The following is a 57,671-nucleotide window of genomic DNA, read 5'->3' as shown; positions in this document are numbered from 1 at the left end:
GTGTCGTGCGTGTACCGGCCGAGCTTGCCGCCGACCGTGTCGGCCCGCTCGAAGACGGTCACCTGGTGCCCGGTGGCGGCCAGCCGGGCAGCGGTGGCGAGGCCACCCACCCCGGCGCCCACGACCACGATCCGCGCCATGCCGCGTCCTCCCTAGCTGACCGGGCGGCCCCGCCAGGTCAGGCGGCGTCGCTTTCGCAGATGGTACGACCGCAGGGTCAGCCAACCGAGGACCACGACCGACACGGGGTGTGCGAGCGCGTCGGGCCACCACCGGCCACCTGTCGCGCGGGCGGTGAGCACCCGTCCGGCCACCCCGAGCACGTACGCGGCCAGGCCCACGGCTGCCACCATCGGTGCGCCGGCCGCCGCACCCGTCAGCGCGATCAGCGGTGGGGCGGTGTAGAGCAGCAGCAGCGCCGCCACCACGGCTGCCGCCGCGCCCGGGTGCCCGAACGACGCCCAGAGCGACTTCGAGTACCCGTCGCGCAGTTGCGGCCAGTCGTCGTACATCCGGCAGGTGGCCAGCCGGGAGCCGTCGGCCAGGGCGATCCGCCCACCGGCCCGCTTGACCGCCCGGGCCAGCTCGACGTCCTCCAGGATCTTGTCGGCGACCGCGGCGTGCCCGCTGGCGGCGTTGTAACCGCGCCGGTCCACCACCAGGAACTGCCCGCCCGCCGCGGCCAGCGACGGTCGCGACGAGCGCTCCATCGCGCGCAGCGGCAGGAAGGTCAGCCAGAGCCACTGCAGCAGCGGCTGCACCAACCGGTCGCCGGCCGTCGCCACCACGATCCGGGGGTACGGCGACAGCAGCGTCGCCCGGGCGGCGCGCAACTCGGTGACGGCAGCGGCCACGGCGTGCGGGGCGAGCACCACGTCGGCGTCGACGAAGACCAGCGCGGTGGCGTCCGGGTCGGCCCGGGTGGCCAGCTGCCAGCAGGCGTGCGGCTTGCCCAGCCAGCCCGGTGGTGGGGCGACCCCGGTGAGCAGCGTGACCCGGGGGTCGTCGCCGACCACCGCGCGGACCACGTCGGCGGTGCCGTCGGTGGACCCGTCGTCGAGGACCACGACGCGCAGTCCGGGTACGCCGCGCTGGGCCAGCAGGGCGCGCAGGCAGGGCGTGACCCGGGTGGCCTCGTCGCGCAGCGGCAGCAGCACGGTGACCGGCTCGTCGACGTCGTCGGGCCGGTCGGTGGGTCGGCGCAGCCACCGGGTGGCGTTGAGCCAGGTGTGCCCGGTCAACGCGGCGACGGCGATGAGCAGGGCGAGCAGGACGGTCATCGGGTCGCGTCGACGCCGGGGCGGTGCGGCTGGTGGGCCTCCCGACCGGGGTCACCGCCCCGGCGGGTACGCAGGAGGGTCACCGCCAGGGGTACGGCGGTCACCGCCATGCCGGCGGCGCCCCAGAGCGCCGAGGCGGGCAGGTCGAGGAAGACGGCGTGGGCCAGGATGCTGGAGAAGTACGTCCACAGGTAGAGCGCGAGCATCGGGTGGTCCCGCCGATCGGTGTGTTCGGCGGCCGGCCCGGCCAGCGGGCGCAGCGCGCTCATCATCAGCACCGCGAAGAGCAGCCAGCCCAGGTAGTTGCTGACCGGGATGCCGGCCAGGCCGGGCAGGGCCGGGGTGGCGTCGCGCCAGACCCAGTAGCCCTCGGCCACCATCTGCGGGTCGAGGAAGAGGTCCCAGGCGGCCAGCCCCACGGTGGCCAGCGCGATCCGTCCCACCCATCGACCCACCGTCGGCCCGCTGCCGCCGGCTGTCGGCCCGCTGCCGCCGGCTGTCACGGTCCTGCCGCCGGTCAGTCGGACCGCTGCCAGCCAGGCCGGCCAGGCCATCCAGGTCCAGGCCAGCGGAATGATCAGCGGCACGCCGGCCAGCTTGGGACCCAGCTCTCCGGAGTAGTCGTAGCTGCCGAACGGCACGCCGGTGGCCACCCCGATCGCCTCGATCGCGAACCCGCCGCCGGTGGCCACCGCGACCAGCGCCGCCGCCACCCGTGGGCCCCGGCTGAGCAGCGCGTGGCCGACCGAGAGCAGCCAACCGAGGACGACGGTAGCCACTGTGAGCCCGGCCCGGGTGGCGCCGGTGGTGAGCGGGTAGCAGATCTGGGCGAGGACCAGAACGGCGAGCAGCGTCCAGGAGATCCGTCGGGTCATGACGCCGGTGGCTCGAGCGGCAGATCCCGACCGAGTACGCCGAACGGTCGCTCGTCGCCGGGGAAGTGGAAGTCGCGCAGCACGTCGACGAAGCCGAACCGTCGGTACAACCGCCAGGCCCGCGAGGTCTGCTCGTCGGCCTCCGGGGTGGACAGCAGCACGGTGTCGCCCTCCGCCATGCCGAGCAGCGCGCGCAGCTGACCGGTGCCCAGACCGTGCCCCTGCGCCGGTGGCCGGACGTGCAGCTCGACCACCTCGAAGCAGTGGGTGAGCCAGCGGGTGCGGGTCGGGGCGTTCAGCGCGCGGTGCACCTGGTCGTGCCACCACTGACCGGAGGCGCCCAGGTAGCCGTAGCCGAAGCCGGCGAGGTGACCCTCACTGGTCAGGCTGGCGACCGCCCGGAAACCCGGTCGGCGGACGTGGGTGGCGATGTAACCGCGCCGGGCCTCCAGCAGGTCGGTGCGGTATCCCATCGCCTCGCCGTAGACGGCCACCACGTCGTCCAGCCGCCGGACGAGATCGTCCGGCGTCCAGCGCACCAACCTCATGCCCGTCCACCCTTCACCGTTTCCGGGCCGCCGTCGACGACCCATCCGAGCACCGACCGGTCGCCGACCACGTCGCGCACCTCGAACCGGGCGAACAGTTCCTCGGCGTACCAGCCCGCGGTGGGGGTTCGCATGATCGCCGCCCGGTGCTCCGGGTGACGGTACGCGAACGCCACCAGGTCCGTCGGGTCGCGCCACACGCTCACCGTGCCCTGCCAACCCAACGGGGCCTCTCCGACCCCGAACCGGGCCAGCAGCCCGGGCGCGTCTCGCAGAGCGGCGGCCACCGGCGGGATCGCCCGCCAGAAGGTGGCCGCCCGCCGGGCCCGCAGCCGGGCCCGGGTCAGTGCCAGCACCGGGCCGGTGACCCGCCCGCCCGACGGGTCGCCGAACGGCCGCTGGCCGGACCACTCGCCCCGGCTGGTCAACGGGCGTAGGTCGATTCGTGCCTGGGCGTGGGCGATGCGCGCCCAGGCCCGCCCGACCGGAGAGTCGTCGAAGCCGGCCGCCGCGGCGGGGGAGTCCCAGACGGTCAGCGCCGCCCACCGGGTCAGATCGGCGTCCCGGGGCCCGAAGTCGGTGCCGGTTCCGGTGCCCAGCAGCTTGCCGAAACGAACGCCGGGGAGGGCCCGCAACCGGCGGGGGTCCACCGCCATCCGGGTCAGCGCCCGGGGCAGCGCGCCAGGGGAGGTCCGCCACACGTGCAGCGTGACCAGCTCCGGAACCGCGCTGACGTCGCCGCTGTGCCTGCTGGTCCGCTCGCTCCGCTCGTTTGCGCCACCGCTTCGCGGCGGTGCGAACGTGTCGCTGCTGTGCCTGCTGGTTCGCTCGCTCCGCTCGTTTGCGCCACCGCTTCGCGGCGGTGCGAACGTGTCGCTGCTGTGCCTGCTGGTTCGCTCGCTCCGCTCGCTCACGCCACCTCGGCGGGGGTGCCGGCGGTGACCCGCAACAGTTCGGGGTAGGTGGTCGGGAAGACCGCCTGGGGTACGCCGCCCGCGGCCCATATCTCCGGGTACGCCGCCAGCGCCGTGTCCACCAGGGTGCGCAGCGGGTGCGGGTGCCCGAGTGGGGCGACCCCGCCGATCGGCTGCCCGGTGTGGGCCCGGACGAACTCCGGGGTGGCCCGACGCAGTCGGGTGACGCCGATCGATGCCGCCAGGCCGGCGGTGTCGACCCGGTGTGCGCCGGAGGTGAGGACGAGCAACGGCGTGTCGTCCGCGTCGAAGATCAGTGAGTTGGCGATCTGGCCGACCTCGACGTCGAGCGCCTCGGCGGCCGCCGCGGCGGTGTGCACCGCGTCGGGCAGCAGACGGACCACGCTGGGCTCACCGGCGCCGTCGAGGGTGCCGGCGGCGGTGAGCGCGTCCTGCACCGCCCGTACGTTCGGGTGTGGCTGCATCCCGCCATTCTTCCCGGTGCGTTGGTGGCCGGTTCAGTCGGCCGGCACGCTCGGCGCGTCACACGTTGCATTTTCGTCGGAGGGGAGGTGTACTGTCAGCAGCAGTTAGAACGAGTGTTCGATTGCCTCGAACGCCCGTTCCAACCAGCCGGAGCGCGGCGTTTCGCGGCGCCACCTCCGGGCGGTGCGGCTCCGCGGGCCGCACCTGGGTTTCCGGGCAGTCGCGAGCCTGGTCCCAATTAGGCAGGAGCGTCGCTCGCCGCCCACGACCCCCGGGCGGCGGGCGACGCACCCGCCGGTCCGCCGGCCGGGTGTGGTGTGGGGAAGCATCCACACCCGGCCGGCCACATCCGGTGCGTCTTCCTCCGCACCACCCCGACCTCGGCGTCTCGTCGGTGGCATCAGCCGCCGCAGTGACGTCTCGGCCACGTGGAGGAGAGACATCCATGCCGACCAACCCGGCTCAGGCACCGACGGTGCCGGCGCACGTGCTGCCGCACCGCACCCCCGCCCAACTCCTCACGTTGGCCCGCCGTGGGCTGGTCGAGGCCGGCCAGACCCGACCTGACGGTCTGCGCTACGCGGCTGCCCACCTGGCCGCCCTGCGCGCGGCGGCAGCTCTGCTCGCCGCCCGGGCCCGCCCCGCGCCGAGTCGACGCAACCGGATCACCAGTGTCTGGGTCCTCCTCTGCGCCGTCGCTCCGGAGCTCGACGAGTGGTCCCGGTTCTTCGCCGCGGGGGCCAGCAAGCGCGCCGCCGCCGAGGCCGGCATCCCCCGGGTGGTCAGCGCCCGGGAGGCCGACGATCTGCTCCGCGCTGCCGAACAGTTCGTCACGGTGGTGGAAACCGCGCTCGGCGTGGCCCACCAACCGGCCCTGGACGGCCTCGCCGCCTGATCCCGCCGTGCCACCAGCCGCCCCGCGAGGGGAGCCGGGCGGCCGGTGGCACGGCGTGCCGGTCCTGATCTGATCCACAGCAACGACGGGGGAGTTGGTCCAATGGCGGGCCGCATGGTGGCTGGTTCCGCCGCGCTGGCCGATCTGGTGCGCCCGGCGAGCGCGCCCGACCCGGTCGGTGGCCACCGGGTGCTGCCGGTGGTGCCCGAGCTGACCGGTCTGTTGCCCAACCGGGGCCTGCGCCGGGGCAGCACCATCGCGGTCGCCGCCGGCCAGCCCCGCCGCAGCGGTGGCACCTCGCTGATGCTGGCCCTGCTCGCCGAGGCGTCCCGGGCCGGCTCGTGGTGCGCCGTGGTCGGGGTGCCGACGTTCGGCGCGGGCGCGGCGGCTGAGCTGGGCATCGCCCTGGACCGGCTGGCCCTGGTACCGAACCCCGGCCCCGAGTGGGCCACCGTGGTCGCCGCGCTGATCGACGGGGTGGACGTCGTGGTCACCACCGTGCCGGCCTCGGTCTCCGCCTCGGTCGCCACCCGGTTGGCCGCCCGGGCCCGGCAGCGCGGCAGCGTGCTCGTCCCGTACGGCCGGTGGGACGGCGCGGACGTGACGCTGCAGGTGGTCCGGGGAGTCTGGGAGGGTCTCGGGCTGGGCCGAGGGCGGTTGCGCCGCCGGGAGATCACCGTCTCGGCGCGCGGGCGCGGGGCGGCTGCCCGGCCCAAGGAGATCAAGGTCTGGCTCCCGGGTGACGAGTTGACCCGGGTGATCCCTCGTACGCTGCCGTCGCCCGTGGGCCGATCGGCCGCGCCACTCGCGCTGGTCGGTCAGGGGTGACCGGCGCGCCGGCGCGCACGCTGCTGCTGTGGTGCCCGGACTGGCCGGTGCTCGCCGCCGAGATCGTCGACGGGGTGCCGGCGACCGGCCCGGTCGCCGTGCTGCACGCCAACCGGGTGGTCGCCTGCTCCGAGCGGGCCCGTGCCGAAGGGGTGCGTCGAGGGCTGCGCAAGCGGGAAGCACAGGGGCGCTGTCCGCAGCTCACCGTCGTGGAGTACGACCCGGGCCGGGACGCCCGGGCGTTCGAACCGGTGGTCGCCGCGGTGGAGGAGTTGGTCGCCGGCGTCGAGGTGGTCCGTCCGGGCGCCTGCGCGGTGGCCGCCCGGGGGCCGGGCCGTTACCTCGGCGGCGAGGAGGCGGCCGCTGAGCGGATCATCGAGCATGTGGCGCAGTCGTGCCTGGTGGAGAGCCAGGTCGGCATCGCCGACGGGGTGTTCGCGGCCGGGTTGGCCGCTCGCGCCGGCCGGGTGGTGGCGCCGGGTGGGACACCGGAGTTCCTGGCCGGGTTGCCGGTCGAGGCGCTCGGGCGGTCGGCGCTCGCCGACCTGCTGCGCCGGCTGGGAGTACGCACCCTCGGCGACTTCGCCGCCCTGCCGTCCGGAGACGTGCTGGCCCGGTTCGGGTTCGACGGTGCGCTGGCTCACCGGCTGGCAGCCGGGCGGGACCACCGCCCACTCGCCGTCCGGCAGCCGCCGGCCGACCTGACGGTGACCGCGGAGCACGACGACCCGATCGACCGGGTCGACGCGGCGGCGTTCGTGGCTCGGGCGCTGGCCGAGCAGCTGCACGAACGGCTGGCCGGGCACGGTCTGGCCTGCACCCGGCTCGGCATCGAGGCGGTCACCGAGCACGGGCAGGAGCTGCACCGGGTGTGGCGGCACGATGGCCTGCTCACCGCCGCGGCCATCGCCGATCGGGTGCGTTGGCAGCTCGACGGGTGGCTCTCCGGCAGCAACGGCCGCGCCGGTGCCCGACCGGCCCGGCCGACGGCCGGCATCATCCGGCTGCGACTGATCCCGGACGGGGTGATCGCCCAGGCCGGTCTGCAGGCCGGCCTCTGGGGGGAGACCGGCGAGGAGCGGGAACGCGCGCACCGGGCGTTGAGCCGGGTGCAGGGCATCCTCGGCCCGGAGGCGGTGGTCACCGCGGTGCTCGGTGGTGGGCGCTCCCCGGCCGACCAGGTGCGACTGGTGCCGTGGGGCGACGAACGCCTCTCGGCCCGGCCCGAAGCTCCGCCGTGGCCGGGCCGGCTGCCGCCGCCCGCGCCCGCCGTGGTGCTGCCCAGTCCGCTCGCCGCGACCGTGCACGACGCCGCTGGCGAGCCGGTGGTGATCAGCGCGCGGTTGGCGGTGAGCGCCGCGCCCGCCCGACTGGTGGTCGGCACCGGTCAGCCAGCGGAGATCGTGGGTTGGGCCGGGCCGTGGCCGGTGGACGAGCGCTGGTGGGCGCCGGCCGAGGCCCGCCGCCGGGCTCGGTTCCAGGTCAGCCTGGCCGACGGTGCTGCCCTGCTGCTGGCCGTGGAGTCGGGGCAGTGGTTGGTGGAGGCGATCTATGACTAAGTCAGGTCGATCCCTGCCCGGCGTCGGCTGGCTCCGCGCTGGCCGGGGAGCAGATGTCCTGATGAGCGTGATGACTCACAGACATCAAGATGCCTGTGAGTCATCACGCTCATCGCACCTCTCGCCGCCGGCGGGGCGACCGCCGTCGTGTTCGTCGTCGACCCGGTCGCCCAGCATCCCTCGGCCGAGCAGTACCGGGCCGAGCAACGCGGCCGGAGCGGCCGGATGAGCTTCCACAACCCGAAGATGCCCTGGTCGGAGCTGGAGCGGGTGCTCTCCGGGCGGGCCGGAGACAAGCGGGGGAGCCGGGGCGAGCGGCACCTGCACGTGGTGGACCCGCTCGCCGTGGATGCCGATGGCGGCGACTCCCCGGCCTGGAGCCGCCGCCGCGAGCAGTACCAGCCACCGGAGCTGACCCGCCCCGACGGCGTGGTGCCCTACGCGGAGCTGCACGCGCACACCAACTTCAGCTTCCTCGACGGCGCCAGCCACCCGGAGGAGCTGGCCGAGGAGGCGGCCCGGCTGGGGCTCACCGCGCTCGCCGTCACCGACCACGACGGCTTCTACGGGGTGGTCCGCTTCGCCGAGGCGGCTCGTACGCTGGGCCTGCCGACCATCTTCGGCGCGGAGCTGTCCCTCGGCCTGCCCGGCCCGCAGAACGGCGAGCCCGACCCGCACGGCGCGCACCTGCTGGTGCTCGCGCACGGCCACGAGGGGTACGCCCGGCTGGCCACCACCATCGCCCGCGCCCAGCTGCGCGGCGGGGAGAAGGGCCGCCCGGATTACGGGGACCTGGAGGAGGTCGCCGCCGAGCTGCGTGACCATGTGCTGGTGCTGACCGGCTGCCGCAAGGGGCACGTGCCGGGGGCGCTGCTCACCGAGGGGGTGGACGCGGCGGCCCGCGAGTTGGACCGGCTGACCGCGCTCTTCGGCGCGGAGACGGTGGCCGTGGAGCTGACCGACCACGGTCATCCCGTCGACGCCGACCGTAACGACGCGCTCGCCGAGCTGGCCGCCGCGGCCGGGTTACCGACGGTGGCCAGCAACAACGTGCACTACGCCAGCCCCGGCCGGCGTCGGCTGGCCACCACCGTCGCCGCGGTCCGGGCCCGACGCAGCCTGGACGAGATCGATGGCTGGTTGCCCGCGGCGGCCACCGCCCACCTGCGCAGCGGCGCGGAGATGGCGGCCCGGTTCGCCGCGTACCCGGGTGCGGTGGCGCGGGCCGCCGAGTTCGGCGCCGAGTTGGCCTTCGACCTCCAGCTCGTCGCGCCGCAGCTGCCGGCGTACCCGGTGCCGCCGGGGCACACCGAGATGAGTTGGCTGCGGAAGCTGACAGCTGACGGGGCGCACGAGCGCTACGGGCCGCCGCAGGCGCACCCGACGGCGTACGCGCAACTCGAGCACGAACTGAACATGATCGAGGAGCTGGGTTTCCCCGGCTATTTCCTGGTGGTCTACGACATCGTCACGTTCTGCCGTGACCAGGACATCTACTGCCAGGGTCGGGGTTCGGCGGCCAACTCGGCGGTCTGCTACGCGTTGCGGATCACCAATGTGGACGCGGTCCGGCACCAACTGCTCTTCGAGCGGTTCCTCGCCCCGGAACGGGACGGCCCACCCGACATCGACGTGGACATCGAGTCCGACCGCCGGGAGGAGGTGATCCAGCACGTCTACACCCGTTACGGCCGGGAGCACGCCGCCCAGGTCGCCAACGTCATCTCCTACCGGCCCCGGTCGGCCGTGCGGGACGTGGCCAAGGCGTTCGGCTACTCCCCGGGGCAGCAGGACGCCTGGAGCAAGCAGATCGACAGGTGGGGTTCGGTCGCCACTGTCGATGTCGAGAACATCCCCGAGCAGGTGGTGGAGTACGCCAACGAGTTGCAGACGTTCCCGCGGCACCTGGGGATCCACTCCGGCGGCATGGTGATCTGCGACCGGCCGGTGATCGAGGTCTGCCCGGTGGAGTGGGGGCGGATGCCCGGGCGCAGCGTCCTGCAATGGGACAAGGACGACTGCGCCGCGGTGGGCCTGGTCAAGTTCGACCTGCTCGGCCTGGGCATGCTCTCCGCCCTGCACTACGGCTACGACATGATCGGCGAGAGCCTCGACCTGGGCGACATGACCCTGGACGACCCGGAGGTCTACGACATGCTCTGCCGGGCCGACTCGGTCGGGGTGTTCCAGGTGGAGAGCCGGGCCCAGATGGCCACCCTGCCCCGACTCAAGCCCCGCGAGTTCTACGACCTGGTGGTCGAGGTGGCGCTGATCCGTCCCGGCCCTATCCAGGGCGGTTCGGTGCACCCGTTCATCCGCCGCAAGAACGGCCAGGAACCGGTGACCTTCGCGCACCCGCTGATGCGCAACGCCCTGGAGAAGACCCTGGGTGTGCCGTTGTTCCAGGAGCAGCTGATGCAGCTCGCCATCGACCTGGCCGGCTTCGACGCGGCCGAGGCCGACCAGTTGCGCCGGGCGATGGGCGCCAAACGGTCGGTCGAGCGGATGACCCGGATCGCCGACCGGCTCTACGCCGGGATGGCTGAGCGGGGCATCACCGGTGAGCTGGCCGACGACGTCTACCGCAAACTCACCGCGTTCGCCAGCTACGGCTTCCCGGAGAGCCACGCGATGAGCTTCGCCTACCTGGTCTACGCCAGCTCCTGGCTCAAGCGTTACCACCCCGCGCCGTTCCTGGCCGCGCTGCTCAACGCCCAGCCGATGGGTTTCTACTCGCCGCAGACCCTGGTCGACGACGCCCGCCGGCACGGGGTGGAGGTCCGTCGTCCGGACATCAACGCCAGCGGGGCACTCGCGGTGCTGGAGTCCACCCCGGAGACCCGGTGGGGCAGCGGGCCGGGGGAGCCGCCGCACTCCTGGGGGCTGGGCGGCCCCGCCGTCCGGCTCGGCCTGTCCAGTGTGCGCACCCTCGGTGCCGACGTGGCCGAGCGAATCGAGGCCGAACGGGTCGCCGACGGGCCGTACCGGGACATGCCGGATGTGGCCCGGCGGCTCGGTCTCACCGCCGCGCAGTTGGAGGCGTTGGCCACCGCGGACGCCTTCGCCTGTTTCGGGCTGACCCGGCGGCAGGCGCTGTGGGCCGCCGGTGCGGCGGCCCAGGACCGACCGGGCCGGTTGCCCGGCACGGTGACCGGCGCGGCGGCGCCCACGCTGCCCGGGATGGAGGCGGTGGACCGGCTGGTCGCCGACGTGTGGGCCACCGGGTTGTCGCCGGAGAGCCACCCCGCCCGTTTCATCAGGGGTCAGCTCGACGTGCTCGGCGCGGTGCCGATCGCCCGGCTCGGCCGGGTGGAGCCGGGGCAACGGATCCGGGTCGGCGGCATCGTCACCCACCGGCAACGTCCGGCGACCGCGGGCGGGGTCACCTTCCTCAACCTGGAGGACGAGACGGGGATGCTCAACGTCACCTGTTCGCCGGGGCTGTGGCAGCGCTACCGGCGGGTGGCGCGGACCAGCGCCGCGCTGGTGGTCCGGGGGCGGTTGCAGCGGCACGAGGGGGTGACCAACCTGGTCGCCGACCGACTGGACGCCATCGAGCCACCGGTGCGTCCGGCCTCCCGTGACTTCCGCTGATTCAGTGATCCACATTACGGTTTCCCGGGCCGTCGAGCGGGAGACTCGTCCCGAGCGGGCAGAGCGGCCCGTGATCCGTGAGGGGGAACGACAGTGACGGGAAATCACGCGTACACCGGTGGAATCGCCAACGCCCGGCGGACCCGACTGGGCACCGGCTGGGTGCCGTCGCACCTCGCCGACCCCCGCGAGTACGAGGTGACGAACGGTCCGGTGGCCAACGAGCGCCGGTCCCGGGCGGAGGACGAGGCCGAGGGCACCGAGGCCTGACCGGCCGCCGCGCCACGCACCGATCGGGCGTGTGGTGGGCGCCCCCCGCCACACGCCCACACCACCACCGGGCCGAGTGACTAGGCTCGGCCGGGTGGAGCAGACCCGAGGCCGGTTCGCCGAGCCGCCGCTGACACCCCGCACCGCCGTGATCTGGTCGGTGCTCCGTGCCGAGTTGGACCGGCGCGGCGACGCCGAGCTCACAGTGCTGGACGTGGGCGGCGGCACCGGTGGTTTCGCCGTTCCGCTGGCTCGCGCCGGGCACCGGGTCACCGTCGTCGACGCCAGCCCCGACGCGCTCGCCGCGCTCACCCGCCGCGCCGCCGAGGCCGGGGTGGCCGACCGGATCGCCGCCGTGCAGGGCGACGGTGACGCCCTCGCCGGGCTGGTCGAGCCGGCCGGCGTCGACCTGGTGCTCTGCCACGCCGTCCTGGAGGTGGTCGACGACCCGACGCCGGTGGTGACCGCGCTGGCCACCGCGCTGCGCCCGGGTGGCGCGGCCAGTGTGCTGGTGGCCGGCCGGGCCGCCGCCGTGCTGGGCCGCGCGATGAACGGGCACCTGGACGTCGCGACCACACTGGCCGCCGATCCGGCCGGCACCGCGGGCCCGCGCGACACGCTGCGCCGACGCTACGACGCCCCCGGCGCCGCCGCGCTGCTCGGCGCCGCCGGGCTGGTGGTCGAGGAGATCCACGGGGTACGCGTGCTGGCCGACCTGCTGCCGGCCGCCGTCGCCGACGGGCAGTCGGCGGCCGTGGTCGAGCTGGAGCGTGCGCTGGCCGCCCAACCGCCGTACCGGGACCTGGCCGCCCAACTGCACCTGTTCGCCCGCCGGCCGGCATGATCGCCGAGGCCGGTGGCCAGCCGGCGCCGCTGGAGATCCTCGGGCCGGGCCACGGCGGCGGCCGCCTCGCCGACGTGCTGCCCAGCGCGCTGGCCGTGCTCGGGGTGCCCGGCTCGACCGACCCGCTCGGGCTCCGGCCCGCGCTGGCCGGGGTACGCCGGATCGCGGTGCTGCTCGTCGACGGGCTCGGCTGGTACCAACTGCCGACCGCGGCGCCGTACGCGCCGACTGTCGCCGGGCTCGCCGCGACGGTGGCCCGGCCGCTCATCGCCGGTTTCCCGTCCACCACCCCGACCAGCCTGGTGTCGCTGGGCACCGGTGTCGCGCCGGGCGCGCACGGCGTGCTCGGCTTCACCGTGCGGGTGCCCGGCACCGATCGGGTGCTGACCCACACCGACTGGGCCGCCGATCCGTCGCCGCTGTGCTGGCAGCCGGTGCCCACCCAGTTGGAGCGGGCCCGCGCCGCCGGGGTCACGACGAGCGTGGTGAGCCGGCCGGAGTTCGGCGGCAGCGGGTTGACAGTGGCCGCCAACCGGGGTGGCGACTTCCGGGGCGCCGCCGGCGGGGACGCGGTGGCCACCGCCATGCTGGCCGCGCTGGCCGCCGGGGCCGGGCCCACACTGGTCTCCGGCTACCACGCCGACCTGGACCGGCACGGCCACGTCAGCGGCGTCGACTCGGCACCCTGGCGGGTCGCCGCGACCGAGGTGGACGCCCTGGTCGCCCGACTGGTCGACGGGCTGCCGCCGGACGCGGCGCTGCTGGTGACCGCCGACCACGGGCAGCTCGACATCCCTGCCGCGCACCGCTTCGACCTGGACACCGATCCGCGACTGCGCGCTGGCGTGCGGCTGGTGGCCGGCGAGGCCCGGGTCCGCTACCTGCACGTCGAGCCGGGCGCGGTGGACGACGTGCGGGCCGCCTGGTCGGAGGTGCTGGGCGCCACGGCCCGGGTACGCACCCGCGACGAGATGGTGGCCACCGGCTGGTTCGGGCCGGTGGCCGAGGAGCACCTGGGTCGGATCGGCGACGTGGTGGTGATCTGCAACGACACGTACGCGGTCATGGCCAGTCGCACCGAGCGGCCGATGGCGTCGAAGTTGGTGGCCTACCACGGGTCGGACACCGCCGCGGAGCTGACAGTGCCGCTGCTGGTCGTCCGGGGCTGACCCCGGGCGGCGGTTCGGCCCGCTGGCCGATGGTGGTGTCGTACCTCCGGGTTAACCTGCCGGGATGGGCCGCAGCCAGTCGTTGCCCCGGGGCGACGATCCGCGCTTCGGGCCGGACGCCGACGACTCCGCCAGCCCGATCCTGCACGTCGACATGGACGCTTTCTTCGCCGCCGTCGAGGTGCGCCGTCGCCCAGAGCTGCGCGGCCGGCCGGTGGTCGTCGGCGGTGTCGGCCCGCGCGGGGTGGTCAGCTCGGCCAGCTACGAGGCCCGCCGGTACGGCGTCCGCAGCGCGATGCCGACCAGTCAGGCCCGGGCCCGCTGCCCCCACGCGGTCTACCTGCCACCGGATTTTTCCGCCTACACGGCCGCCTCCCGGGCCGTCATGCAGATCTTCCGGGACGTCACGCCCCTGGTCGAGCCGCTCTCCCTCGACGAGGCGTTCCTCGACGTGACAGGTGCCCGTCGGCTCTTCGGCTCCCCGGCCACCATCGCTCGGCTGATCCGCCGCCGGGTCTCCGACGAGCAGGCGCTGACCTGCTCGGTCGGGGTGGCGCCGACCAAGTTCGTGGCCAAGCTGGGTTCCACCCGGGCCAAGCCGGACGGCATGCTGGTCGTGCCTCCGGGGCAGGTGCTCGATTTTCTGCACCCGCTGCCGGTGGACGCCCTGTGGGGGGTGGGGGAGCGCGCCGCCGAGGCGCTCCGCCGGCTCGGCCTGACCACGGTCGGCGACCTCGCCGAGGCGCCGGTGGGCATGCTCCGCCGAGCCGTCGGCGCCGCCTCGGCGTCGCACCTGCACGAGTTGGCCTGGGGGCGCGACCCGCGCGGGGTCAGCCCCGAGCACGTCGACAAGTCGATCGGCGCCGAGGTGACCTTCGACGTCGACGTGGCCGACCCGTTGGAGATCCGCCGCGCGTTGCTGGCGCTCAGCGCGAAGGTCGGGGTCCGTTTGCGCGGTTCCGGGCAGGTCGGGCGCACCGTCTCACTCAAGGTCCGGCTGGCCGACTTCCGCACCGTCAGCCGGTCTCGCACCCTCGACGTCCCCACCGACACCGCCCGCGAGATGTTCGACACGGTCTGGGCGCTCTACACCGCATTGGACCCGGGCGAGCGAATCCGACTCGTCGGTGTCCGGGTGGAAGGGCTCGCCCCGGCGCAGGGCGCCCCCCGGCAACTCACCCTCGGCGCGCCCGAGCGCGGCTGGCGCGAAGCGGAAGCTGCCGCGGACGCCGCCGCTGCCCGTTTCGGGCGGTCCGTCATAGGTCCGGCCAGTCTGATGGGCGACCGTGATCCCCGTCGAAACGAAAATCCACCCCGCCCATAGGTCGTCCCGCTTTCCGACGCGCGACCCCCCTCGTAGACTTGCGGGTAAGCAGCCGGTTGGCTGCCACGGTCTGACGGCCCGACTGGGCCCGACCAACGTGACCGGGGAGGAGTGCCGTGCCGCTCTCGGAGCACGAGCAGCGGCTGTTCGAGCAGATCGAGCGGTCGCTTGCCGAGGACCCCAAATTCGCCTCGGCCGTGCGCGCCAGCGATCCGCGCTTCCATGCGCGGCGTCGCCTGCTCGTCGCCGCCGGCGTCATCATCGCTGGCTTGGCTCTACTGGTCTATGGCGCGGTGATCAAGACTCCACCACTGGCGGTGGCGGGCTTCGTCGTCATGCTGGCGTCGGCCGCGTTCGCGGTGCAGTCGCACCGGCGGGGGCAGTCACCCGACCTGCACGTGGTGGGCGGCACGACGAGTCGTCGTCGTTCCCGCGGTGGCCGATCCGGTCGCCGGTCGTCGATCCTGGACCGCATGGAGGACAGGTGGCGGCAGCGCCCGGAGGGGCACCGCTGAGCCGGTCCCGCCGCTGAGGCGGACCGTACGCCGCGACGAGCGGTCGCCGGGCACAGCCCCCGGCGACCTCCGTCGTATCCGCACGCCCTCTACTGCTGCCAGTCTCGCCGGCCTGCGGCTGGGCCAGCCTCGCCGGCCCCCCGGCTTGCGCCGCGCCGTCCGGGCCGCGCCGCCGTGCTGGCCGCGCCGCGCGCCGGCAGCCATCGCATGATCAGGTGATGAAAAGTAGGTCGCCGGGACGTTCCGTGCCTACTTCTCATCACCTGATCTTGCTTCTCAACATCGTTGCGTTGGCGCTGTGGCCGGCAGGTCAACCCGTGCTGGAGAGGGGGCTCCTGGTCGATCACCGTAGGTGGAGCGAGGAGATCGCGCCGATCTTGCGGTTTCGGTTGTCGACATGGGTGGGATGCGGCTTGTGTCGGGACAGGAAGTGCAAGATCGCGGAGCAGGCGGGGCGCGCGGCGCGGCGGGGGCGATCATGGAGTTGTGGTGCCCGGCTTGGCGGTTTGCGGGCGTTTTGTTGCCCACCACAAGTGCATGATCGGCGAGGTGGCGCCGGTGACGAGCAGTCGCTCCGCCTAACGCAATGGCGTTATCTTGTTTCTCTTTACCTGATCTTGAAGACGGTGAGCCGGTCGCAGGGATGCCGGGCCGGGGCTGGGACGGCGGCGGGTGGGCCGCCGTCCCCTGCCAGGGAACCGGTCGGTCAGCGAGCTGCCCGGCCGGCCAGCAGCCGTCGAGGGTTCCACCGCAGCAGTCGGTACCGGGCCTGCCCGGTGAGCGCCACCATCCGGCTGGAACTGTCGGCCATCGTGGTGCGCCAGCGCAGCAGCACCGAGGGCGGCAGCACGGCGGCGCGCAGGCGGGTCCGTCGGTCCGCCCGTGTCGCGAGCGCCGCACGGACCGCGCGCAGCGCCGGCAGCAACGGCTCACCGGTCAGTGGGTCCCGCGCGTAGCGGGCCCGCTCCTCCGCCCGGCCGAGCAGCCGCGCCGACCCGATCGCGTCGTCATCGTCGAGGGAGTCCCGGACCAGCCGGTCCGCGGTCGCCCTGGGCGTCTCGGTCGGATCGACCGGGACCCGGAAGTCCACAAGCGTGTCGAGCAGCTCCGCCCAGGCGGCGTGCGCGTCCGCGCGGGCCCGGGTGGCGTCCGCGCTGACCACCACCGGACGTGCCCCCGGCTCGCTGTCGCCGTCGACCCTGGCGGAGGCCATCGCCCCGCTCGCCGCGCGGCCACTGCGTCGGCGGCGCAGGGCCATCCGGCGCAGCGCGGGCACCGCGAGCAGCACCAGTAGGGCCACCAGCCCCGCTGCCCACCAGGGCCAGACCGGTGGCTGCTCGTTCGGCGTCGTCCCGCCGAGAGAGAGCCCGTCGTCGGTGTCCCGGTCGGAGTTGTCCGGGCCGGTCGGCTCCGTCGAGGTGCCCGGGTCCGTCGGGGCGCTCGTGGCGCCGGAGCTCGGGCTGGTCGCCTCCGGCGCGTCAGTGTCCGGTGCCCAGGCCGACCGGGTGGAGCCGGGCACCCCGTACGCCGGGGTGGCGTCGAACGGCACCCAACCAGCCCCGTCGAAGTAGACCTCGGTCCAGGCGTGCAGGTTGAGGTTCGTCAGCGTGAAGGTGTCACCGTCGCGCTTGCTGCCGTTGGTGAACCCGAACGCCACCCGGGCCGGAATGCCGGCCGAGCGGACCAGCCAGGCCATCGCGGCGGCGTACTGCTGGCAGTAGCCCACCTTGTTGGTCAGGAAGTTGACGATGTCCTGACCGCTGCTGCCGCTCTCGGTGCTCAACCGGTAGCTGAAACCATTGTCCGCCGAGAAGTGCTGGTAGATCGACAGCACCCGGTCGTAGTCCGTGCGCTTGCCCTGGATCAGCCCCTTGACCAGCTCCTCCACCTCGGGCACCGGCCCGGGGGTGGCGGTCATCTGTCGGCGTACGGGGTGCTCGGTCGGCAGTGATCGCGCGGCCCGCAACGCCTCGGGCGTGAAGGTCGAGCGGACGTAGTCGAAGGAGTACTTCCGACCGCGGGAGTTCTCCCGGTTGGAGAAGACGACCTGCTGGTTGGCGTCGTAGAGCCAGTTGTCGCTGAGGTCGTCGGCGCGGGTCGGTTCGGCGTACACCGGCATCAGCGCCATGCTCAGGCTCTTGGTGACCTCGACGGTCGCCTGGTAGGTGGTCTGCTTCACGCCGGGACCGGCCCGGTCGGCCGGGTTCGGCAGATCCCGGTTCACCGACCGGCCGCTGGGGTTGCGCGCCTGGAAACCAGCGGGTCGTAGCTCGTCGGCGACCGCGTAGCGCAGGTAGAACGGGTTCTGCTCGGACGTCTTGACCTTCACCAGGTCGGCTACCTGGGACTGGTTGAGCTGGCCGGCGAGCGAGGCGAACAGGTCGATCCGACCCGACGTGCCGCCCGAGCCGGACCCGTTGCCGGTGCCGTTGCCCGGCCCTCGGCTGAGGGAGTCGAGCAGCCCGCCGGTCATGCCGGGCACCGCCAGCGGCAGCACCACCGCCAGGGCCACCCCGACCGCCGCGAGCCGGCGGCCGGCGGATGCCAGCGGAGAGGCCTCCCACACGTCGACGTCGCGGCCATCGCCGGTGAACCGCCGCCCGAAGCGGCGCACCCGGTCGACGTTGTCGGTGACCAGCAGCCAGAGGTAACCGGCGGCGCCCACCACGAACGGCACGGCGGGGACGCTGTCCACGTAGACGGCGACCGGCACCGAGTAGATGGCGAGCATCGGCAGCCCCGCCAGCGCGGGCCGGCGCAGCCCCACGGCCAGCACGTCCACCAGCACGGCGACCCCGCCGACGCCGAGCACGGCGATGAACAGCAACGGGTCGGTGTCCGGGACCTCGACCCCGTACGAGCGCATGTCCTGCATGGAGCCGGCGAGCAGGTCGCCGAAGTACGCCAACGTGCCCGGCGTGGGCAGGATCGCGAACAGCTCCTGGCCGCTGGGGAACAACCAGGTCAGGGCGAGCATCAGCCCGGCCAGCATGCCCAGCACCTGAGCCCACAGAGGTGCCCGGGCGAGGCGGGTCAGCGCGGCCACCCCGGCCACCACGGCGACCGCGATGATGGACTCGATCAACCACGTCCAGCCCTGGAAGATGGCCGACAGCGGCGCGGCGGCCAGCAGCGTGGCAGCGGCCGCCACCATGCCGATGTTCCGACTGCTGATCATGAGGGGAGCCTTCCGTTCATCGCACACCGCCGGCGACCGTCTCGGCCAGCGCGGCCCGCAGGGCGAACCCCTGGGCGCCCCGGCCGACCTGCGGCCACAGCGCCGGCAGCCGGCCGCCGTGGTCGACGCCGACCACCCGCCAGCCACTCTGCAACATGGCGAGGACGGCGGCGGCGTGGGCGTGCTCCGCCTCGCTGCGCGCCTTCTCCGGCAGGCTGAGCCAGGTGGAGCTGTTCAGGAGGAAGCCGACACAGGTGGCGCCGTTGCCCCGCAGCCCGGCCAGCACCTCCGCCTCGGCGACGCTCACCGTGCCGAACAGGCCGATGATCAGGCCGCCGTCGGCGCGTTGGCGGACCCGCTGCACGAGGCCGGTGACCTCGGCACGCTGGTCCAGTCGGACCTCCGCGAGGTGATCGAGCAGCGTGCCGTCCCCGCCGGCCTCCGAGGCGTCCACATCGGCCCCCGAGCCGGTGACCAGGCGCAACTTGTAACCGGCCTGCCGCAGGTGGACGGCGATGCTCGCGGCGGCCGAGACCGACCACTCGAAGCTGGCGGTCGGCCCCTCGCCCCGGTGGCCGTACGCCCGGGTGTCCAGGACGACGGTGGCCCGGCTCTCCCACGGTTGCTCCTCGCGGCGCACCATGAGCTCACCGGTGCGGGCGGTGGACTTCCAGTGCACCCGGCGCAGGTCGTCGCCGCGCCGGTACTCCCGGGTCGCCGCGTCGTCCTCGCCGTGCACCGCCACCGAGCGGGCCCGGCTGTCGCCGCTGCCCGCGTACTCCCCGGGGAGCCGGACCGACGGCAGCGGGGTGACCTGCGGGATGACCGTCAGGTGGTCGGTGCTGGGGAAGGAGCGGGTGAGTTCACAGAGGCCGAACGGGTCGGTCATCCGGACGACCAGCGGGCCCACGTCGTAGCGGCCCCGCACGTCGGCCCGCACCGTGTACGCCACCGAGCTGGCCTGGTGTGCGCCGAGCCGCTCCAACACCACCCGGGGCCGGCTGCCCAGCGCGTAGGGCAGCCGGTCCTCCAGGAGCAGGGTGCCGGTCGGCAGCCGGGAGAGGTTCTGTAGGCGCAGCACCACCCGGGAGTTGGCACCGACCGGAACCCGGTGCGGGTCCAGCGAACGGTTGCAGGCCAGCTTGTAGCGGCTCCGCCCGACGTAGGCGGCGGCCAGCAACGGCAGGATGGCCAACAGCACTGCCACCCGGAGCAGGTCCTTCTCGCCGAGGATGCCCGCTGAGATCGCCGCCGCGACCGCAGCGGCAAGGAAGGACCGCCCGCGGGTGGTCAGCCCGCGTAGCCCGGCACGCACGTCATGGCCTCCGCGGCTCGTAGGGTGCGCGACCGTTGCCGGTGGCGGGGGGCCGGGTGTCGTACGGATTGCGCTGCCTGTCGTGTGGCAGCGGCAGGCGGTGCACCAGCTCGGAGACGATCGCGTCGGTGGTGCGCCGGGCGAGCTGCGCGTCGGCGGTCGGGATGATCCGGTGGGCCAGCACCGGCACCGCCAGGGCCTGCAGATCGTCGGGGAGAACGTAGTCGCGGCCCTCCAGGGCGGCGACCGCCCGGGCGGTGCGCAACAGTTGCAGGGTCGCCCGGGGGGACGCGCCGAGCCGGAGGTCGGGGGCCTCGCGGGTGGCGGTGACCAGGTCGATCGCGTACTGCTTGACCGCGTCCGCCACGTGCACCTGCCGGACGGTGGCGATCAGCTGCCGGACGATGGCCGCGTCGGAGACCGCGCGCAGCTCGTGCAGCGGGTCGGTGCCGCCGTGCCCGTCGAGCATGGCCAGCTCGGCGTTGGAGTCCGGGTAACCCATCGCGATGCGGGCGGTGAACCGGTCGCGCTGCGCCTCCGGCAGCGGATAGGTCCCCTCCATCTCGATCGGGTTCTGGGTGGCGATCACCATGAACGGGGTCTGGAGCTGGTACGTCACCCCGTCGACGGTGACCTGCCGCTCCTCCATGCACTCCAGCAACGCCGACTGGGTCTTCGGCGAGGCCCGGTTGATCTCGTCGCCGACCACCAGGTTGGCGAACACGGCACCGGGGCGGAACTCGAAGTCGTGCGTCTCCTGGTTGTAGACGCTGACCCCGGTGACGTCGCTGGGCAGGAGGTCGGGGGTGAACTGGATCCGTCGCACCGTGCAGTCGATGGACCGCGCGAGGGCCTTGGCAAGCTTGGTCTTGCCGACACCCGGGACGTCTTCGATCAGGAGGTGACCCTCGGCGAGCAGGACGGCAAGGGCGAGCCGCACTGTGGCGGTCTTACCCTCGATGACCTGCTCGATGTTGGCCACGATGGCCTCGCTGGCGGCTCGGAACTCGTCGTGCGGCAACAGGCCGCCCACCTCGTCCCAGGTCTGTTGTGTCACGGGCCTCCTCCTCGTCGCCGTCACGGCAGCTCTCTAGAGAGCACCTGGACCCGCCGTTGGGTTCGCGACGTCGAGCCTCGTTTGCCGCAGGAATCTCACTAGTCTCTCAGGCTAACCATGTTTGTCGTTATCGCCGACCCCCGCAGGTAGTCCGTCGGTTACGCACCGATATTCGCCAGGTCGGGGGAACGGGTTCGACACCGCCCGGGGGCCGGCAGGGCACACCCTGGAAGAGGTACACTGCGGGCATGGCCGGAGTCTTCCTGCTTCTTACCGGGCCGTGCTGATGCGCTGAACCCAGCGACAGCACGGCGGCCCCTCCTGCGCGAGGGGCTTTTTTGTGCCCTCCGCCGGCCCGGCCCGGTGGTGCCGAGACGAAGCGAAGCGAAGCGAGGAGAGACGATGAGTGAGGCAGCCGCACCGGCGGGCGACATCCCCCCGTTCCGGTACACCGCGGCCCTGGCCGACGAGATCGAGATTCGTTGGCAGGACACCTGGGCGCGCGAGGGCACCTTCCACGCACCGAACCCGACCGGCCCGCTGGCCGACCCGAACCACCCACGCGCCGGCGCGGAGAAGCTGTACGTGCTGGACATGTTCCCGTACCCCTCCGGAGCGGGCCTGCACGTCGGCCACCCGCTGGGCTACATCGGCACCGACTGTTACGCCCGCTACCAGCGGATGGCCGGCCGCAACGTGCTGCACGCGATGGGCTTCGACGCGTTCGGCCTGCCCGCCGAGCAGTACGCGGTGCAGACCGGCACCCACCCCCGGACCACCACCGTCGCGAACATCGAGCGGTACAAGACGCAGCTGCGCCGGCTGGGGCTGGCGCACGACGAGCGCCGCTCGGTGGCCACCATCGACACCGACTTCTACCGCTGGACCCAGTGGATCTTCCTGCAGATCTTCAACTCCTGGTACGACCGCGACGCTGGCCGGGCCCGTCCGATCGCCGAGCTGATCGCCGAGTTCGAGGGCGGTAACCGGCCCACCCCGGACGGCCGCGCCTGGGCCGAGCTGAGCGTCGCCGAGCGCCGCCAGGTCGTCGACGACCACCGCCTGGCGTACGTCTCGCAGGCCCCGGTGAACTGGTGCCCCGGGCTGGGCACCGTGCTGGCCAACGAGGAGGTCACCGCGGACGGCCGCTCCGACCGGGGCAACTTCCCGGTCTTCAAGCGCAACCTGAAGCAGTGGATGATGCGGATCACCGCGTACGGTGACCGGCTGCTGGACGACCTGGACAGCCTGGACTGGCCCGAGCCGATCAAGATGATGCAGCGCAACTGGATCGGTCGCTCCACCGGGGCGCACATCGACTTCGCCACCGCGGGTGAGTCGATCCGGGTGTTCACCACCCGGCCGGACACCATCTTCGGGGCCACCTACATGGTGCTGGCACCGGAGCACGAGCTGGTCGACACGCTGGCGCCGACCACCTGGCCGGACGGGACGAGGGACGCCTGGACCGGCGGACACGCCAGCCCTTCCGAGGCCGTCGAGGCGTACCGCAAGGCCGCCGGCGCCAAGACCGACGTCGAGCGGCAGTCCGACTCCAAGGAGAAGACCGGCGTCTTCATCGGCGCGTACGCCACCAACCCGGTCACCGGCGGGCAGATCCCGATCTTCATCGCGGACTACGTGCTGGCCGGCTACGGCACCGGCGCGATCATGGCGGTGCCGGCGCAGGACGAGCGGGACTGGGCGTTCGCCGAGGTCTTCGAGCTGCCCATCGTGCGTACCGTGCAGCCGGCGGAGGGCTTCGACGGCAAGGCGTACACCGGGGACGGTCCGGCGATCAACAGCGCCGCGCCCGAACGCGGCCTGGACCTGAACGGGCTGGGGGTCACCGACGCCAAGGCGGCGATCATCGCCTGGTTGGAGGCGAACGGGCACGGCACCGGCGCGGTCACCTACCGGCTGCGTGACTGGCTGTTCTCCCGGCAGCGCTACTGGGGCGAGCCGTTCCCGATCGTCTACGACGAGACCGGCGCGGCCATCGCCCTGCCGGAGGAGATGCTGCCGGTCGAGCTGCCCGAGGTGGACGACTTCTCCCCGAAGACGTTCGACGCCGACGACGCCGGAAGCAACCCGGAGACCCCGCTGTCGCGGCGGCGCGACTGGGTCGAAGTCGAACTGGACCTGGGTGACGGGCCGAAGCGCTACACCCGGGAAACCAACGTGATGCCGCAGTGGGCCGGTTCCTGCTGGTACGAGCTGCGCTACCTGGACCCGACAAACAGCGACCGGTTCGTGGACGCCGAGAACGAGCGCTACTGGATGGGCCCGCGCGCCGACGGCGACTGCGGCGGCACCGACCTGTACGTGGGTGGCGCCGAGCACGCCGTGCTGCACCTGCTGTACGCGCGGTTCTGGCACAAGGTGCTGTTCGACCTGGGGCACGTGTCGTCGTTCGAGCCGTTCCGCAAGCTGTTCAACCAGGGCATGATCCAGGCGTACGCGTACACCGACTCGCGCGGCAGCTACGTGCAGGCCGAGGACGTGGTCGAGCGCGACGGCGCGTACTACCTGGAAGACCTGGCGGTCAACCGCGAGTACGGCAAGATGGGCAAGTCGCTGAAGAACGTGGTGACCCCCGACGACATGTGCGCCGCGTACGGCGCTGACACCTTCCGGGTGTACGAGATGTCGATGGGCCCGCTGGAGGTGTCCCGCCCCTGGGAGACCCGGGCGGTGGTCGGGTCGTACCGGTTCCTGCAGCGGGTGTGGCGGGCCGTCGTCGACGAGCAGACCGGCGCGCTGCGGATCACCGAGGACCCGGCCGACGAGGCGACCCGCCGGCTGCTGCACACGGTGATCGACGGGGTCCGTGGTGACATGGACGGCATCCGGTTCAACACAGCGATCGCCAAGCTGATCCAGCTGACCAACGGGCTGACCGGCCTGGCGGCCACGCCCCGCGAGGTGGCCGAGCCGCTGGTGCTGATGGTGGCGCCGTTCGCCCCGCACCTGGCCGAGGAGCTGTGGCGCAAGCTGGGCCACGACACCTCGCTGACGTACGCGGACTTCCCGACCGCCGACCCGGCGCTGCTGGTGGCCGACACGGTGACCTACCCGGTGCAGGTCAACGGCAAGGTCCGCGGCCGCGTCGAGGTCCCCGCCGACGCCTCCGAGGAGAGCGTCCGCGCGGCGGCCCTGGACGCGGTGGCGACGACCCTGAACGGCAAGGAGCCGCGCAAGGTCATCGTGGTCAAGGGCCGGATGGTCTCGGTCGTCGCCTGACCCCACCGCAACGCCCCGCCCGCCTCCGCGATCTTGCAGTTCCGGTTGGGTTCATGCCCTTTGTGTCCAGTAATGCCGGGACAGAAAGTGCAAGATCGCGGAGGTTGAGCGCGGGATGGGGCGGTCAGACCAATGTGGTGCGACGGCGGCGGCGTTCGGCGCGCCACCACTGGTGGACGAGGACCAGGCTGGCGATCAGGCCGAGGCTGGCCGGGGCGGCCGCGTACCAGTTGACGTGGCCGGGGGAGCTGACCGCCGCGCCGATCGCCGCGTAGCCGAAGGCGGTCGGCGCGGACGCGATCACGCTGCCGGCCAGGAACGGCAGCACTCGGGCGCCGGTCGTGCCGTAGCCGTAGCTGACCAGGCCGAAGCCGGCGATCGGCAGCAGCCGGACGGTGATCACGCCGAACACGCTCTGCCGGGCGAACCACCCGTCGAGGCGGGCCAGTCGACCGCGGACGCGTTCGGCCACGAACTCCCGACCGAGCAACCGGCCGACAGTGAACCCGATCGCCGCCGCCACCAGCGCGGCGCCCAGGGCGTACGCGGCGCCTTCCAGCGGACCGAAGATCGCACCTGCGGCGAGCGTGATGAAGGTCCGGGGGACCAGCGCGACAAGCAGCAGCGCACCACCAAGGATCGCCGCCACCGGGGCGAGGTCGCCCAGCCGGTCGGCGACCAGCGGCAACTGCGCCGGATCCGGCCGGGGCACCAGCAGCAGCAGTAACCCGCACCCGCCGATCAGCAGCACGAGCAGGGCGAACCGGGCGGCCGACGGCTGCCGGAGCAGCCGCCGGACGGCACGGATCATGCCCGAGCGGCGGCCACCGCGGAGCGGCGCTCGTTGCGGAGCCGGTCCGACCAGGTGTCGTCCAACGGCGGGAGCTGGTGTGCCCCGGTGGCCCAGCGCAGCAGCAGGTCGGCCAGGGCCGGGTTGCGAGCCAACGCCGGCCCGTGCGAGTAGGTGCCCAGCAGCTTGCCGCGCCACGCGCCCTCGGTGGCGCTGTCGTTGCCCACTCCGGCGGTGACCCGGGCCAGCGGGGAGACCTCCGGACCGAGGTGGGTGCGGCCGCCGTGGTTCTCGAAACCGGTCAGCGGGGGCAGGCCCAGCCGGGGGTCGATCTCACCGGCCAGCTCGCCCACGGCCCGGCTCTCGCCCCGGTCGGAGTGCAGGTCGAGCAGCTCCAGCCCGCGGCACTGCACACCCTTGGCGAAGAACGAGGTGCCGAGCAGCTGGTAGCCGGCGCAGACGCCGAACACCACCGAGCCCTGCGCGACGGCGCGGTGCAGACCGCCGTCGGCCAGCAGCCGCTGGGCGCCGAGCGCCTGCGGGCCGTCCTCGCCGCCGCCGACCAGGTAGATGTCGGCGGTCGCGGGCAGCCGTTCGTCGGAGCGGACCTCCAGCACCTCGACCGGCATCCCACGCTGACGGGCCCGCCGGGCGAGGATCAGGGCGTTGCCCCGGTCTCCGTAGGTGGAGAGCAGGTCGGGGTAGATCCAGACGATGCGCAGACTCTCAGATGACACGGTCCAACTCCGCTCGGATGTCCTGGAACGCGGTGTAGTTCGCGATGACCTCCAGCCGCCCGGGCGGGACCGACCGGAGTGCGTCGTCGAACGTGCGGACGTGCTGGAACGGCACGTCGTTGACGTCCAGTCGAACCGCCAGGTCGTATGCCCGGTCGCCGGTGATCAACACCTGCCGGCCCCGGAGCGGGGCGAAGTCGACGTCGTAGAGCCAGGAGGTGTCCAGACCGTCGGGATCGCGCGCGTTGATGGAGAGCAGGGTCGGCGCGTTGTCGGCCATGTCGAACGCCTCCAGCCAACTGGCCGGGTTCTTGGCCAGCAGCAGCCGGATGTTGCGCCCGTCCTTGTCGACCTGCGCGTAACGGCCGGCGACCGAGGTGACGATGCCGAGGCGGGACACCGCGTCGACCGGGCGGACGCCGAACTCGGCGGCCACCGCCAGCGCTGTCGCCGCGTTGCCGAGGTTGACCTTGCCGGGCAGTTGGAGGGAGACCTTGTGCCAGGCGCCGGTGGGATCGAGCACGCCCTCGTCCTCGACGACCCAGTGCGGCTCCGGTCGGCGTAGCGGGCAGCCGGTGCACCACCACTGCTCGCCGGAGCGCTGGATGGTGGAGCCGCACTCCGGGCAGACCCAGGAGTCGTCGTGCCACCGCTGGCCGGCACTGAACCACGTCACGTGCGGCGGGTTGATGCCCCGGGCGGGGTCACCCGGTGGGGTGGCGGCCCACACGACCAGCGGGTCGTCGGCGTTGGCCACCACCCGTACGTTGGTGTGCCGGACCAGCGCCGCACGCCAGAGCTGCGCCATCATGGCGACCTCCTTGGCGCGGTCGAGCTGGTCGCGGGAGAGGTTCAGCAGCGCGACCACGTGCGGCTCGGTCGCCTCCAGCACCTGCGCCAGGTAGTGCTCGTCGACCTCCAGCACCGCGTACGGGGTGCTGCCGGCCTTGGCCAGCGCCGAGGTGTGCCCGCTGGGCATGTTGGCGCCGAACGAGTTGGTGGCGACCCGGCCGAGCACGCCGACCGCGGCGGAGGTCAACCGGGTGGTGGTGGTCTTGCCGTTGGTGCCGGAGACGAGCGCGATCGCGCGCCCGGCCGACAGGTGGGCGAGCAGGTCCGGGTCGATCTTGAGGCCGATCCACCCGCCGATCACTGAACCGTCGCCACGGCCGGCCGCCCGGGAGAGCGCCGCGGCGGTCCGTGACACGGAGCTGGCCACCTTGGCCCGTAGGGGCATTTTCGCGTCCGTCACGCGAGCGAGGTTACCGGACCGCCGGCCTCGCCAGATCGCCGCCGACGGTGAACCGTTCGGCCGTGGTGACCGTGCGGGCGGCCGGGTCGGCGTCCCCCGGACGGAGTCGATCAATGTCGGAAAGCGGACCACGCCGAGGGGCGGCTGAAGCCCTCCACTCCGCTCCACCCCCTGTGACGTGCGGTTTTGCCCCCGGGTCAGGCGCGCCACGCGGGCGAATTTGGTTGCGGGTGGAGGGAAGTGGAGTAGAGTGGGGACCAATGGTGAGGCCGGGAGGGCTCACCGGCCCGGGGGGTCAGCGGCGCCGCGAACGCCGCTCAAGGGCGAGGGGGTTGGGCCGATGTTTCTCGGCACCCACACTCCGCGCCTGGACGAAAAGGGCCGGTTGATCCTTCCGGCCAAGTTCCGGGATGAGCTGGCGGGGGGTGTCGTGGTCACCAAAGGGCAGGAGCGCTGCCTCTACGTCTTCCCGACCCCTGAGTTCCAGCGGATCGCGGAGCAGCTGCGCGCACAACCGATGACCCACAAGGCGGCCCGGGCCTACAGCCGGGTCTTCTTCGCCAGCGCGCACGACGAGGTTCCGGACAAGCAGGGCCGGGTGACCATTCCGGCTCACCTACGGGCCTATGCCGCACTGGACCGCGAGTTGGTGGTGATCGGCGCGAGCACGCGGGTGGAGATCTGGGACAAGGTCGCCTGGGAGACCTACCTCGCCGAGAGCGAAGACGACTTCGCCGACATCGAGGAGGGGGTGCTGCCCGGCGGTCTGTAGGGCGGTAACGGCGCCCGACGTACTGCGAGATCTCCAGCCGCTTTCGAGTTCCTGGCATCACTTCCCCGGTGCCAGGCGCACGATCCAGTCATTGGGCGACGGTCCGGTGTCAGGCGGGAGCGGATGGGGATCTGGCGGTACGACGGCAGCGCCGTCCGACGACAGGCGCACGAGAAGAACGGACGTTTCAACCAGTGGGGGTCATCATGGGGGAGTTGCGCGGCACGCACGTGCCGGTGCTGCTCGAGCGGTGTCTCGAGCTGCTGGCCCCCGCGCTGGGTCGAGGCGGCCGGACGGTCCACGTCGACGCGACGCTCGGTCTGGCCGGGCATGCGGAGGCGGTGCTCGAGGCGCATCCGGAGACGGTCCTGATCGGGCTCGACCGGGACACCGAGGCGCTCGCTCACGCGCGGGTCCGGCTGGCCCGGTTCGCCGACCGGGTGCACCTGGAGCATTCCGTCTACGACGAGTTGCCGGACGTGCTGGACCGGCTGGGCTATCCGGCCATCGACGGGATCCTGTTCGACCTGGGTGTCTCGTCGTTGCAGTTGGACGCGCCCGACCGAGGGTTCGCCTACGCCCAGGACGCGCCGTTGGACATGCGGATGGACCAGACCCGGGGGGTGACCGCCGAAGAGGTGGTCAACACGTACGCGCATCCGGACCTGGCCCGGGTGCTGCGGGTCTACGGCGAGGAGAAGTTCGCCGGCCGGATCGCCTCGGCGATCATCCGGCAGCGGGAGCGGGCCCGGATCACCTCGTCCGCGCTGCTGGCGGAGCTGGTTCGGGATTCCATTCCGGCACCAGCCCGACGAACGGGTGGGCACCCGGCAAAGAGAACGTTTCAGGCTTTACGGATCGAGGTAAACAGAGAGCTGGCAGCGCTGGAGACAGCGTTGCCATCTGCACTCGACGCACTGACCGTGGGCGGTCGCATGGTGGTCCTGTCCTACCACTCGCTGGAGGACAGGCTCACCAAGGCGGCCCTCACGGACCGGGTCCGCAGTAAGGGCCCGATTGACCTCCCGGTCGAGCTCCCCGGGTCCGGTCCGACGTTCCGGCTGCTCAGCCGGGGCGCCGAACTGCCGGGGGAGGCGGAGGTCGCCGCGAACCCGCGGGCCGCCTCGGTGCGGCTGCGGGCCGCGGAGCGACTCGATCCGAACGCGACAGAGCAGGGGCGGACCGACCGCGAACGGTCTCGCCGACGGGTGAAGGGAATGCACCAACCGGGCACGGGGTCCGCCTGATCCGTGGGGGGTCAGGGGCACCGGGACGGCTAGAGGGACGGACGTTGAGGGGGAGGGACATGAGCATTGACAAGCGCGACCGCCGGGACGTCACCGGCGGCGGGCAGCGCGCACCGCGGTCGGGGGGCCGGACCGCGGCGGAGCGGGCTCCGCGCCTCGGTAACGGTACGTCACGCATCGATCGAACGAATCGGCAGGGGGAGACTCGCGCCCGGGGGGCGCGCGAGTTCCCGACTCAGGGCACCGCAGCACTGCGACCGGTCGAGAAGGCCGCCAGCGCCACCAGTGCCCGGCCGCCGCGGCTGCGGGTGGCGCCGCCGCCGCCGATCTCGGTGCCGCGTGCGCCGTTCGCGGCGCTGATCGTGGTGCTGGTGGTCGGCGGGGTGCTGGGCATCCTGGCGGTCAACACCAAGATCAATGAGAACGCGTTCCGGCTGGAGCGGTTGCAGCAGCAGCAGGCTCGACTGGACCTGGAGAAGCAGCAACTGGACAAGCAGATCGCCGACGCCGAGGCGCCGGGCAACCTGACCGCCGAGGCGAAGCGGCTGGGCCTGGTCGACGCCGGGGAGCCGGGCTACATCCGGCTGCCGGACGGCAAGACGATCGGTGTGCCGCAGCCGGCGAACGGCCAGCCGTCGGTGACGAGCCAGGGTGCGGGAGGCTGACCGGTGCCACCAAGGTCGGACGAGCCGCGCCGGGACCCTACGGGGTCCCGGCGCGGTTCTGCACGTGACGCCAGGGCCGCCGACGGCGAGCCACGCACCGGCGAGCCGGGCATCGGGGGCATCTCCGGCGCCCGGGCGTACACCCCGAGGGGCCGGACCGTCCGCGAGGAGCGCGGCACGCCGGCACGCGGTCAGGGCGCCGAACAGCGGCGTACGCCCCGCAGCACCCGGTCCGGTGACCCGTTCCGGCCCGCGTTGCAGGTGCTCGACGGCGGTCGGGCCGCCGCCCGGGCCGGCCGGCGCGACGCTCCGGCCGCCGGACGCGGCGGGGTGGTGCGCACCGTCGTACCGCGTACCCCCCGTGGCCCGGGTGGCGACGAGCCGCCGCCGCGTCGCCGGACCACGCCACGCGCGCCGCGGCGCACCGACCGACCGGCGGCCCGGCGGCCGTCGCGCAAGCCACGACGCCCACCGAAGCTGGCCGACTCGCGGCTGCGGCTGCGGCTGGGCACAGTGCTCGCCCTGACGCTCTTCGCCACCATCGGGATCCGGCTGATCTTCCTCCAGACGGTCGACGCTCCGGCGTACGCCGGGGGCGGCATCGCCGACCGCCTCCGCACCGTCGAGCTGCCGGCGCCGCGGGGCGCGATCTACGACAGCACCGGCGCGCCGCTGGCCCGCAGTGTCGAGGCACGGTACGTGTACGCCGACCCGACCGAGGTGGAGGATTCGGCCGCCGTCGCCAAGGCGCTCTCCCCGCTGCTCGGCATCGCGGTGTCGAAGCTCGTCGAGCAGATGAAGCCCCGCAAGCTGGAGGACGGCAAGCCGTCCCGATTCGTGTACCTGGCGCGGGGAGTGGAGATCTCCACCGCCAAGCGGGTGCAGGCGCTGGAACTGTCCGGCATCGGGGTGCACCGCGACGAGCGCCGTGAGGTGCCCGGTGGTGACCTGGCGGCCAACCTGATCGGCTTCACCAGTCAGGACATGGTCGGGTTGGAAGGGCTGGAAGCCCGCTACGACGACGTGCTCGCCGGCCAGGACGGCAAACGGGTGTACGAGGCCGGCCTCGGCGACCTCGCCGCGCCGATTCCCGGTGGCTACAGCCGGACCACTCAGGCCAAGCCGGGCAGCTCGCTCGCTCTCACCCTCAACCGCGACCTTCAGTTCCGAACCCAGCAGATCCTCAGCGCGGGCATGGCCAAGGCGCCGGGCGGCACCGGCGCGGCAGTGGTCATGGAGATTCCCTCCGGCGCGGTGCTGGCCCAGGCCAGCAACCCGACGTACAACGCGGCGAAGCCGACGCCCAGCGACCCGGTGGCCCGGGAGGACGCCGCGACCAGCTTCGTGGTCGACCCCGGCTCGGTGCACAAGGCCATCACCTACGGCGCGGCGTTGCAGGAGGGCGTGATCACGCCGGACACCACGTTGCCGATCGCCAACAACATCAAGATGGGCGACACCTGGTTCTCCGACACCCATCCGGCCAACGGCAGGCGGATGAGCGTGCCGGGGATGCTCGCCTACTCGTCGAACGTCGGCACCATCACGATCGCCGAGAAGCTCGGCCGGGACCGGCTGATCGACTACCAGAAGCGGTTCGGGCTGGGCAAGCCCACCGGCGAGGGGATGCCCGGGGAGGCCAGCGGCCGACTGCTGCCGGCCGACGAGTGGAGCGGATCGTCGCGTGGGTCGGTGCCCATCGGGCACAGCGTCGACGCCACGCCGTTGCAGATGGCCGCCGCGTACGCCGCGATCGCCAACAACGGCACGTACGTGCAGCCGCACCTGGTCAAGGAGGTGATCGGCCCGGACGGCAAGCGCACCCCCGCGCCGGCCCCGGTCACCCGGTCGGTGCTCAGCCCGCAGAACGCGGCGGCCCTGCGCACCATGCTGGAGGCGGTCACCACCGTCGACGGCGCCACCGGAGTCACCGCGGCCGTCCCCGGCTACCGGGTCGCCGGCAAGACCGGCACCGGATCGCGGCTGGTCAACGGCAAGATAGAGCCCGACAAGGTGTCCTCGTTCATCGGCATGGCCCCCGCCGAGAACCCCCGCTACGTGATCGCGGTCTTCGTGTACGCGCCCAACGGCGGGGGTGCGGCGATCGCCAATCCAGCGTTCCGCGACATGATGCAGTTCACTCTGCGTCACTACCGCGTGCCACCCTCGACCGGCGGATCCGCGCCCAAGTTCGTGGTCTATCCGCGCTGAGCAGCGATGGCGGGACATCATCGGTGAGTGCCGACGAACCACCGGGGCGGCTGTGCGGCCGGAACCGGACGACCGGGTAGGGTCTGACGCCGTGCCCGGCAATCCACGTCCACGTACCGTGACCGGAGTCCGGCTCGGTGATCTCGCCGTCCGGCTCGCCGTCGACCTTCCGGCGGACGCCGCCGCGGTGGTCGTCTCCGGGGTCACCCACGCCAGCCAGGAGGTTCGCCCCGGCGACCTGTACGCGGCGCTGCCCGGTGCCCGTCGGCACGGGGCTGAGTTCGCCGCCGGTGCCGTCGAGGCGGGTGCCGTGGCGCTGCTGACCGACCCGGCCGGTGCGGAGTTGGCGGCGGGAACCGGCCTGCCCGCCCTGGTGGTGCCCGACCCACGCGCCGTGCTCGGCGAGCTGGCCTCGGCCGTGTACGGCGACCCGACCGCCGACCTCACAGTGATCGGGGTGACCGGCACCGCGGGCAAGACGTCCACCGCGTACCTGATCGAGTCGGGGCTGCGGGCCGCCGGGCACACCACCGGGCTGGTCGGGACTGTGGAGACCCGCCTCGGTGATCTGGTGATCGACAGTGTGCGCACCACTCCCGAGGCGACCGACCTGCACGCCATGCTGGCCACCGCCCGCGAGCGTGGGGTCACCGCCGTGGTCATGGAGGTCTCCAGCCACGCGCTGGCGATGGGCCGGGTGGGCGGGGTCCGGTTCGCCGTCGGTGGTTACACAAACTTCGGCTCCGACCACCTGGACTTCCACGCCGACAGCGACGACTACTTCGCCGCGAAGGCCCAGCTCTTCGACGGGCGCTGCGCGGTCGAGGTGCTCAACCACGACGACCCGGCGTTGACGCCGCTGCTCAAGCCGACCACCGTCACCTACTCGGCGGCCGGTGAGCAGGGCGCTACCTGGTGGGCCGACGGTGTGGGTGGCGAGGGGTACGCGCAGCGGTTCACCGCGCACGGCCCGGACGGCGTGGCAGTGTCCGCCGGTGTCGCGCTGCCCGGCCGGCACAACGTGGCCAACGCGCTGCTCGCCATCGCCGCACTCGTCGGCGCCGGGGTGGACCCGGTGACCGCTGCGACCGGTGTGGCTGCCTGCGGGGGAGTCCCGGGCCGGCTGGAGCTGGTCGACGTCGCCGCGCCGGTGCGCGGGGTGGTCGACTACGCCCACAAGTCGGACGCGATAGTGGCCGCGCTTGCCGCGCTGCGCGAGTTGAGCGCCGGCCGACTGATCTGTGTGATCGGCGCCGGTGGGGACCGGGACCGGGGCAAGCGGCCGGTGATGGGCGCCGCCGCGGCGGAGGGAGCCGACGTGGTGCTGGTGACCGACGACAACCCGCGCACCGAGGATCCGGGGGAGATTCGCGCCGAGGTGCTGGCCGGGGCGTACCGGGCCGGCACGGCCGCCCGGATCATCGAGGTGGCGGGCCGCCGCGCCGCGATCGACGAGGCGGTACGGCTGGCGGAGCCCGGCGACGTGATCGCGCTGCTCGGCAAGGGCCACGAGCGCGGCCAGGAGGTGGCGGGTCAGGTGCTTCCGTTCGACGACAGCATCGAGTTGGCCGAGGCGCTGCGGGCCCGCTTCGGGGACCTGGCGGGTCAGCGGTGATCACGCTGAGCCTGGCCGAGGTGGCCGAGGCGGTCGACGGGCGGCTGGTGGCCGCCGACCCGGCCGCCACAGTGACCGGTTCGGTGGAGTTCGACTCGCGCAAGGTGGGGCCCGGCTCGCTCTTCGTGGCCTTCCCGGGGGAGAAGGTCGACGGGCACGACTACGCGGCGACCGCGATCCAGGCCGGCGCGGTGGCGGTCCTCGGCAGCCGAGAGGTGCCCGGGGTGCCGATGGTGCTTGTCGACGACGCCCTGACCGCGATGGGCCGACTGGCCCGCGCGGCGGTGGACCGGCTGACCGGGCTGACCGTGATCGGCGTGACCGGCTCGTCCGGCAAGACCACCACGAAGGACCTGATCGGGCAGCTCACCTCCCGGCTCGGGGCCACTGTGGCGCCACCCGGCTCGTTCAACAACGAGCTGGGGCACCCGTACACCGCCCTGCGGGCGGACCCGGACACCCGTTATCTGGTGATGGAGAAGGGCGCGCGCGGGATCGGGCACGTCCGCTACCTGTGCGAGCTGGTGCCGCCCCGGATCTCCGTGGTGCTCAACGTCGGCACGTCGCACATCGGCGAGTTCGGCTCGCAGGACGCCATCGCCGTGGCCAAGGGCGAGCTGGTCGAGGCGCTGCCGCCGGACGGGCTGGCCGTGCTGAACGCCGACGACCCACTGGTGGACGCGATGGCGGGCCGCACTCAGGCCCGGGTGGTCCGCTACGGCGAGGCGCCCGACGCCGACGTGCGTGCCGAGGACGTCACGCTCGACGAGCGGGGTCACCCGTCGTACACCCTTGTCACCCCGGAGGGGCGCGCGCCGGTGCGGCTCCGACTGGCCGGCCGCCACCAGGTCTGGAACACCCTCGCGGCGGCGGCGGTCGCCCGGGAGCTGGGCATGCCGCTGGCCGAGCTGGCCACGGCCCTCGGCGAGCTGGGGCTGGTCTCGACCCGACGGATGGACGTCTTCGACCGCCCCGACGGGGTGACCGTGATCGACGACTCGTACAACGCGAACCCGGCCTCGATGGCGGTGGCGGTGCGGGCGCTGGCGAGCATGGGCCAGGGGCGGCGTACCGTCGCGGTGCTTGGTTACATGGCCGAGCTGGGCCCGTTCGAGTACGACGGCCACGCCGAGGTCGGCCAACTCGCGGCCGAGCTGGGTGTCGACCGGCTGCTCGTGGTGGGTGAGCCGGCCGCGCCGATCCACGAAGGCGCGACAGCGGTAGCAAACTGGGGAGGAGAGTCGGTGCTGCTCACCGATCAGGCGGCGGCCGTCGAGGTGCTGCGCAGCGAGCTACGACCGGGTGACGTCGTCCTGGTCAAGGGCTCCCGGTACCGGACCTGGGAGGTGGCCGACGCACTGCGCGCCGACGCCGGTGGGGAGCCGACCCGATGAGGGCGGTCATCGTCGCCGTCGGGGTGGCCTTCCTCGTCTCGCTGTTCGGCACCCCGATCGCGATCAAGTTGTTCACCCGGCTCAAGGCCGGTCAGCCGATCCGGTCGGACGGCCCCGCGATGCACCAGGGCAAGAAGGGCACGCCCACGATGGGTGGCGTGGTCTTCATCCTGGCCACGGTGATCGCGTACGTGGCCGGGCACCTCGCCCTGACCAGCCTGCCGGACCAGCAGATCGCCCAGGTGGAGCCGACCATCACCGCGCTGGTGCTGCTGGGGCTGATGGTCTTCTCCGGCGCTGTGGGTTTCCTCGACGACTTCCTCAAGGTGCGCAAGCGCAACAGCGCCGGGCTGAACAAGCGCGGCAAGTTGCTCGGGCAGATCCTGGTCGGTGCGGTCTTCGGGGTGATCGCGCTGTGGTTCCCGAGCACGATGACAAACGGGTCGGGCCTGGCGACAAACACCGAGACGGTGGGCAGCACCACGCTGAGCTTCATCCGGGACATCGACTTCCTGGAGGTCAGCAAGGTCGGCGCGGTGATCATCTTCATCTTCGTGGTGATGGCCGCGACGAACGGCGTCAACCTCACCGACGGCCTGGACGGCCTGGCCACCGGCGCGTCGGTGATGGTGCTCGCCGCGTACGCGCTGATCGCGTTCTGGCAGTACCGGCACTGGTGCGCCGACCCGAACTACACCCAGCCGTACTGCTACGAGGTCCGCGACCCGTTGGAGATCGCGTTGATCGCCGGGGCGGCGGCGGGAGCCTGTGTGGGCTTCCTCTGGTGGAACACCTCCCCGGCGCGGATCTTCATGGGCGACACCGGGGCGCTGGGGCTGGGCGGTCTGATCGCCGGCATGGCGATGTCCACCCGCACCATCCTGCTGCTGCCGATCATCGGCGGGCTCTTCGTGATCATCACGATGTCCGTGGTGATCCAGATCATCTCCTTCAAGACCACCGGTAAACGGGTGTTCCGAATGTCCCCGCTCCAGCACCACTTCGAGTTGGCCGGCTGGAGCGAGGTCAACATCGTGGTGCGCTTCTGGATCATCGCCGGCATCGGCGTGGCCATCGCCCTGGGCCTGTTCTACAGCGAGTTCCTCGCCAACATGACCTGATCCGCAGGACCGGCGCCCCGCGCCCCACCCCCTCATCCGACTCGGGAAGGCGGCGTCGGGGCGGGTTCGACACGCCCGGTGAGGCGTTGTGGGGCGGTGGGGCGTGTTCAGCGGTGATGATGTCGGGGTGGGGGAGGAAATCGGCACCGAGGATGAGACTGTCGGACGACCGCGACGGTCGCCGAGCGCGGCGCGTACACCGGTGGCTGTCGGGGCACGCGGTTCGGAGCGCGGCGCGGCGGCCCGCGAACCCGGGGCACGGGAGCCCGGGGCGGCGGGACGTGGGCCGGAGGCCGTAGCGGCGACACCGCCGCGCGGCTTCGACGCGGCCGGCGGGCTCGCCGCGCTGCGCGGCCTGCTGGACCGGCCGCTGACCTCCTACTACCTGCTGCTGTCCTGCGCCGGCCTGCTGCTGCTGATCGGGCTGACCATGGTCTTCTCGGCGACCAGCGTGAAGGACTACGCCGAGGACGGCAACGCCTCGGCCTCGGTGACCAAGCAGGCCATCTTCGCGGTGATCGGCATCGGCGCGTTCTGGGTCTGCCAGCGCCTGCCGGCCAGCACCTACCGCTCGCTGGGGCGGCCGCTGCTGTTCGCCTCGGTCGCCCTCCTGGTGGTGCTCAACCTGCTGGTCGCGATCGCCCGCCTGACCAAGCAGGAGTCGGCCAGCTTCGGGCCGGTCGAGGCCCGGCTGAACTGGCTGTTCGTCGGCGGGATCCAGCTACAGCCCTCCGAGTTGGCCAAGTTCGCGATGGTGCTCTGGGGTGCGCACCTCGTCGCCCGAAAGGGCGCCGCGCTCGGGTGGTGGCGCGAACTGGCCACCCCGCTCTTCCCGGTGGTTGGCCTGCTCTTCGTCCTGGTCGGCTACAACGACACGGGCACGATGCTCTGCCTGCTGGCCCTGGTCGTGGGCCTGCTCTGGGCCGCCGGGGTGCGGATGCGGGTCTTCGGGGCCCTGGCCGCGGCCGGGCTGGTCGGGATCGGCCTGCTCGTGGCGGTGGCCTCACTGGGCGCCGGCTCCGGCGAGCGCGGCGCTGACAACTACCGCCTCGCCCGGCTGGACATGTTCTTCAATCCACCGGACCCGGAGACCTGCAAACTCAACGACTGCCTCCAGTTCTACCAGGGGCGGCTGGCCATCGAGCACGGTGGCTGGTTCGGTGTCGGGCTGGGCAAGGGCAGCCTGAAGTGGGACTGGCTCCCCGAGGCGCACAACGACTTCATCTTCGCGATCATCGCCGAGGAGCTGGGCGTGATCGGGTGCGTCGTGGTGCTCACCCTCTTCGCGGTCCTCGCGTACACCGGTTTCCGGATCGCCCGGCGGGTCGACGACCCGTTCCGCCGGCTCGCCGCCACCGCCGTGACCACCTGGCTGGTCAGCCAGGCTGTGATCAACATCGGTGGGGTGGTGGGGCTGCTGCCGATCACCGGTCTGCCGTTGCCGTTCATCTCCGACGGTGGAAGTGCCCTGGTGGTGACGTTGGCCGGCATCGGCATGCTGGCGTCCTTCGCCCGCGCCGAACCCGATGCGGCCAGAGCACTGCATGCCCGTCCGCCGGCCCGGTGGGTCCGACTACTCTGGGCCCCGTTGCCGCCGCTTCCCGGCCGGCGTCGCCGACCGGCGACGCCGCCCGCTGGCCGAGGGTCCGTACCCCGGTCCCGCGAGCGGCGCCATGACGATCAGGCCGCGCCGCGCGGGGTCCGACAGGACCGAAGCCGCGGTGGTACGGCGAGCGAGAGGAGACGCTGATGGGTCCGCTGCGTTCGGTGGTGCTCGCGGGAGGTGGCACCGGGGGGCACGTCTACCCGCTGCTCGCCTTCGCCGACTGCCTGCGCCGACACGACCCGGGCGTCCGGATCACCTGCCTCGGCACACCACGGGGCATGGAGAACGACCTGATCCCGCCGCAGGGCTACGACCTGCGGCAGATTCCGGCGTACCAGCTGCCCCGGTCGGTCAACATGAACCTGGTCCGCACCCCGGGTCGGATGTGGACCGCGGCGCGCGCCGCGGGCAAGGTGATCGACGAGGTGCGCGCCGACGTTGTCGTCGGCTTCGGCGGGTACGTCTCGGTGCCGGCCTACCTGGCGGCGTGGCGCCGCGAGCTGCCCATGGTGATCCACGAGGTGAACGTGCCGCCGGGCGTGGCCAACAAGCTGGGCATGAAGTTCACCAAGAACGTGGCCGTCGGCTTCCCGAACCAGCCGAGCCAGGCCGAGTCGCTGCGGGACGCCACAGTCGTCGGTGTGCCGCTGCGCCGCGCCATCGCCGGTCTGGACCGGTACGCGCTGCGTAACGCCGCCCGCGCCCACTTCGGGCTCCGCCCGGACCTGCCGGTGCTCTTCGTGTCCGGCGGCTCGTCCGGCGCCCGCTCCATCAACCTGGCGGTCTCCGGGGCGGCCAAGGAGTTGGCCCGCAACGGCGTGCAGGTGCTGCACGTGATGGGCGCCCGCAACGAGCCGGTGCCGATCCCCACCGACCTGCCGGTGCCGTACGTGACGTTGCCGTACCTGTCCGAGATGGAGCTGGGCTACGCCGCCGCCGACCTGATGCTGGCCCGGGGCGGGGCGATGACCGTCGCCGAGGTGGCCGCGATCGGGCTGCCCACGATCTACGTGCCGTACCCGCACAGCAACCAGGAGCAGCGGCGCAACGCGTTGCCCGTGGTGGAGGCCGGCGGTGGGCTGCTGGTCGACGACGCGGAGCTCACCCCGGACTGGCTGGAGCGGACCGTCATCCCCCTCATCCGTGATCCACAGCGGCTGTACAACATGGGTGCCGCGGCCGGGTCCTACGGCCGGCGCGACGGCGACGAGGCGCTGCGTTCCTTCGTGCTGGCGGCGGTGGCCCGATGACCGCGCAGTTCACCCCGGCCGGCACGCTCACCGCCGAGGACCTGGGCGCCGTCCACCTGATCGGAGTGGGTGGGGTGGGCATGCTCGGCGTGGCCCGGCTGCTGCTCACCCGCGGTATCCGGGTCTCCGGCAGCGACCTGCGGGAGTGGCCCTCGCTGGCCGGCCTGCGGGCGCTCGGCGGCACCATCCACCTCAGTCACGAGGTGAGCAACCTGGACGGCGTGGACACGGTCGTCTACTCGTCGGCCATCCCCCAGGACCACCTGGAGCTGGTCGAGGCGCGTCGGCGCGGCCTGCGGGTGCTGCACCGCTCGGAGGCGCTCGCCGCGGCGATGACCGGCCGTCGGGCGGTGGCCGTCGCCGGCACGCACGGCAAGACCACCACCACCTCGATGGTGACGATGGTGCTCCAGCAGGCCGGTGTGGACCCGTCCTTCGTGATCGGCGGGGAGATCTCCGAGGTCGGTTCGGGCGCCCACCACGGCACCGGCGAGCACTTCGTGGTCGAGGCGGACGAGAGCGACCGCTCGTTCCTCATCTACCGCCCGTACGTCTCGATCATCACGAACGTCGAGGCGGACCACCTGAACACCTACGGCGACTACGCGACGCTGGAGGCGGCGTTCGTGGAGTTCGCCCGCCTCACCGACCCGGACGGGTTCATCATCACCTGCGTCGACGACCCGGGCGGTCGGCGGTTGGCCGAGAGCCTGCGGTCCGAGGGACGACAGGTGTTCACCTACGGCGAGGCCGCCGACGCCGACCTGCGGTTGACCGAGATGGTCTCCTCCGCGCGTGGAGTGCGCTACCTGGCCGCGATCGACGGGCGGTCGCTGGGCGAGTTCCGGCTGCCGGTGCCGGGCCGGCACATGGGGCTGAACAGCGCCGCCGCGGTGCTGGCCGCGTACCTGCTGGAACTGCCGCTGGAGGCGGCGGAGGCCGCGCTGGCGGTCTTTCCCGGGGTGCGGCGGCGCTTCGAGCGCAAGGGTGTCGCGGACGGCGTGCTGGTCTACGACGAGTACGCCTACCACCCGACCTCGATGACGTTGGCGAACCAGACGTTGCGCGAGGTCGCCGGGGACGGCCGGCTGATCGTCGTCTTCCAGCCGTACCGGCTGTACCGCACCCGCGACAACCAGGCGGAGATCGCCGAGGCGCTGGCCATCGCCGACGAGGTGGTGCTCCTGGAGGTCTTCGGGCCGGGTGAGTTGCGTCAGCCCGGCGAGGGCTCGGCGGCACTGATCGCGGCGGTGGATCTGCCCGCCGACCGCAAGGTCTTCGTGGAGTCGTGGGAGCAGGCCCCGATCGAGGTGGCCCGTCGCGCCCGCGCCGGGGACGTGGTGGTCACCATGGGCGCCCCGCCGATCTCGCTGATGGGCGACGAACTGCTGGCCGCCCTGGGTGAGCGTGCGGCCGGCTCGGCACCGACAGCGACCGTCGACCCGGTGGCCACCACCCCGGCGATCGGTGATCCGGTGCCGGGTGGGGCGACGTCCGGCGGCGACGGAGCGGCTCTCGGTGGCACTGCCGTGCCCGGCGGCTCGGCGCCCACGGCCGGATGAGTCCCGGCCCGGCCCGAGGGCGGACCAGCGCCGCCGACGGTGGCGCTCCGCGCCGCGGTCCGGCCCGGCGGTGGCAGTTGGTCCGGGCGGGCCGCGACGCGGTGCCGCCCTCGACCCGCCGGTTCATGGCCCGTGCCCGGCAGCGCCGCATGCGTGCGGCGCTGCCGTGGGCGGTGGCCGCCGGCGTGCTCGCCCTGGCCGGGCTGGTCGCCTGGACGGTGCTCGGCACCGGGCTGTTCGGTGTGCGGGAGGTGCGCGTGGAGGGTGCCGACCTGGTCACCCCGGTGCAGGTGCACGACGCGGCAGGGGTGCCGGACGGCGTGCCGCTGGCCCGGGTGGACCTGGACGCCGTCGCCCGTCGGGTCGGTGCGCTGCCGGCGGTGGAGCGGGCCGCGGTCTCCCGGGACTGGCCCGGCGCGCTGGTGGTGCGGGTGACCGAGCGGACAGCGGTGGCGGTGGTGCCGCAGGGCGAGGTGTTCGCCCTGATCGACCGGAGTGGGGTGGCGTTCCGGACGGTGGAGCGACGCCCGGGCGACCTGCCACAGGTGACTGTGGCCCGCCCGGCCGCCGACGACCCGGGCACCCGGGCCGCGCTGGAGGTGCTCGTCGCGCTGACGCCGCAGCTGCGCGCGGAGCTGGTGGACGTGAACGTTGCGGGGCTGGCCCGGATCAGCCTGCGGTTGCGCGGCGACCGGACGGTGGTCTGGGGCGACGCGACCCGGGGTACGGACAAGGCTCGGGTGGCCACCGCGCTGCTCGACGAGGACGCCGACCGGATCGACGTGAGCGCGCCGGATGTGGTGACCTTTCGTTGACCAGGGAGCGTGCGCGGCGTGACCCGTGGCGCTCCGCGCGGCGACACGCCGCCCGGGTCCTTGGCTCATGGCGCGGTGGCGCTTACGTTGCCCCGAAGAGCTTCAGTGGTTGACATAACTGTAAGCCTCTAGTAGAGGGTTAGGGTTCACCCCTGATCCTCGTTGGAGACAGCTGTCGTCGGCCGCTGGTCTGGCCACGCCGTAACCGGTCGGCCGAAGCCAATCTCGAAGGAAAGGACCGGAGATGACACCTCCGCACAACTACCTGGCGGTCATCAAGGTCGTCGGCATCGGGGGTGGCGGCGTCAACGCCGTCAACCGGATGATCGAGGTTGGGCTCAAGGGCGTCGAGTTCATCGCGATCAACACCGATGCGCAGGCGCTGCTGATGAGCGACGCCGACGTCAAGCTCGACGTCGGTCGGGAGCTGACCCGCGGCCTGGGGGCCGGGGCCAACCCGGACGTCGGGAAGAACGCCGCCGAGGACCACCGCGACGAGATCGAAGAGGTGCTCAAGGGCGCCGACATGGTCTTCGTGACCTGCGGCGAGGGCGGCGGCACCGGCACCGGCGGCGCGCCCGTGGTGGCCAACATCGCCCGCAAGCTCGGCGCGCTGACCATCGGCGTGGTGACCCGGCCGTTCTCCTTCGAGGGCAAGCGCCGCCAGGTGCAGGCCGAGACGGGGATAGACGAGCTCCGCAACCAGTGCGACACGCTGATCGTCATCCCGAACGACCGGCTGCTGGCCCTGGGCGATCGCAACATCAGCATGATGGACGCGTTCCGTACGGCCGACCAGGTGCTGCTCTCGGGTGTGCAGGGCATCACCGACCTGATCACCACCCCGGGTCTGATCAACCTGGACTTCGCCGACGTCAAGAGCGTGATGAGCGGCGCCGGCAGCGCGTTGATGGGCATCGGCAGCGCCCGCGGCGAGAACCGCGCGGTCGAGGCGGCCGAGGCGGCCATCTCCAGCCCGCTGCTGGAGCAGAGCATGGACGGCGCGCGGGGCGTGCTGCTCTCCATCGCCGGCGGCTCCGACCTGGGCCTGTTCGAGATCAATGACGCCGCCCAGTTGGTCACCGACGCGGCTCACCCGGACGCCAACATCATCTTCGGCGCTGTCATCGACGACGCGCTCGGTGACGAGGTGCGGGTGACTGTCATCGCGGCGGGCTTCGACGGCGGCACGCCCGCGTACAAGGCGGCCGAGCCGACCCGCAAGACCAACACCAACCAGCCGGCACCGCAGAGCACCCCGGCGCCTGCGCCGGCCACCAACCCGGCTCCGGCCCAGTCGCCGCGTCGCGTGCTCTTCGACGACGTGGACGTTCCCGACTTCCTGAAGAACGGGTCCTGAGCACCGCCGATGACCGACAGTTCAGCCACGGTAGGGCCAGATCGGCACGCCGAACTCGCGGCCGGTCTGGCCCAGGTTCGGTCCCGGGTCGATGACGCCTGCGCGCAGGCCGGCCGGGACCGGGCCGAGGTGACCATGATCGCGGTGACGAAGACCTACCCGGCCAGTGACGTGTTGGCGCTGGCCGGGCTCGGGGTGACCGACATGGGGGAGAACCGCGACCAGGAGGCAGCCGGCAAGGCCGCCGAGGTGGCTGCCGCCGGGGTGCGTCCCCGCTGGCACTTCATCGGCCAGTTGCAGCGCAACAAGGCCCGCTCGGTGGTCCGCTACGCCGACGTGGTGCACTCCGTCGACAGTGTCCGGCTGGCCCGGGCGTTGGCAACCGCGACAGCGGACCGGCAGGAGCCGCTCGACGCTCTGATCCAGGTGAGCATCGACGGCGACGCGGCCCGGGGCGGCGCCCTGCCCGGCTCGGCGGATCCGGCCGCCGGGCTGGAGCCGGTGGCCGAGGCGGTCGCCGACGCGCAGGGGTTGCGTCTGGTCGGCCTCATGGCTGTCGCTCCGCTGGGATGGGAGCCGGAGCGGGCGTTCGCCCGGCTCGCGGAGGTCGCCGACGCGTTTCGGTCTGTCCACCCGGGAGCCACCGCGCTGTCCGCCGGTATGAGCGGGGATTTCGAAATAGCGATCCGTTACGGCGCGACACATGTCCGCGTCGGTAGCGCGTTGCTCGGAATGCGTCCCACGCTGCGGTAGCCTGACCGCGAGACAAGCAAATTACATCAGTGTTGTTTCAGGGGCGGGCGTCTCCCGGTCGGGGGTCGTGGCGCGCGACGCGAATCGCGCGCCGGGGGGATTGCTGTTCCGGTCCGATGGGCATGGTTGTCCACTCGCGACGGGCGACATGGCACGGGGGCGCGTGCCGCACGGCGGACGGAAGGGCGCGGGATGGGTGCACTGCGCAAGGCGGGGGTCTGGCTCGGTCTGGTCGAAGAAGACGACGAGCGGGCCTACGACGACGGTGGCTACGACAAGGGTGGCTACCGCGACTCGCGGTACCGGCAGAGCCGGTACGCCGAGGAGTTCGCCGACGACGACGAGGACGACGCCGAGGAGCCGCCGGCTCCCCGGCCGCGCGACAGCGGGCGGGGCCGACTCTCCGAGCGGTCGAGCGCGCGGTTGAGCGAGTCCGAGCGCGGCGACGGTGAGCGGCCGGAGCGGATCGAGCGGTCCAGCGTCCGGTCGATCACCCGGTCGTCGGCGGGCGAGACCTCCGGTGCGCTGACCTACCACACTCGGGACAACCTGGCCCTCGCGCCGCAGGTCACGTCGCGGGAGCGGGCTCTGCCCGAGGAGGAGCAGCGTTACCAGATCACCACGCTGCACCCCACCACCTACCGGGAGGCGCGCACCATCGGTGAGCACTTCCGCGACGGTGTCCCGGTGATCATCAATCTCACCGAGATGGATGAGGCGGATGCCCGCCGTCTGGTGGACTTCGCCGCCGGGCTGGCGTTCGGCCTGCGCGGTACGATCGAGCGCGTGACCAATCGGGTGTTCCTGCTCTCACCGGCTAACGTCCAGGTCACCGCAGAGGACAAAGCCAAGATCGCTGAGGGCGGCTTTTTCAGTCTGAGTTGATCCCGCCCGACCCGAGGGACGTCGCTGACCGTGTTGTCGATCTTACTGCAAGTGCTGTACCTGATCCTTTATGTCTTCCTGCTCCTTCTTCTGTCCCGGTTCGTGTTGAGCGCCGTCCTGCAGTACGGCCGTCGCTGGCAACCGGGGCGTGGAGCATCGGCAGGATTGGAATCCGTGTGGAGCGTCACTGATCCCCCTCTCAACGCGTTGAGGCGTGTGATCCCTCCGCTGCGAATTGGTACCGTGAGCATCGACCTGGCCTCCCTTGTGCTCCTGGTTATCCTGTTCGTGCTGATGGAGTTCGTGTTAGGGCCGTCGATCAGGGCATCTGCCTGATGACCGACGCGCTTTCGCGGCCGCAACTGACCCGAGGAGTTTCGATGCCGCTGACCCCGGCCGACGTCCACAACGTCGCCTTCAAAAAGCCGCCGATCGGCAAACGGGGGTATGACGAGGAGGAGGTCGACGCCTTCCTGGACGAGGTTGAGCGCGAGCTCGCCCGTCTCATCGAGGAGAACAACGAGCTGCGCGCCCAGGTGGAGCGCGGCGGCCGTGGCGGCGCCCCCGCCGGCCCCGGCGGCGACGCCCGACTGGCGGCGGAGCTCAACGATGTCAAGGCCCAACTGGACCGGGTGCAGCGCGACAAGTCGGCGGCCGAGCAGGCTGCCCGCGCGATGCAGGCCGAGCTGGAGCAGGTCCGCTCGACCGGCGGCCCGGCCGGCGGCGTCACCGGTGACGGTGAGCAGCAGGCCCTGCGCGTGCTGATGATGGCCCAGCGCACCGCCGACGACCACGTGTCCGACGCTCGCCGCGAGGCCGACCAGCTGTTGTCCGAGGCTCGCGGCAAGGCCGAGGAGGTGACCCGGGAGGCGCGCGCCAAGGCTGACGCCCTTGAGCGGGACGCCCGCCAGCGGCACCAGGAGGCCATGGGCGGCCTGGACGCCAAGCGCACGGCGCTGCAGAAGCACATCGAGGAGCTCAAGCAGTTCGAGCGCGAGTACCGCACCCGGCTCAAGGCGTACCTGGAGAGCCAGCTGCGTGACCTCGACGGTCGTGGCCAGGGCCTCGAGGCCGAGATGACCCGCTCCGAAGCCGGCCGGGTCGCTGGCGGCAACGGGCTGGCCGCAGCGGGTCTCGCTGGTTCGTACGGCGGCGGCGGGCGCTCCGGCGCCCTCGAAGCCGGACGCTGAGCACCGGCCGGCGATCGCTGTCCGCCAATGGTGACGGTCGCCGGCCCGGCCTGGACGGTTCGACGCGGCGGGGGTGAGCCGTGATAGTCGCAAGTCTTCTGCTCATCCTCGTCGCGGTGGTGCTACTGGTGCTCGGCCTGGCCGGTGGCTCCAGCTTCTTGTTGGTCATCTCCATCGCGGCCAGTCTGCTGGCCGCCGTGGCGTTGGTGGTGGGGGCCCGCCAGGCAGCCGCCAACCGCGCCATGGCGGATCCCGGCCGGACCGACCGGCAGCACCCCGACGCGCCCCGTACGGCCAGCCAGGCCACACCGGGTGTCGCGTACGGGCCACCGCTGGTCGAGCCGGAGGTGCCGGTCCAGCACGTGCCCACGACGTTTGGTACCGGCGGCACCGGGTGGCGGCAACCACCCGAGCCGCCGGTCGACCATGTGCCGCCGGTCGACCATGTGCCGCCGGTCGATGAGGTGTCCCCGGTCGACCCGCCGCGCGTCGAGGACGCGTCGCCGATGGTGAGTGCGGCGGACGAGGTGCCCGCGCGGGCCCGGCCGGTCAGCCCGGCGTCGCCCCTCGCGGCGTCGACCGGCGACGTGTTCGACCCGGCGGTCGCGGCGGTCGACGAGCCGGCCGCCCAGCAGATCACGCCCGCCGAGGCGGCCCGGGTGGCCCGACTGCTCGACGCTGTCGAGGTCGTCGACGGCCGTCCCCGTTACCACCTGGACGGCTGCCCCCACCTGATCGGCTGGCAGCCCGAGACGTTGCCGGTCGCCGAGGCCGTGGACCTCGGCTTCACCCCGTGCGCGCACTGCGCGCCGGCGACCGCTCTCCTCGCCGACGCCCGTCCGATCTGAAGCGGCGCCGGTGCCCGCGCAGGACACGCTCACAGTGGCGGTACGGGTGAAGCCCGGAGCCTCCCGGGACCGGGTGGGTGGCCGCTTCGACGGCCCGCACGGGCCCGCCCTCGTGATCGCTGTCCACGACCCGGCCGTCGACGGGCGGGCCACCGAGGCCGCCCGGCGGGCGTTGGCCGGCGCGTTGGGCGTCCGGCCGGCCGTCGTGTCGCTGCGCGCCGGAGCGGCCAGCCGGGACAAGCTCTTCCTCGTCGATCGGCCCGGCCCGGACCTGCCCGAGGTGCTGCGCCGTCTGCGCGACGGATCCGCCGAGTGAGGACAGCCCAGGCAAGGCAGCCGTGACTCCCGGGTTGGACATCGCCCTGCTGCTCGGTGCGGCAGTGCTGCTGGTCGCTGTCGGCGCGGTGCGACTCTCCACCCGGCTCGGCGTGCCCAGCCTTCTGGTCTACCTGGCTCTGGGCGTGGCGATCGGCGAGGGCGGGTTGGGCATCCGTTTCGACGACGTCGAGCTGACCCGGACCCTCGGCTTCTGCGCGCTGATCGTGATCATCGCGGAGGGCGGGCTCACCGCCCGGTGGACCACGCTGCGCCCGGTGCTCGGGCTGGCCTCCGCACTCTCCACCGTCGGCGTGATCGTCAGCATCGTGGTGGTCGGCGTGGCCGTGCACCTGCTGCTGGGGCTGGACTGGCGGTTGGCGCTGCTCTACGGCGCGGTGCTCTCGTCCACCGACGCGGCGGCCGTCTTCGCCACTCTGCGCCGACTGCGGTTGCCGCCCCGGCTGGTGGCAACCCTGGAGGCCGAGTCGGGGATGAACGACGCCCCGGTGGTGCTGCTGGTGGTGCTGCTGTCCCACCGGGGTTTCGCGCACCCGTGGTGGTACGAGGTCGCGCTGGTCTGTTACGAGCTGGGCGTCGGTGCGGCGGTGGGCGTTGCCGCTGGCGTCGCCGGCACCTGGGCGCTGCGCCGGGCCGCGCTGCCCTCGGCCGGGCTCTACCCGATCGCCGCGGTGGGCATCACCGTGCTGGCGTACGCCGCGGGGGCCGTTCTGCACGCCTCGGGCTTCCTCGCCGTCTATGTGGCCGGGGTGTTGCTGGGCAATGCCCGCCTGTCGCACCGGCAGGCGATTCTCGGTTTCGCGGACGGGTTGGCCTGGCTCGCCCAGATCGGGTTGTTCGTGCTGCTCGGGTTGCTGGCCTCGCCGGGCCGGCTGGACGCGGCGGTGCTGCCCGCGGTGGTCGCCGGGCTGGCTCTGGTGCTCCTGGCCCGACCGTTGTCGGTGGCCGTCTCGGCGTTGCCGTTCCGGGTCGGGCTTCGGGAACAGGCGTTCCTGTCCTGGGCCGGGCTGCGCGGGGCGGTGCCGATCGTGCTGGCCACCATTCCGCTCTCCGAGCGGGTGCCCGGCGCGGAGCGGCTCTTCGACGTGGTCTTCGTGCTGGTGGTGATCTTCACACTGGTGCAGACCGGGACGTTGGGGCCGTTCGCCCGCCGGTTGCGGGTGACCGCGCCGGCCGAGGCCGCCGAGATCCACGTGGAGACCGCGCCGCTGGAGCGGATGCGGGCGGACCTGCTCCAGGTGGAGGTGCCACCAGGCTCACGACTGGCCGGGGTGCACGTCGACGAACTGCGCCTTCCGGTGGGCGCGTCGGTGACCCTGGTGCTGCGCGACGGCGTGGGCTTCGTGCCCGCACCCGACACCCGGTTGAAGACCGGCGACAGTCTGCTGATCGTGGCGACCGCAGGGGTGCGGGACGCGGCGGAACGGCGGCTGCGGGCGGTCAGTCGGCGGGGTCGTCTGGCCCGATGGTTTGGTGAGTACGGGGATGAGGTGCCCAATTGATCTGCTAGCGTTCCCTTTGCCCCAGTTAGGCAGGGCTAGGGGCTGTTAGACGGTGCGACGGTGCGGCACGTTGTCGGACGCCTGTACGTTCCGTATTCTTGCCAACCTCGGGAGTGCGCGGCCATCGTCGCCGTGCGCCCCTTTTCGTCCATAGGGGACGCCTTTGTCGGCGCCCCCTGACCAGGCGCCGCGGACCGCGCGGTTCCCCGGCCTAGGGAGCGACCCATGGCGAAGCCATCCGACACCAGGACCGCCGGGCGCAAGCCGGTGGCGAAGGCCACCCGCAGCACGGCGGAGACCGAGAAGATCCGGGCGGCGCTGGCGGCGCGGCGGGACGAGCTTCGTGCCGAGTACGATCAGACGCTGAGTGAGATCACCGAGCTGCAGCGCGATCGGCTGACCGACTCGGCCGGGGACGACCAGGCCGACACGGGCACCAAGACGCTCGAGCGGGAGCAGGAGATCTCTCTCGCCAACAGCATTCTGGAACGGATCACGCAGGTGGAGCGCGCTCTGGAGCGCCTCGACGAGGGTGGTTACGGCTGGTGCGAACGGTGCGGCAACCCGATCCCGGTCGAGCGCCTCGCCGCATTCCCGTCGGCCACCCTGTGTGTGACGTGCAAGCAGCTGGAGGAGCGGCGCTGAGGTCCGTTCCCCGGCGGCGATGAGACGGTGAGAGATCACCGCCAAGACTGTCGATGGGGAGCGCATGACCGCAGTACCGTCCGCCGAACCCGGCCGCACCGATCCGGGCGGCGGCACCCGCCGGCCCCGGGCCGTCGCGATTCTCGCCGGGGTCGCCCTGGTGGCCCTGCTGGCCGACCTGGTCACCAAGCACCTCGCGCTGGCCGCGCTGACCGACCGGGAGCCGGTCCGGCTGCTCGGCGGGTTCGTCTACCTGAGCCTGACCCGCAACAGCGGTGCGGCCTGGAGCATCGGCGCGGACCACACCTGGGTCTTCCCACTGATCACCATCGGTGTGGTCGGCTGGATCGTCTGGATGGCCCTGCGGCTGCGTTCGCTGCCCTGGGCGGTCTCGCTCGGCCTGGTGCTCGGTGGCGCGTTGGGCAACCTCGTCGACCGGATCTTCCGCGCGCCGTCCCCGTTCCACGGGCACGTGGTCGACATGATCAGCCTCTTCGACCCGTACGGTCAGGTCTGGCCGGTGTTCAACCTGGCGGACAGCTCGCTGGTCTGCGGCGTGCTGCTGGCCGTCCTGTTGGAGCTGACCGGCCGCCAGCGTGACGGCCGGCGGGCGGGGCGCGACGGCGCCCCGGCCACGACGGACGCCGCCGCGCCGGGCACCGAGCAGCGGGAGCGGGCATGACCTCGGCGTTCGCCGCTGGCGGCGACCACCGTTCCCTTCCGGTTCCGGACGGCCTCGACGGCATGCGCCTGGACCAGGCCGTGTCCCGCCTGTTCGGGCTCTCCCGCACCGTCGCCGCGGCCCTGGTCGACGCCGGGGACGCGCTGGTCGACGGCTCCGCCCGGCCCAACTCGCACAAGGTCAAGGCCGGCTCCTGGCTGGACGTCACGCTGCCCGCCCCGGTCGCACCGCCGACCGTGGTGCCGCAGGCGGTGCCCGGACTGCGGGTCGTCTACGCCGACGACGACATCGTCGTGGTCGACAAGCCGGTCGGGGTGGCCGCCCACCCGAGCCCCGGGTGGACCGGGCCGACGGTGATCGGCGCGCTCGCCGCGATCGGGCACCGCATCTCCACCAGTGGCGCCGCCGAACGCCAGGGCGTGGTGCACCGGCTCGACGTGGGCACCACCGGGATCATGGTGGTGGCCAAGAGCGAGCAGGCGTACACGGCGTTGAAGCGGGCGTTCAAGTACCGCGAGGTCGACAAGGGCTACCACGCGGTGGTGCAGGGTCACCTGGACCCGCTGCGGGGCACCGTCGACGCGCCGATCGACCGGCACCCCACCCACGACTACCGCTGGGCTGTGGTGTCCGGCGGCAAGCCGAGCATCACCCACTACGACACCCTGGAGGCGTTCCCGGCGGCGAGTCTGGTCGACGTCCGGCTGGAGACCGGCCGGACCCACCAGATCCGGGTGCACTTCTCCACCCTGCGGCACCCCTGTGTGGGTGACCTCACCTACGGCGCCGATCCCACCCTCTCGGCCCGTCTCGGCCTGGCCCGACAGTGGCTGCACGCCCGCGAACTGAGCTTTGTGCACCCCCGAACGGGGGACGAGGTCCGGTTCGTCAGCGACTACCCTGACGACCTGGAACGTGCGCTTCAGATCCTGCGTGACTGAGCGGCGACCGCCCGACACCGTTTCACAGAGGGGATCCCGCCCGTGCGCGCCGGCAACCTGCTGCGGCAGCTGGACCAGCGGTTGCTGCCGCCGCTGACCCGGGCGGTGGCCCGGCTGGGCGACCGGTCGGCGCGCTCCGGCGTGCTCAGTTGGGCCGCTGTGCTCTCCGCGGCGGCGGTGTTGGGCACCGCCTTCTGGGCCGTCGACGACAGCCCGGTCGGCGACCGGACTGTCGGCGAGGTCACCCGGGTCGGCGTTGCCGACGGCGACTCCGTCCCCGGCTACCTGCGGTCCGCCGCGGCCGACCTGGCGGCGCTGCCCGCGTCCGCCCCGGCCGCCGAGGGCGGGACGTACGCGCTGGTCACGCTCGACGCGTACCTGCCTCCGCAGCGGTTGGCGACGGTGCTCGGCGACGTGGGGGTCTCCACCGTCTTCGGGCGGGTTCCGCTGCCCGGCCGGCAGACCGAGATCGTCAGGATCCCCGCGCTGCGGGTGCCCGACGACGTGGTCGCCGGAATGGGGCAGGTGGCGGCCCGCAAGGAGACCGAGGCCGCCGACTACCGGGCCAGGGCCGCCGCCGTCGACGGCGACGGGGTTGGCGAGCGGGAGTTGCGGGAGCAGTACGTCAGCGGCGCCGAGGTGGCCGCCGCCGAGGCGGCCGCGTACCGCACCGGCTGCGCCTGCGTCTACGCGGCGGTGGTTCGCGCGACGCCGGTGGCGCTGCGCGGTGTGGCGGCCCGGCCGGACGTACGGGCGGTCGACCCCGCCCCCGAGGTCTACCGGCTGGACCGGACGGTCTTCACGCCACCCCTGCCGGAGCAGCGTGACGTGGTGCGTCCGCCGGCCGACACGGGGCCGAGCCCCGTACCGACCCGGTCCGAACGGCCAGCGCCGATGATCAGCGCCCCGGCGCCGTCGGCCTCCGTGGGCGAATCGTCGGAACCCGCACCAGTCGTGACGATTCCGTCACCCGCACCGTCGACGCCGGAGCCCACCGAGTCGACGCCGCCGAGTGTCACCACCTCGCCGGACGCCACCCTCACCGAGCCGTTGACGCCATCGCCGTCGTCGTGATCTGCGCCGGCTGGTGTGCGCTCTGAGGTGTGGTCCGAATAGGGTTGGGTTCGTAGCCTGTCAGACAGAGATCGATGGCGCTGGGAGGGCGGGCCGTGGAGGGCAGTGAGACCGGCTGGGGCCGGCCGGCCGAACCAGCGCCGCGGTGGCGTGCGTTGTTGGACCGTGCCCGGCTGGGCGGTCGCGGCGCGGAGCAGACCGAGCCGGAGCCGCGTGGCGAGGAACCGCCGCCGGACCCGCTGCCACGGCGTGCGGCCCCCAACGGCTACGCCGGGCGGGCACCTGCCATCGGGCATCCGGCCGACCTGTCGTACGGCGCGGAGCCTGCTTACCGGGCCGAGGCGACCTACCGGGTCGACCCCGCGTACCGGGCCGAGCCGGACTACCGGGCCGAGCCCGCGTACCGGGCCGAGCCGGGTTACCGGGCCGAGCCGGACTATCGAGCGGAGCCGGCGTACCGGACCGAGCAGCCGGGCTACCGCGCTGAGCCGGGTTACCGGGCCGAGCCGGGCTACCGCGCCGAGCCGGACTACCGCGCGACGCCCGGCTACCGGGCCGAGCCGGACTATCGGGCGGACCCGGCGTACCGGGCCGAGCCGGGTTATCGGGCCGAGCCGGACTACCGGGCCGAGCCGGCGTACCGGGCCGAGCCCGAGCCGCCGGCACTCGGCCCCGACCCGGTCCCGTCGCGCTACGCGTTGCTGGACAACGGCTACCGACCGGGCGACCCGCCGGTGGAATCGCGGTACGCCCTGCTGGAGACCGGCTACCAGCCGGAGACCGGCTACCCGGCCGCCCCGCCGGTCGCCCCGCCGCCGCCGCCGGTCGCCCCGCCGCCCCCGCCGCCGGTCGCCGTGCCCGTCCCGCCACCACCCGCCCCGGCGGTCGGCTTGGCGGTCACCGAACGTCCCTACCCGGCCCGGGTCGAATGGCGCCCACCGGCCGTCGACCAGGAGCAGGAGCGCGCCAACGCGGTGCTCCAACGGGACCTCGGCACGCCCCGGGTGTTCGCCTTCGCCAACCCCAAGGGTGGAGTGCACAAGACGACCGCCACAGTGCTCGCCGCGGCGACGGTCGGCAGTGTCCGCGGCAAGGGTGTGCTGGCCTGGGACGACAACGAGTTGCGCGGCACCCTCGGCCTGCGCGCCGGCAGCGCCCGGCACGCCCGCACGATCCGGCACCTGATCAGCGACCTGGCCCAGATCGAGATCCTGGAGGGCGCGACCCTGCTGGACCGGCTGGACGACTACCTGCGGCACGCCTCCGACGGCTCGTACGACGTGCTGGCCGGCGAGGAGAGCCCGCGCTTCGCCCAGCGACTGGACCAGTTCACCGTCCGACGGGTGCTGGAGCTGCTGCGGCGCACCCACGACGTGGTCTGCGTCGACACCGGCAACAACGTGGAGAGCCCCAACTGGCGCACCGTGATGCAGGCCGCCGACCAGCTGGTGGTGACCACAGTGCCCCGGGAGGACGCGGCGTTCAGCGCGGACTGGATGCTCGACCTGCTGCACGAGGAGGGCATGGGCGAGTTGGCGGACAACGCGATCACCCTCATCTCCTGCCCGACCCCGGGTCGCTCGACGCTCCAGGACGACCTGGAGCGGCACTTCGCCACCCGTACCAGGGGCGTGGCCGTCGTACCGTACGACCCGGCTCTGGAGACCGGGTCGTCGATCGAGTACCACCAGCTCCAGCCGGAGACCCGGCAGGCGTGGCTGCGGGCCGCCGCGATGATGGTGGAGCCGTTCGCCCGGTGAGCTGGTCTGCCGCCACCGGAGCCCCGGCCGGGCACCGGGCCTGAGAGGATCATCGGGTGAGCCCGGACAACCCCGACCGTGAGCGGCCCGTCGACGAGCCCGACCAACCCACGCCCCCCCGTACGCCGGACGCGTCACCGCCGGAGGCCGACCCGTCGGCCGGGACAGCGCCGGGCGAGTTCGGTCCGGGTCACCTGCCGCCCTCGGCGGCGTACGGGAGCTCGCTGGAGCTGCGGTTCGACGAACCGCGTCGTCCGCTGCGTGCCCTGGCGACGGTGCTGGGCGGCGTGCTCGCGCTCGCCGCGCTGGGTGTTCCGCTCGGGCTGCTCTGGGCCGCGCTCGCGCCGGACACCCCGGTGCTCAAGACCGCCGAGGGGGCGATCTACGCCGAGCCGCAACCGGAGCAGCCGATCGCCGCCGACGGCTGGTTCAGCCTGCTCGGGCTCGCCTTCGGGCTGCTCGTGGCCCTCGCCCTGTGGTTCGTGCTGCGACGACGGCGCGGCCCGGTCGGGTTGCTCGCCGCGGTGCTCGGCGCCCTGGTCGCCGCGCCGGTGGCCTGGCAGGTGGGACGGCGGATCGGTCTGGCCACCTTCGAACGGCTGCTGGCGACCGCCCCGGCCGGGCAGGCCTTCAGCAAACCCGCCGACCTGCGTGCCGGTGGCGTGGACTGGCTGCTCGGCGTGCTGCCGGTGCCGCACGGCAACCTGCTGCTGCCGGCGTTCGGGGCCGCGGTCATGTACACACTGCTGGCCGGCTGGTCGCGGTGGCCGGGGCTACGCCCCGAACCCGAGCCGGGGGAGTTCAGTTGGGTGTCGGCGGGGACGCCAGCTCCGACAGCGGCACCGGAACCGCCCGCACCTGACGCAGCAGAGCCGCCTCGCGGTTGAGCAACCGCAGCTCGGCGCGGAGCCGGGAGGCGGTGTCGTCGATCGCCAGCAGCCGTTGCCGGTCGTCGACGGTGAGCGCCGCGGTCGCCGCCACCAGGTGCGAGAGCACTGTCGGGTCCTCCGGCAACTGCTCGGAGATCTCCTCCGGGTCGGACCGGATCAGGCCGAGGTACTGCCGGAACACCGCGATCACCCGGGCGGCCAGCAGATCGGCCACCTCGTCCGGGCCGCCCGGGTCGGGCAGCCACTCGACGTCGGCGGTCAGGTAGGGCTCGGCGCTGTCGTCGACCTCGGCGATCCGGAAACGACGCCGACCGACAGTGACGATGTCGAAGCCACCGTCGGTCAACTCGGTCACCTGGCGCAGCTCGGCGGTGCAGCCCACCTCGTGCAGCGTCACCTCGCCGACGCCCGACATGGCCGGGGCACCGGCGGGACCGGCGGGCGCGACCTCCCAGCCGGCCTGGATGGCCACCACGCCGAACTCGCGCGGGGCACCGTCGGGCAGGCCGACCAGGTGTCGGACCAGCGCCCGGTAGCGCTCCTCGAAGATGTGCAGCGGCAGCACCAACCCGGGAAAGAGCACCGTTGCGAGCGGGAACACCGGCAGCCGTGCGGTCACATGGTCGAGCCTAACCAATCTCGCCCGCGGCGGCGTGGCCCGGCTCACCGTCCCGGCGTACGGGCGGCTCGGGTGGGCGTCGGGCGGGCCGCCTAGACTCGCAAGGGTGCTGAATCGGATCGACCTGCGCGACGGTCTCGGTGACCCGCGCCGTCTGCTGCCCCGTGCCCAGCTCGACGTGTCCGTCGCCGTCGAGCGCATCCGTCCTCTGGTGGAGGCGGTCCGTGAGCATGGGTACCCGGCGATCCGGGAAGCGAGCGAACGGTTCGACGGCATCTCCCCGGAGGTGCTGCGGGTGCCGGTCGAGGCGATCACCGAGGCGGAGGGGGTGCTCGACCCGGCGGTGCGTGCCGCGCTGCTGGAGTCCATCGCCCGGGCCCGCCGGGTGCACGCCGACCAGCGGCGCACCGATCACGTCACCCAGGTGGTGCCCGGCGGCACTGTCACCGAGAGGTGGCTGCCGGTCGACCGGGTCGGCCTCTACGTGCCCGGTGGCCTGGCGATGTACCCGTCGACGGTGGTGATGAACGTGGTGCCCGCCCAGGCGGCCGGGGTGCGCTCGCTGGTGGTGGTCAGCCCGCCGCAGAAGGACAACGGCGGCCTGCCCGATCCCCGGGTGCTCGCCGCGTGCGCGCTGCTCGGCGTCGACGAGGTGTACGCCGTGGGCGGGGCCCAGGCGGTGGCGATGCTGGCGTACGGCGCGGCGGTGGACCCGGCCGGTGAGCTGCGGTGCGAGCCCGTCGACCTGATCACCGGCCCCGGCAACATCTGGGTGACCGCCGCCAAGCGGCTGCTGCGCGGCGTGGTCGGCATCGACGCCGAGGCCGGGCCGACCGAGATCGCCATCCTGGCCGACGACACCGCCGACCCGGCGCACGTGGCCGCCGACCTGATCAGTCAGGCCGAGCACGACCCGCTCGCCGCGAGCGTGCTGGTCACCCCGTCGGTGGCGCTGGTCGGGGCGGTCGAGGCGGAGCTGGCCCGGCAGGTGCCGGCGACCAAGCACACCGAGCGGGTCACCACGGCGCTGACCGGTGAGCAGAGCGGCGTGGTCCTGGTCGACGACCTTGAGGCTGGGCTGCGGGTGGTCGACGCGTACGCGGCCGAGCACCTGGAGATCCAGACGGTCGACGCCCGGGAGTGGGCGCTGCGGGTCCGCAACGCCGGGGCGATCTTCGTGGGCGCCTGGTCGCCGGTGTCGCTCGGCGACTACTGCGCCGGCTCCAACCACGTGCTGCCCACCGGCGGCTGCGCCCGACACTCCTCCGGCCTGTCCGTGCAGTCCTTCCTGCGCGGTGTGCACCTGATCGAATACACAGAGGCCGCGCTGCGCGACGTGGCCCCGCACGTGGTCACCCTGGCCAACGTGGAGGACCTGCCCGCGCACGGCCAGGCGGTCCAGGCCCGTTTCCCGGGAGGGTCGGCGTGACCAGTCTGGACGATCTTCCGATCCGCGACGACCTGCGGGGGCTGTCGCCGTACGGGGCGCCTCAGTTGGACGTGCCGGTGCGGCTCAACACCAACGAGAATTCCCACCCGGTTCCGGAGCCGGTGGTCGAGGCGATCGGCAAGGCGCTCGCGGCCGAGCTGCGCGAGCTGAACCGTTACCCGGATCGGGACGCGGTGGCGCTCCGCGCCGACCTGGCCGACTATCTCGGGCACGGGCTCACGGTCGAGCAGGTGTGGGCGGCCAACGGCTCCAACGAGATCCAGCAGCAGCTGCTCCAGGCGTTCGGGGGGCCGGGGCGCACGGCGCTCGGCTTCGTTCCGGCGTACTCGATGCACCCGCTGCTGGCCCTCGGCACCGGCACCCGGTGGGTGCCCGCCGCGCGCGGCGTCGACTTCGGGTTGACCGCCGAGGAGGCGGTCGCCCAGGTCCGGGAGCACCAGCCGGACGTGGTCTTCCTCTGCTCGCCGAACAACCCCACCGGCACCGCACTGGACCCGGCGGTGATCGCCGCGGTGCTCGACGTCGCGCCCGGCATGGTGGTAGTGGACGAGGCGTACGCCGAGTTCGCCAGGCCCGGGACGGTCAGCGCCCTCGCGGTGCTGCCCGGCCACCCGCGACTGGTGGTCACCCGGACGATGAGCAAGGCGTTCGGCTTCGCCGGTGGCCGGCTGGGTTACCTGGCCGCCGACCCGGCGGTGGTGCGGGCGGTGCAGCTCGTCCGTCTGCCGTACCACCTCTCCGCGCTCACCCAGGCCGCCGCACGTGCGGCGGTGGCGCACCGCGACGCCCTTCTCGGTACGGTGAGCGCGATCATGGCGCAGCGGGACCGTATCGTGGCGACGCTGCGCGAGCGGGGGTTGCGGGTCGCCGACAGCGACGCCAACTTCGTGCTCTTCGAGGTGGGCGGCGACCAGACAGTCGTCTGGAACGCCCTGCTGGCACAGGGGGTGCTGGTCCGTGACGTCGGCCTGCCCGGCTGGCTGCGGGTGACCGCCGGCACCGCCGCCGAGACCGACGCCTTCCTTTCTGCAATGGAGACTTCGCAATGAGTCGGACCGCCCGGGTGGAACGGATCACCAAGGAGACCAAGGTCCTCGTCGAGATCGATCTCGACGGCACCGGTGCCGCCGAGATCAGCACCGGCGTCGGCTTCTACGACCACATGCTGCACCAGATCGCCCGGCACGGCGGCTTCGACCTGACCGTGCGCACGGTGGGTGACCTGGAGATCGACGCGCACCACACGATCGAGGACACCGCGCTGGCGCTGGGTGCGGCGTTCGACCAGGCGCTGGGCGACAAGGCCGGCATCCGGCGGTACGGCTCGGCCACGGTGCCGATGGACGAGGTGCTGGTGCGGGCCGCCGTGGACCTCTCCGGTCGGCCGTACGTGGTGCACGACGAGCCGGTGCTCGCCCCGTACATCGGGCCGGTGTACGCGACCAGCATGACCCGCCACATCTGGGAGTCCTTCGGTCAGGCGGCCCGGGTCACGCTGCACGTCGACGTGCTGCGGGCGGCCCGTCCGGGTGGTCACCCTGACGCGCACCACGTGGTGGAGGCGCAGTTCAAGGCGGTCTCCCGCGCGTTGCGCGAGGCCACCTCGATCGATCCGCGTTCCGCCGGAGCGATCCCGAGCACGAAGGGCGCGCTCTGATGAGCGCGAGGAGTGCAGCGCAGCGGAGCCCCGCAGTCGCGAATGGAAGGTGGCTCTGATGAGCGCGAGGAGTGCAGCGCAGCGGAGCCCCGCAGTCGCGAATGGAAGGTGGCTCTGATGAGCGCGAGGAGTGCAGCGCAGCGGAGCC

Annotated in this window: 50 protein-coding genes and 1 pseudogene (1 of these 51 only partly in view); 38 read left to right on the top strand and 13 right to left on the bottom strand. The window is 72.9% G+C overall.

The features are described 5' to 3' along the window. From crtI to ABZU43_RS18370, 6 genes are all read right to left on the bottom strand, one after another. Positions 1 to 140, bottom strand: partial view of a phytoene desaturase family protein gene (gene crtI / locus ABZU43_RS18395; RefSeq protein WP_355007693.1) — the start only. The gene continues 1,348 nt to the left of window position 1, outside the view; the window shows 140 of its 1,488 coding nt (coding positions 1–140); the start codon lies at positions 138 to 140; its stop codon lies beyond the left edge, outside the window. A 12-nt stretch (positions 141 to 152) separates the two neighbouring features. Then, on the bottom strand, positions 153 to 1,280 hold the full coding sequence (locus ABZU43_RS18390; RefSeq protein WP_355007692.1) for a glycosyltransferase family 2 protein: 1,128 nt from the start codon (positions 1,278 to 1,280) through the stop codon (positions 153 to 155). After that, positions 1,277 to 2,155 carry a carotenoid biosynthesis protein gene (locus ABZU43_RS18385; RefSeq protein WP_355007691.1) on the bottom strand — a complete coding sequence of 293 codons (879 nt, stop codon included), beginning with the start codon at positions 2,153 to 2,155 and terminating at the stop codon, positions 1,277 to 1,279. The genes ABZU43_RS18390 and ABZU43_RS18385 overlap by 4 nt, the downstream gene beginning before the upstream one ends. Then, the gene (locus ABZU43_RS18380; RefSeq protein WP_355007690.1) at positions 2,152 to 2,703 is read right to left on the bottom strand and encodes a GNAT family N-acetyltransferase; all 552 of its coding nucleotides are present in this window, start codon (positions 2,701 to 2,703) and stop codon (positions 2,152 to 2,154) included. Before ABZU43_RS18380 ends, ABZU43_RS18385 begins: the two co-directional genes overlap by 4 nt. Continuing rightward, positions 2,700 to 3,419, bottom strand: coding sequence for a monooxygenase (locus ABZU43_RS18375; RefSeq protein ID WP_355007803.1), 720 nt, complete (start codon positions 3,417 to 3,419; stop codon positions 2,700 to 2,702). Before ABZU43_RS18375 ends, ABZU43_RS18380 begins: the two co-directional genes overlap by 4 nt. A 194-nt stretch (positions 3,420 to 3,613) precedes the next feature. Continuing rightward, entirely contained in the window at positions 3,614 to 4,102 is a 489-nt protein-coding gene (locus ABZU43_RS18370) for a YbaK/EbsC family protein (RefSeq protein ID WP_355007689.1), read from the bottom strand. Positions 4,103 to 4,548: 446 nt separating this feature from the next. Between ABZU43_RS18370 and ABZU43_RS18365 the strand changes: the two genes are divergently transcribed. The 9 genes from ABZU43_RS18365 to ABZU43_RS18325 all read left to right on the top strand — a co-directional run bounded on the left by ABZU43_RS18365 (position 4,549) and on the right by ABZU43_RS18325 (position 15,101). Continuing rightward, positions 4,549 to 4,998 (top strand): SAV_6107 family HEPN domain-containing protein, encoded by a 450-nt coding sequence (locus ABZU43_RS18365; RefSeq protein WP_007463070.1) that lies wholly within the window; start codon positions 4,549 to 4,551, stop codon positions 4,996 to 4,998. Between the two features lie 102 nt (positions 4,999 to 5,100). Continuing rightward, positions 5,101 to 5,826 carry a hypothetical protein gene (locus ABZU43_RS18360; RefSeq protein ID WP_355007688.1) on the top strand — a complete coding sequence of 242 codons (726 nt, stop codon included), beginning with the start codon at positions 5,101 to 5,103 and terminating at the stop codon, positions 5,824 to 5,826. Continuing rightward, positions 5,823 to 7,385 (top strand): DNA polymerase Y family protein, encoded by a 1,563-nt coding sequence (locus tag ABZU43_RS18355; protein WP_355007687.1) that lies wholly within the window; start codon positions 5,823 to 5,825, stop codon positions 7,383 to 7,385. Before ABZU43_RS18360 ends, ABZU43_RS18355 begins: the two co-directional genes overlap by 4 nt. 225 nt (positions 7,386 to 7,610) lie before the next feature. Next, positions 7,611 to 10,979 (top strand): error-prone DNA polymerase, encoded by a 3,369-nt coding sequence (locus ABZU43_RS18350; protein ID WP_355007802.1) that lies wholly within the window; start codon positions 7,611 to 7,613, stop codon positions 10,977 to 10,979. Positions 10,980 to 11,072: 93 nt separating this feature from the next. After that, positions 11,073 to 11,249, top strand: a complete 177-nt coding sequence (locus tag ABZU43_RS18345) for a hypothetical protein (protein WP_167492956.1) — start codon at positions 11,073 to 11,075, stop codon at positions 11,247 to 11,249. 76 nt (positions 11,250 to 11,325) lie between these two features. Beyond that, the gene (locus ABZU43_RS18340) at positions 11,326 to 12,093 is read left to right on the top strand and encodes a methyltransferase domain-containing protein (RefSeq protein ID WP_124853937.1); all 768 of its coding nucleotides are present in this window, start codon (positions 11,326 to 11,328) and stop codon (positions 12,091 to 12,093) included. Further along, entirely contained in the window at positions 12,090 to 13,262 is a 1,173-nt protein-coding gene (locus tag ABZU43_RS18335) for a nucleotide pyrophosphatase/phosphodiesterase family protein (RefSeq protein WP_355007686.1), read from the top strand. Before ABZU43_RS18340 ends, ABZU43_RS18335 begins: the two co-directional genes overlap by 4 nt. Positions 13,263 to 13,326: 64 nt before the next feature. Further along, complete coding sequence (locus ABZU43_RS18330; protein WP_355007685.1) at positions 13,327 to 14,586, top strand: DNA polymerase IV; 1,260 nt, start codon at positions 13,327 to 13,329, stop codon at positions 14,584 to 14,586. A gap of 116 nt (positions 14,587 to 14,702) precedes the next feature. Then, entirely contained in the window at positions 14,703 to 15,101 is a 399-nt protein-coding gene (locus ABZU43_RS18325) for a DUF3040 domain-containing protein (RefSeq protein WP_355007684.1), read from the top strand. 706 nt (positions 15,102 to 15,807) lie between these two features. On the opposite strand, the gene ABZU43_RS18320 is transcribed toward ABZU43_RS18325, so the two are convergent. From ABZU43_RS18320 to ABZU43_RS18310, 3 genes are read right to left on the bottom strand one after another with little or no spacing between them, the layout of a single operon-like run. Further along, complete coding sequence (locus ABZU43_RS18320; protein ID WP_355007683.1) at positions 15,808 to 18,279, bottom strand: DUF3488 and transglutaminase-like domain-containing protein; 2,472 nt, start codon at positions 18,277 to 18,279, stop codon at positions 15,808 to 15,810. 16 nt (positions 18,280 to 18,295) lie between these two features. Next, the gene (locus tag ABZU43_RS18315; RefSeq protein WP_355007682.1) at positions 18,296 to 19,594 is read right to left on the bottom strand and encodes a DUF58 domain-containing protein; all 1,299 of its coding nucleotides are present in this window, start codon (positions 19,592 to 19,594) and stop codon (positions 18,296 to 18,298) included. A 1-nt stretch (position 19,595) separates the two neighbouring features. Beyond that, positions 19,596 to 20,651: a MoxR family ATPase gene (locus tag ABZU43_RS18310; protein ID WP_355007681.1), complete on the bottom strand. Its 1,056-nt coding sequence runs from the start codon at positions 20,649 to 20,651 to the stop codon at positions 19,596 to 19,598. A gap of 402 nt (positions 20,652 to 21,053) precedes the next feature. Here ABZU43_RS18310 and leuS point away from each other — a divergent pair, with 402 nt between their 5' ends. Next, positions 21,054 to 23,894: a leucine--tRNA ligase gene (leuS, locus tag ABZU43_RS18305; protein WP_355007680.1), complete on the top strand. Its 2,841-nt coding sequence runs from the start codon at positions 21,054 to 21,056 to the stop codon at positions 23,892 to 23,894. A gap of 124 nt (positions 23,895 to 24,018) precedes the next feature. On the opposite strand, the gene ABZU43_RS18300 is transcribed toward leuS, so the two are convergent. The 3 genes from ABZU43_RS18300 to ABZU43_RS18290 are packed head-to-tail and all read right to left on the bottom strand — an operon-like array spanning position 24,019 to position 26,658. Beyond that, positions 24,019 to 24,705, bottom strand: coding sequence for a VTT domain-containing protein (locus ABZU43_RS18300; protein WP_355007679.1), 687 nt, complete (start codon positions 24,703 to 24,705; stop codon positions 24,019 to 24,021). Beyond that, on the bottom strand, positions 24,702 to 25,421 hold the full coding sequence (locus tag ABZU43_RS18295) for a glutamine amidotransferase (protein WP_355007678.1): 720 nt from the start codon (positions 25,419 to 25,421) through the stop codon (positions 24,702 to 24,704). The genes ABZU43_RS18300 and ABZU43_RS18295 overlap by 4 nt, the downstream gene beginning before the upstream one ends. Then, on the bottom strand, positions 25,411 to 26,658 hold the full coding sequence (locus ABZU43_RS18290) for a MurT ligase domain-containing protein (RefSeq protein ID WP_355007801.1): 1,248 nt from the start codon (positions 26,656 to 26,658) through the stop codon (positions 25,411 to 25,413). Before ABZU43_RS18290 ends, ABZU43_RS18295 begins: the two co-directional genes overlap by 11 nt. A 355-nt stretch (positions 26,659 to 27,013) precedes the next feature. Between ABZU43_RS18290 and mraZ the strand changes: the two genes are divergently transcribed. The 25 genes and pseudogenes from mraZ (at position 27,014) to ABZU43_RS18165 (ending at position 53,794) form a co-directional block, all read left to right on the top strand. Further along, positions 27,014 to 27,445 (top strand): division/cell wall cluster transcriptional repressor MraZ, encoded by a 432-nt coding sequence (gene mraZ, locus ABZU43_RS18285; protein ID WP_030488958.1) that lies wholly within the window; start codon positions 27,014 to 27,016, stop codon positions 27,443 to 27,445. A 206-nt stretch (positions 27,446 to 27,651) separates the two neighbouring features. Then, positions 27,652 to 28,762 (top strand): annotated as a pseudogene (rsmH, locus tag ABZU43_RS18280) (16S rRNA (cytosine(1402)-N(4))-methyltransferase RsmH). Continuing rightward, the gene (locus ABZU43_RS18275) at positions 28,752 to 29,357 is read left to right on the top strand and encodes a hypothetical protein (RefSeq protein WP_355007677.1); all 606 of its coding nucleotides are present in this window, start codon (positions 28,752 to 28,754) and stop codon (positions 29,355 to 29,357) included. The pseudogene rsmH and the gene ABZU43_RS18275 overlap by 11 nt, the downstream one beginning before the upstream one ends. Before the next feature lie 3 nt (positions 29,358 to 29,360). Next, positions 29,361 to 31,568 carry a penicillin-binding protein 2 gene (locus ABZU43_RS18270; protein WP_355007676.1) on the top strand — a complete coding sequence of 736 codons (2,208 nt, stop codon included), beginning with the start codon at positions 29,361 to 29,363 and terminating at the stop codon, positions 31,566 to 31,568. Positions 31,569 to 31,620: 52 nt separating this feature from the next. Next, positions 31,621 to 33,183: a UDP-N-acetylmuramoyl-L-alanyl-D-glutamate--2,6-diaminopimelate ligase gene (locus tag ABZU43_RS18265; protein ID WP_355007675.1), complete on the top strand. Its 1,563-nt coding sequence runs from the start codon at positions 31,621 to 31,623 to the stop codon at positions 33,181 to 33,183. Continuing rightward, on the top strand, positions 33,180 to 34,577 hold the full coding sequence (gene murF, locus ABZU43_RS18260) for a UDP-N-acetylmuramoyl-tripeptide--D-alanyl-D-alanine ligase (RefSeq protein ID WP_355007674.1): 1,398 nt from the start codon (positions 33,180 to 33,182) through the stop codon (positions 34,575 to 34,577). The genes ABZU43_RS18265 and murF overlap by 4 nt, the downstream gene beginning before the upstream one ends. Next, on the top strand, positions 34,574 to 35,698 hold the full coding sequence (mraY, locus tag ABZU43_RS18255) for a phospho-N-acetylmuramoyl-pentapeptide-transferase (protein WP_124815347.1): 1,125 nt from the start codon (positions 34,574 to 34,576) through the stop codon (positions 35,696 to 35,698). The genes murF and mraY overlap by 4 nt, the downstream gene beginning before the upstream one ends. Positions 35,699 to 36,044: 346 nt before the next feature. After that, positions 36,045 to 37,448: a putative peptidoglycan glycosyltransferase FtsW gene (locus ABZU43_RS18250; RefSeq protein WP_355007800.1), complete on the top strand. Its 1,404-nt coding sequence runs from the start codon at positions 36,045 to 36,047 to the stop codon at positions 37,446 to 37,448. Next, positions 37,448 to 38,554 (top strand): undecaprenyldiphospho-muramoylpentapeptide beta-N-acetylglucosaminyltransferase, encoded by a 1,107-nt coding sequence (gene murG / locus ABZU43_RS18245; RefSeq protein ID WP_355007673.1) that lies wholly within the window; start codon positions 37,448 to 37,450, stop codon positions 38,552 to 38,554. The genes ABZU43_RS18250 and murG overlap by 1 nt, the downstream gene beginning before the upstream one ends. Further along, complete coding sequence (gene murC / locus ABZU43_RS18240) at positions 38,551 to 40,116, top strand: UDP-N-acetylmuramate--L-alanine ligase (RefSeq protein WP_355007672.1); 1,566 nt, start codon at positions 38,551 to 38,553, stop codon at positions 40,114 to 40,116. Before murG ends, murC begins: the two co-directional genes overlap by 4 nt. Continuing rightward, complete coding sequence (locus ABZU43_RS18235) at positions 40,113 to 40,931, top strand: FtsQ-type POTRA domain-containing protein (protein ID WP_355007671.1); 819 nt, start codon at positions 40,113 to 40,115, stop codon at positions 40,929 to 40,931. Before murC ends, ABZU43_RS18235 begins: the two co-directional genes overlap by 4 nt. A 244-nt stretch (positions 40,932 to 41,175) precedes the next feature. Beyond that, positions 41,176 to 42,291 (top strand): cell division protein FtsZ, encoded by a 1,116-nt coding sequence (ftsZ, locus tag ABZU43_RS18230; protein WP_091407710.1) that lies wholly within the window; start codon positions 41,176 to 41,178, stop codon positions 42,289 to 42,291. Between the two features lie 9 nt (positions 42,292 to 42,300). Continuing rightward, the gene (locus ABZU43_RS18225) at positions 42,301 to 43,044 is read left to right on the top strand and encodes a YggS family pyridoxal phosphate-dependent enzyme (protein ID WP_355007670.1); all 744 of its coding nucleotides are present in this window, start codon (positions 42,301 to 42,303) and stop codon (positions 43,042 to 43,044) included. Positions 43,045 to 43,236: 192 nt separating this feature from the next. Next, a complete protein-coding gene (gene sepF / locus ABZU43_RS18220; RefSeq protein WP_355007669.1) occupies positions 43,237 to 43,929 on the top strand; it encodes a cell division protein SepF in 693 nt (230 codons plus the stop codon). Between the two features lie 30 nt (positions 43,930 to 43,959). Further along, complete coding sequence (locus ABZU43_RS18215) at positions 43,960 to 44,265, top strand: YggT family protein (protein WP_030334503.1); 306 nt, start codon at positions 43,960 to 43,962, stop codon at positions 44,263 to 44,265. A gap of 44 nt (positions 44,266 to 44,309) precedes the next feature. Then, on the top strand, positions 44,310 to 45,119 hold the full coding sequence (locus tag ABZU43_RS18210) for a DivIVA domain-containing protein (protein WP_355007668.1): 810 nt from the start codon (positions 44,310 to 44,312) through the stop codon (positions 45,117 to 45,119). A 116-nt stretch (positions 45,120 to 45,235) separates the two neighbouring features. Then, a complete protein-coding gene (locus tag ABZU43_RS18205) occupies positions 45,236 to 45,967 on the top strand; it encodes a hypothetical protein (protein WP_355007799.1) in 732 nt (243 codons plus the stop codon). 10 nt (positions 45,968 to 45,977) lie between these two features. Further along, positions 45,978 to 46,283, top strand: coding sequence for a DUF167 domain-containing protein (locus ABZU43_RS18200; RefSeq protein WP_355007667.1), 306 nt, complete (start codon positions 45,978 to 45,980; stop codon positions 46,281 to 46,283). A gap of 22 nt (positions 46,284 to 46,305) precedes the next feature. Next, entirely contained in the window at positions 46,306 to 47,805 is a 1,500-nt protein-coding gene (locus tag ABZU43_RS18195) for a potassium/proton antiporter (protein WP_355007666.1), read from the top strand. 225 nt (positions 47,806 to 48,030) lie between these two features. Beyond that, positions 48,031 to 48,450: a TraR/DksA C4-type zinc finger protein gene (locus tag ABZU43_RS18190; protein ID WP_091407724.1), complete on the top strand. Its 420-nt coding sequence runs from the start codon at positions 48,031 to 48,033 to the stop codon at positions 48,448 to 48,450. A 64-nt stretch (positions 48,451 to 48,514) separates the two neighbouring features. Next, entirely contained in the window at positions 48,515 to 49,132 is a 618-nt protein-coding gene (gene lspA, locus ABZU43_RS18185) for a signal peptidase II (RefSeq protein WP_355007665.1), read from the top strand. Continuing rightward, a complete protein-coding gene (locus tag ABZU43_RS18180; protein WP_355007664.1) occupies positions 49,129 to 50,073 on the top strand; it encodes an RluA family pseudouridine synthase in 945 nt (314 codons plus the stop codon). Before lspA ends, ABZU43_RS18180 begins: the two co-directional genes overlap by 4 nt. Before the next feature lie 42 nt (positions 50,074 to 50,115). Beyond that, positions 50,116 to 51,147, top strand: coding sequence for a hypothetical protein (locus tag ABZU43_RS18175; protein ID WP_355007663.1), 1,032 nt, complete (start codon positions 50,116 to 50,118; stop codon positions 51,145 to 51,147). 74 nt (positions 51,148 to 51,221) lie between these two features. Continuing rightward, positions 51,222 to 52,907, top strand: a complete 1,686-nt coding sequence (locus ABZU43_RS18170; RefSeq protein ID WP_355007662.1) for an AAA family ATPase — start codon at positions 51,222 to 51,224, stop codon at positions 52,905 to 52,907. A gap of 56 nt (positions 52,908 to 52,963) precedes the next feature. Next, the gene (locus ABZU43_RS18165) at positions 52,964 to 53,794 is read left to right on the top strand and encodes a DUF2567 domain-containing protein (protein ID WP_355007661.1); all 831 of its coding nucleotides are present in this window, start codon (positions 52,964 to 52,966) and stop codon (positions 53,792 to 53,794) included. Here the strand turns inward: ABZU43_RS18165 and ABZU43_RS18160 are convergent. Further along, positions 53,709 to 54,416 carry an LON peptidase substrate-binding domain-containing protein gene (locus ABZU43_RS18160; RefSeq protein ID WP_355007660.1) on the bottom strand — a complete coding sequence of 236 codons (708 nt, stop codon included), beginning with the start codon at positions 54,414 to 54,416 and terminating at the stop codon, positions 53,709 to 53,711. The two genes, ABZU43_RS18165 and ABZU43_RS18160, sit on opposite strands and share 86 nt — an antisense overlap. 106 nt (positions 54,417 to 54,522) lie before the next feature. On the opposite strand from ABZU43_RS18160, the gene hisD reads away from it, so the two are divergent. The 3 genes from hisD to hisB are packed head-to-tail and all read left to right on the top strand — an operon-like array spanning position 54,523 to position 57,523. Continuing rightward, the gene (gene hisD, locus ABZU43_RS18155) at positions 54,523 to 55,845 is read left to right on the top strand and encodes a histidinol dehydrogenase (protein ID WP_355007659.1); all 1,323 of its coding nucleotides are present in this window, start codon (positions 54,523 to 54,525) and stop codon (positions 55,843 to 55,845) included. Then, positions 55,842 to 56,915: a histidinol-phosphate transaminase gene (locus tag ABZU43_RS18150; RefSeq protein WP_355007658.1), complete on the top strand. Its 1,074-nt coding sequence runs from the start codon at positions 55,842 to 55,844 to the stop codon at positions 56,913 to 56,915. The genes hisD and ABZU43_RS18150 overlap by 4 nt, the downstream gene beginning before the upstream one ends. Continuing rightward, the gene (gene hisB, locus ABZU43_RS18145) at positions 56,912 to 57,523 is read left to right on the top strand and encodes an imidazoleglycerol-phosphate dehydratase HisB (protein ID WP_030334475.1); all 612 of its coding nucleotides are present in this window, start codon (positions 56,912 to 56,914) and stop codon (positions 57,521 to 57,523) included. Before ABZU43_RS18150 ends, hisB begins: the two co-directional genes overlap by 4 nt. Positions 57,524 to 57,671: the final 148 nt, after the last annotated feature.

Source organism: Micromonospora sp. NPDC005205 (genome assembly GCF_040608275.1).
GTDB lineage: Bacteria > Actinomycetota > Actinomycetes > Mycobacteriales > Micromonosporaceae > Micromonospora.
Note: the sequence above shows the minus strand (reverse complement) of the source record. Positions and strands in the feature narration are given on the sequence as shown.

Bases quoted from the DNA above. Each gene is read 5' to 3' on its own strand.
- ABZU43_RS18390 (WP_355007692.1), bottom strand. From the start codon at position 1,280: ATGACCGTCCTGCTCGCCCTGCTCATCGCCGTCGCCGCGTTGACCGGG.
- ABZU43_RS18385 (WP_355007691.1), bottom strand. From the start codon at position 2,155: ATGACCCGACGGATCTCCTGGACGCTGCTCGCCGTTCTGGTCCTCGCC.
- ABZU43_RS18380 (WP_355007690.1), bottom strand. From the start codon at position 2,703: ATGAGGTTGGTGCGCTGGACGCCGGACGATCTCGTCCGGCGGCTGGAC.
- ABZU43_RS18370 (WP_355007689.1), bottom strand. From the start codon at position 4,102: ATGCAGCCACACCCGAACGTACGGGCGGTGCAGGACGCGCTCACCGCC.
- ABZU43_RS18365 (WP_007463070.1), top strand. From the start codon at position 4,549: ATGCCGACCAACCCGGCTCAGGCACCGACGGTGCCGGCGCACGTGCTG.
- ABZU43_RS18360 (WP_355007688.1), top strand. From the start codon at position 5,101: ATGGCGGGCCGCATGGTGGCTGGTTCCGCCGCGCTGGCCGATCTGGTG.
- ABZU43_RS18350 (WP_355007802.1), top strand. From the start codon at position 7,611: ATGAGCTTCCACAACCCGAAGATGCCCTGGTCGGAGCTGGAGCGGGTG.
- ABZU43_RS18335 (WP_355007686.1), top strand. From the start codon at position 12,090: ATGATCGCCGAGGCCGGTGGCCAGCCGGCGCCGCTGGAGATCCTCGGG.
- ABZU43_RS18330 (WP_355007685.1), top strand. From the start codon at position 13,327: ATGGGCCGCAGCCAGTCGTTGCCCCGGGGCGACGATCCGCGCTTCGGG.
- ABZU43_RS18320 (WP_355007683.1), bottom strand. From the start codon at position 18,279: ATGATCAGCAGTCGGAACATCGGCATGGTGGCGGCCGCTGCCACGCTG.
- leuS (WP_355007680.1), top strand. From the start codon at position 21,054: ATGAGTGAGGCAGCCGCACCGGCGGGCGACATCCCCCCGTTCCGGTAC.
- ABZU43_RS18300 (WP_355007679.1), bottom strand. From the start codon at position 24,705: ATGATCCGTGCCGTCCGGCGGCTGCTCCGGCAGCCGTCGGCCGCCCGG.
- ABZU43_RS18290 (WP_355007801.1), bottom strand. From the start codon at position 26,658: ATGCCCCTACGGGCCAAGGTGGCCAGCTCCGTGTCACGGACCGCCGCG.
- mraZ (WP_030488958.1), top strand. From the start codon at position 27,014: ATGTTTCTCGGCACCCACACTCCGCGCCTGGACGAAAAGGGCCGGTTG.
- ABZU43_RS18275 (WP_355007677.1), top strand. From the start codon at position 28,752: ATGAGCATTGACAAGCGCGACCGCCGGGACGTCACCGGCGGCGGGCAG.
- mraY (WP_124815347.1), top strand. From the start codon at position 34,574: ATGAGGGCGGTCATCGTCGCCGTCGGGGTGGCCTTCCTCGTCTCGCTG.
- murG (WP_355007673.1), top strand. From the start codon at position 37,448: ATGGGTCCGCTGCGTTCGGTGGTGCTCGCGGGAGGTGGCACCGGGGGG.
- murC (WP_355007672.1), top strand. From the start codon at position 38,551: ATGACCGCGCAGTTCACCCCGGCCGGCACGCTCACCGCCGAGGACCTG.
- ABZU43_RS18235 (WP_355007671.1), top strand. From the start codon at position 40,113: ATGAGTCCCGGCCCGGCCCGAGGGCGGACCAGCGCCGCCGACGGTGGC.
- ftsZ (WP_091407710.1), top strand. From the start codon at position 41,176: ATGACACCTCCGCACAACTACCTGGCGGTCATCAAGGTCGTCGGCATC.
- ABZU43_RS18225 (WP_355007670.1), top strand. From the start codon at position 42,301: ATGACCGACAGTTCAGCCACGGTAGGGCCAGATCGGCACGCCGAACTC.
- sepF (WP_355007669.1), top strand. From the start codon at position 43,237: ATGGGTGCACTGCGCAAGGCGGGGGTCTGGCTCGGTCTGGTCGAAGAA.
- ABZU43_RS18210 (WP_355007668.1), top strand. From the start codon at position 44,310: ATGCCGCTGACCCCGGCCGACGTCCACAACGTCGCCTTCAAAAAGCCG.
- ABZU43_RS18190 (WP_091407724.1), top strand. From the start codon at position 48,031: ATGGCGAAGCCATCCGACACCAGGACCGCCGGGCGCAAGCCGGTGGCG.
- lspA (WP_355007665.1), top strand. From the start codon at position 48,515: ATGACCGCAGTACCGTCCGCCGAACCCGGCCGCACCGATCCGGGCGGC.
- ABZU43_RS18180 (WP_355007664.1), top strand. From the start codon at position 49,129: ATGACCTCGGCGTTCGCCGCTGGCGGCGACCACCGTTCCCTTCCGGTT.
- ABZU43_RS18170 (WP_355007662.1), top strand. From the start codon at position 51,222: ATGGCGCTGGGAGGGCGGGCCGTGGAGGGCAGTGAGACCGGCTGGGGC.
- hisB (WP_030334475.1), top strand. From the start codon at position 56,912: ATGAGTCGGACCGCCCGGGTGGAACGGATCACCAAGGAGACCAAGGTC.